The organism is Musicola paradisiaca NCPPB 2511, from assembly GCF_000400505.1.
Lineage (GTDB): Bacteria > Pseudomonadota > Gammaproteobacteria > Enterobacterales > Enterobacteriaceae > Musicola > Musicola paradisiaca.
The window spans coordinates 1,978,416-2,036,086 of sequence record NZ_CM001857.1 but is presented as its reverse complement, the minus strand read 5'-3'; the positions used below and the strand labels follow the sequence as shown (position 1 = coordinate 2,036,086).

47 protein-coding genes, 2 tRNA genes and 3 pseudogenes (2 of these 52 cut by a window edge) are annotated in these 57,671 nt (G+C 55.8%); 23 read left to right on the top strand and 29 right to left on the bottom strand.

Going from position 1 to position 57,671, the window contains the following annotated elements; all coding sequences use genetic code 11:
- The 5 genes from DPA2511_RS08900 to pspA form a co-directional block, all read right to left on the bottom strand.
- A protein-coding gene (locus tag DPA2511_RS08900) for a TIGR01620 family protein (RefSeq protein ID WP_012765340.1) crosses the window boundary here: on the bottom strand, window positions 1-403 show its beginning. It extends 656 nt beyond the left edge of the window; the window shows 403 of its 1,059 coding nt (coding positions 1-403); its start codon is at window positions 401-403; the stop codon falls past the left edge of the window.
- Window positions 400-1,809, bottom strand: a complete 1,410-nt coding sequence (locus DPA2511_RS08895; protein ID WP_012765339.1) for a YcjX family GTP-binding protein — start codon at window positions 1,807-1,809, stop codon at window positions 400-402. The genes DPA2511_RS08900 and DPA2511_RS08895 overlap by 4 nt, the downstream gene beginning before the upstream one ends.
- Window positions 1,810-2,043: 234 nt before the next feature.
- Window positions 2,044-2,397: an envelope stress response membrane protein PspC gene (pspC, locus tag DPA2511_RS08890; RefSeq protein WP_012765338.1), complete on the bottom strand. Its 354-nt coding sequence runs from the start codon at window positions 2,395-2,397 to the stop codon at window positions 2,044-2,046.
- On the bottom strand, window positions 2,397-2,627 hold the full coding sequence (pspB, locus tag DPA2511_RS08885; RefSeq protein WP_012765337.1) for an envelope stress response membrane protein PspB: 231 nt from the start codon (window positions 2,625-2,627) through the stop codon (window positions 2,397-2,399). The genes pspC and pspB overlap by 1 nt, the downstream gene beginning before the upstream one ends.
- A gap of 63 nt (window positions 2,628-2,690) precedes the next feature.
- Window positions 2,691-3,356, bottom strand: a complete 666-nt coding sequence (gene pspA / locus DPA2511_RS08880) for a phage shock protein PspA (RefSeq protein WP_012765336.1) — start codon at window positions 3,354-3,356, stop codon at window positions 2,691-2,693.
- A gap of 214 nt (window positions 3,357-3,570) precedes the next feature.
- Here pspA and pspF point away from each other — a divergent pair, with 214 nt between their 5' ends.
- Entirely contained in the window at window positions 3,571-4,566 is a 996-nt protein-coding gene (gene pspF / locus DPA2511_RS08875; protein WP_012765335.1) for a phage shock protein operon transcriptional activator, read from the top strand.
- A 67-nt stretch (window positions 4,567-4,633) separates the two neighbouring features.
- Here pspF and zigA read toward each other — a convergent pair whose 3' ends face one another.
- Window positions 4,634-5,824 carry a zinc metallochaperone GTPase ZigA gene (gene zigA / locus DPA2511_RS08870; protein ID WP_012765334.1) on the bottom strand — a complete coding sequence of 397 codons (1,191 nt, stop codon included), beginning with the start codon at window positions 5,822-5,824 and terminating at the stop codon, window positions 4,634-4,636.
- 226 nt (window positions 5,825-6,050) lie between these two features.
- A complete protein-coding gene (locus tag DPA2511_RS08865) occupies window positions 6,051-7,604 on the bottom strand; it encodes a methyl-accepting chemotaxis protein (RefSeq protein WP_012765333.1) in 1,554 nt (517 codons plus the stop codon).
- A 351-nt stretch (window positions 7,605-7,955) separates the two neighbouring features.
- Here DPA2511_RS08865 and sapA point away from each other — a divergent pair, with 351 nt between their 5' ends.
- The 6 genes from sapA (at window position 7,956) to fabI (ending at window position 14,352) form a co-directional block, all read left to right on the top strand.
- Entirely contained in the window at window positions 7,956-9,656 is a 1,701-nt protein-coding gene (gene sapA / locus DPA2511_RS08860) for an ABC transporter substrate-binding protein SapA (RefSeq protein WP_023638265.1), read from the top strand.
- Complete coding sequence (gene sapB, locus DPA2511_RS08855; RefSeq protein WP_012765331.1) at window positions 9,653-10,618, top strand: putrescine export ABC transporter permease SapB; 966 nt, start codon at window positions 9,653-9,655, stop codon at window positions 10,616-10,618. Before sapA ends, sapB begins: the two co-directional genes overlap by 4 nt.
- Window positions 10,605-11,495 (top strand): putrescine export ABC transporter permease SapC, encoded by an 891-nt coding sequence (sapC, locus tag DPA2511_RS08850; RefSeq protein WP_012765330.1) that lies wholly within the window; start codon window positions 10,605-10,607, stop codon window positions 11,493-11,495. The genes sapB and sapC overlap by 14 nt, the downstream gene beginning before the upstream one ends.
- A 15-nt stretch (window positions 11,496-11,510) precedes the next feature.
- Entirely contained in the window at window positions 11,511-12,503 is a 993-nt protein-coding gene (gene sapD / locus DPA2511_RS08845; protein WP_012765329.1) for a putrescine export ABC transporter ATP-binding protein SapD, read from the top strand.
- Complete coding sequence (gene sapF, locus DPA2511_RS08840; protein ID WP_012765328.1) at window positions 12,503-13,318, top strand: putrescine export ABC transporter ATP-binding protein SapF; 816 nt, start codon at window positions 12,503-12,505, stop codon at window positions 13,316-13,318. Before sapD ends, sapF begins: the two co-directional genes overlap by 1 nt.
- Window positions 13,319-13,560: 242 nt before the next feature.
- The gene (gene fabI, locus DPA2511_RS08835) at window positions 13,561-14,352 is read left to right on the top strand and encodes an enoyl-ACP reductase FabI (RefSeq protein WP_012765327.1); all 792 of its coding nucleotides are present in this window, start codon (window positions 13,561-13,563) and stop codon (window positions 14,350-14,352) included.
- A gap of 64 nt (window positions 14,353-14,416) precedes the next feature.
- Here fabI and DPA2511_RS08830 read toward each other — a convergent pair whose 3' ends face one another.
- Window positions 14,417-15,313, bottom strand: coding sequence for a LysR family transcriptional regulator (locus DPA2511_RS08830; RefSeq protein WP_012765326.1), 897 nt, complete (start codon window positions 15,311-15,313; stop codon window positions 14,417-14,419).
- Between the two features lie 200 nt (window positions 15,314-15,513).
- Between DPA2511_RS08830 and DPA2511_RS21390 the strand changes: the two are divergent.
- The 4 genes and pseudogenes from DPA2511_RS21390 to DPA2511_RS08810 all read left to right on the top strand — a co-directional run bounded on the left by DPA2511_RS21390 (window position 15,514) and on the right by DPA2511_RS08810 (window position 23,580).
- Window positions 15,514-17,822, top strand: a pseudogene (locus DPA2511_RS21390) (FdhF/YdeP family oxidoreductase).
- A gap of 152 nt (window positions 17,823-17,974) precedes the next feature.
- Window positions 17,975-19,905: pseudogene (locus DPA2511_RS21385) on the top strand (exoribonuclease II).
- 129 nt (window positions 19,906-20,034) lie between these two features.
- Window positions 20,035-20,952 (top strand): aldo/keto reductase, encoded by a 918-nt coding sequence (locus DPA2511_RS08815; protein WP_012765323.1) that lies wholly within the window; start codon window positions 20,035-20,037, stop codon window positions 20,950-20,952.
- 555 nt (window positions 20,953-21,507) lie between these two features.
- The gene (locus DPA2511_RS08810) at window positions 21,508-23,580 is read left to right on the top strand and encodes a carbon starvation CstA family protein (protein WP_012765322.1); all 2,073 of its coding nucleotides are present in this window, start codon (window positions 21,508-21,510) and stop codon (window positions 23,578-23,580) included.
- A 237-nt stretch (window positions 23,581-23,817) separates the two neighbouring features.
- Here the strand turns inward: DPA2511_RS08810 and kdgT are convergent, their stop codons facing one another.
- Together kdgT and araD are read right to left on the bottom strand one after the other, a co-directional pair.
- Window positions 23,818-24,825 carry a 2-keto-3-deoxygluconate transporter gene (gene kdgT / locus DPA2511_RS08805; RefSeq protein ID WP_012765321.1) on the bottom strand — a complete coding sequence of 336 codons (1,008 nt, stop codon included), beginning with the start codon at window positions 24,823-24,825 and terminating at the stop codon, window positions 23,818-23,820.
- A 452-nt stretch (window positions 24,826-25,277) separates the two neighbouring features.
- Entirely contained in the window at window positions 25,278-25,973 is a 696-nt protein-coding gene (araD, locus tag DPA2511_RS08800; protein WP_012765320.1) for an L-ribulose-5-phosphate 4-epimerase, read from the bottom strand.
- A 339-nt stretch (window positions 25,974-26,312) separates the two neighbouring features.
- Here araD and osmB point away from each other — a divergent pair, with 339 nt between their 5' ends.
- Entirely contained in the window at window positions 26,313-26,528 is a 216-nt protein-coding gene (osmB, locus tag DPA2511_RS08795; RefSeq protein ID WP_012765319.1) for an osmotically-inducible lipoprotein OsmB, read from the top strand.
- A 165-nt stretch (window positions 26,529-26,693) separates the two neighbouring features.
- On the opposite strand, the gene yciH is transcribed toward osmB, so the two are convergent.
- The 5 genes from yciH to pgpB form a co-directional block, all read right to left on the bottom strand.
- Window positions 26,694-27,020 carry a stress response translation initiation inhibitor YciH gene (gene yciH, locus DPA2511_RS08790; protein WP_012765318.1) on the bottom strand — a complete coding sequence of 109 codons (327 nt, stop codon included), beginning with the start codon at window positions 27,018-27,020 and terminating at the stop codon, window positions 26,694-26,696.
- A complete protein-coding gene (pyrF, locus tag DPA2511_RS08785; RefSeq protein ID WP_012765317.1) occupies window positions 27,020-27,751 on the bottom strand; it encodes an orotidine-5'-phosphate decarboxylase in 732 nt (243 codons plus the stop codon). The genes yciH and pyrF overlap by 1 nt, the downstream gene beginning before the upstream one ends.
- A gap of 238 nt (window positions 27,752-27,989) precedes the next feature.
- The gene (gene lapB, locus DPA2511_RS08780) at window positions 27,990-29,159 is read right to left on the bottom strand and encodes a lipopolysaccharide assembly protein LapB (RefSeq protein ID WP_012765316.1); all 1,170 of its coding nucleotides are present in this window, start codon (window positions 29,157-29,159) and stop codon (window positions 27,990-27,992) included.
- Between the two features lie 13 nt (window positions 29,160-29,172).
- Window positions 29,173-29,478 (bottom strand): LapA family protein, encoded by a 306-nt coding sequence (locus DPA2511_RS08775; protein ID WP_012765315.1) that lies wholly within the window; start codon window positions 29,476-29,478, stop codon window positions 29,173-29,175.
- A 188-nt stretch (window positions 29,479-29,666) separates the two neighbouring features.
- A complete protein-coding gene (pgpB, locus tag DPA2511_RS08770; protein WP_012765314.1) occupies window positions 29,667-30,446 on the bottom strand; it encodes a phosphatidylglycerophosphatase B in 780 nt (259 codons plus the stop codon).
- 267 nt (window positions 30,447-30,713) lie between these two features.
- On the opposite strand from pgpB, the gene ribA reads away from it, so the two are divergent.
- Window positions 30,714-31,307 (top strand): GTP cyclohydrolase II, encoded by a 594-nt coding sequence (ribA, locus tag DPA2511_RS08765; protein ID WP_012765313.1) that lies wholly within the window; start codon window positions 30,714-30,716, stop codon window positions 31,305-31,307.
- A 41-nt stretch (window positions 31,308-31,348) separates the two neighbouring features.
- Here ribA and DPA2511_RS08760 read toward each other — a convergent pair whose 3' ends face one another.
- Complete coding sequence (locus DPA2511_RS08760; RefSeq protein ID WP_012765312.1) at window positions 31,349-32,962, bottom strand: ABC transporter substrate-binding protein; 1,614 nt, start codon at window positions 32,960-32,962, stop codon at window positions 31,349-31,351.
- A gap of 178 nt (window positions 32,963-33,140) precedes the next feature.
- Window positions 33,141-35,844, bottom strand: a pseudogene (gene acnA / locus DPA2511_RS21380) (aconitate hydratase AcnA).
- A 440-nt stretch (window positions 35,845-36,284) separates the two neighbouring features.
- Here acnA and gstA point away from each other — a divergent pair.
- A complete protein-coding gene (gene gstA / locus DPA2511_RS08750; RefSeq protein ID WP_012765310.1) occupies window positions 36,285-36,899 on the top strand; it encodes a glutathione transferase GstA in 615 nt (204 codons plus the stop codon).
- A 141-nt stretch (window positions 36,900-37,040) separates the two neighbouring features.
- On the opposite strand, the gene pdxY is transcribed toward gstA, so the two are convergent.
- The 5 genes from pdxY to anmK form a co-directional block, all read right to left on the bottom strand.
- Window positions 37,041-37,901 carry a pyridoxal kinase PdxY gene (pdxY, locus tag DPA2511_RS08745; protein ID WP_012765309.1) on the bottom strand — a complete coding sequence of 287 codons (861 nt, stop codon included), beginning with the start codon at window positions 37,899-37,901 and terminating at the stop codon, window positions 37,041-37,043.
- A gap of 175 nt (window positions 37,902-38,076) precedes the next feature.
- A complete protein-coding gene (tyrS, locus tag DPA2511_RS08740) occupies window positions 38,077-39,354 on the bottom strand; it encodes a tyrosine--tRNA ligase (RefSeq protein WP_023638264.1) in 1,278 nt (425 codons plus the stop codon).
- Window positions 39,355-39,492: 138 nt separating this feature from the next.
- On the bottom strand, window positions 39,493-40,194 hold the full coding sequence (pdxH, locus tag DPA2511_RS08735; protein WP_012765307.1) for a pyridoxamine 5'-phosphate oxidase: 702 nt from the start codon (window positions 40,192-40,194) through the stop codon (window positions 39,493-39,495).
- 87 nt (window positions 40,195-40,281) lie between these two features.
- Complete coding sequence (locus DPA2511_RS08730) at window positions 40,282-40,578, bottom strand: MliC family protein (protein ID WP_012765306.1); 297 nt, start codon at window positions 40,576-40,578, stop codon at window positions 40,282-40,284.
- A 117-nt stretch (window positions 40,579-40,695) separates the two neighbouring features.
- A complete protein-coding gene (anmK, locus tag DPA2511_RS08725; RefSeq protein ID WP_012765305.1) occupies window positions 40,696-41,811 on the bottom strand; it encodes an anhydro-N-acetylmuramic acid kinase in 1,116 nt (371 codons plus the stop codon).
- A gap of 344 nt (window positions 41,812-42,155) precedes the next feature.
- On the opposite strand from anmK, the gene DPA2511_RS08720 reads away from it, so the two are divergent.
- Window positions 42,156-42,623 carry an outer membrane lipoprotein gene (locus DPA2511_RS08720; RefSeq protein ID WP_012765304.1) on the top strand — a complete coding sequence of 156 codons (468 nt, stop codon included), beginning with the start codon at window positions 42,156-42,158 and terminating at the stop codon, window positions 42,621-42,623.
- Between the two features lie 145 nt (window positions 42,624-42,768).
- On the opposite strand, the gene slyA is transcribed toward DPA2511_RS08720, so the two are convergent.
- Both slyA and DPA2511_RS22765 read right to left on the bottom strand, forming a co-directional pair.
- Entirely contained in the window at window positions 42,769-43,206 is a 438-nt protein-coding gene (gene slyA, locus DPA2511_RS08715) for a transcriptional regulator SlyA (RefSeq protein WP_012765303.1), read from the bottom strand.
- A gap of 176 nt (window positions 43,207-43,382) precedes the next feature.
- Entirely contained in the window at window positions 43,383-43,622 is a 240-nt protein-coding gene (locus tag DPA2511_RS22765; RefSeq protein ID WP_071597668.1) for a DUF1289 domain-containing protein, read from the bottom strand.
- 215 nt (window positions 43,623-43,837) lie between these two features.
- Between DPA2511_RS22765 and gloA the strand changes: the two genes are divergently transcribed.
- A complete protein-coding gene (gene gloA / locus DPA2511_RS08705; protein WP_012765302.1) occupies window positions 43,838-44,245 on the top strand; it encodes a lactoylglutathione lyase in 408 nt (135 codons plus the stop codon).
- A 151-nt stretch (window positions 44,246-44,396) separates the two neighbouring features.
- Window positions 44,397-45,041 (top strand): ribonuclease T, encoded by a 645-nt coding sequence (gene rnt, locus DPA2511_RS08700; protein ID WP_023638262.1) that lies wholly within the window; start codon window positions 44,397-44,399, stop codon window positions 45,039-45,041.
- Between the two features lie 50 nt (window positions 45,042-45,091).
- Here the strand turns inward: rnt and DPA2511_RS08695 are convergent, their stop codons facing one another.
- Window positions 45,092-45,436: a Grx4 family monothiol glutaredoxin gene (locus DPA2511_RS08695; RefSeq protein WP_012765300.1), complete on the bottom strand. Its 345-nt coding sequence runs from the start codon at window positions 45,434-45,436 to the stop codon at window positions 45,092-45,094.
- 320 nt (window positions 45,437-45,756) lie between these two features.
- On the opposite strand from DPA2511_RS08695, the gene DPA2511_RS08685 reads away from it, so the two are divergent.
- On the top strand, window positions 45,757-46,827 hold the full coding sequence (locus DPA2511_RS08685) for a C40 family peptidase (RefSeq protein ID WP_012765298.1): 1,071 nt from the start codon (window positions 45,757-45,759) through the stop codon (window positions 46,825-46,827).
- Window positions 46,828-46,974: 147 nt separating this feature from the next.
- On the opposite strand, the gene cydH is transcribed toward DPA2511_RS08685, so the two are convergent.
- Window positions 46,975-47,064: a cytochrome bd-I oxidase subunit CydH gene (gene cydH / locus DPA2511_RS23415; protein WP_023638260.1), complete on the bottom strand. Its 90-nt coding sequence runs from the start codon at window positions 47,062-47,064 to the stop codon at window positions 46,975-46,977.
- A 372-nt stretch (window positions 47,065-47,436) separates the two neighbouring features.
- On the opposite strand from cydH, the gene purR reads away from it, so the two are divergent.
- A complete protein-coding gene (gene purR / locus DPA2511_RS08675; RefSeq protein ID WP_012765297.1) occupies window positions 47,437-48,462 on the top strand; it encodes an HTH-type transcriptional repressor PurR in 1,026 nt (341 codons plus the stop codon).
- A gap of 332 nt (window positions 48,463-48,794) precedes the next feature.
- Window positions 48,795-49,946, top strand: a complete 1,152-nt coding sequence (cfa, locus tag DPA2511_RS08670) for a cyclopropane fatty acyl phospholipid synthase (protein WP_012765296.1) — start codon at window positions 48,795-48,797, stop codon at window positions 49,944-49,946.
- A gap of 147 nt (window positions 49,947-50,093) precedes the next feature.
- On the opposite strand, the gene DPA2511_RS08665 is transcribed toward cfa, so the two are convergent.
- Complete coding sequence (locus DPA2511_RS08665) at window positions 50,094-50,744, bottom strand: riboflavin synthase (protein WP_012765295.1); 651 nt, start codon at window positions 50,742-50,744, stop codon at window positions 50,094-50,096.
- Window positions 50,745-51,165: 421 nt separating this feature from the next.
- On the opposite strand from DPA2511_RS08665, the gene DPA2511_RS08660 reads away from it, so the two are divergent.
- From DPA2511_RS08660 to DPA2511_RS08650, 3 genes are all read left to right on the top strand, one after another.
- Window positions 51,166-52,539 (top strand): MATE family efflux transporter, encoded by a 1,374-nt coding sequence (locus tag DPA2511_RS08660; RefSeq protein WP_012765294.1) that lies wholly within the window; start codon window positions 51,166-51,168, stop codon window positions 52,537-52,539.
- A gap of 149 nt (window positions 52,540-52,688) precedes the next feature.
- Window positions 52,689-52,765 (top strand) — tRNA-Val (locus tag DPA2511_RS08655).
- A 344-nt stretch (window positions 52,766-53,109) separates the two neighbouring features.
- Window positions 53,110-53,186 (top strand) — tRNA-Val (locus DPA2511_RS08650).
- 373 nt (window positions 53,187-53,559) lie between these two features.
- Here DPA2511_RS08650 and DPA2511_RS21375 read toward each other — a convergent pair.
- Window positions 53,560-54,363 carry a thioesterase II family protein gene (locus tag DPA2511_RS21375; protein ID WP_012765293.1) on the bottom strand — a complete coding sequence of 268 codons (804 nt, stop codon included), beginning with the start codon at window positions 54,361-54,363 and terminating at the stop codon, window positions 53,560-53,562.
- Window positions 54,356-57,671: the 3' portion of a non-ribosomal peptide synthetase gene (locus DPA2511_RS21370; protein ID WP_012765292.1), read on the bottom strand. Its footprint extends 866 nt past the window's final position; the window shows 3,316 of its 4,182 coding nt (coding positions 867-4,182); the start codon falls outside the window, past its right edge; it ends in the stop codon at window positions 54,356-54,358. The genes DPA2511_RS21375 and DPA2511_RS21370 overlap by 8 nt, the downstream gene beginning before the upstream one ends.

The following is a 57,671-nucleotide window of genomic DNA, read 5'->3' as shown; positions in this document are numbered from 1 at the left end:
GCAACCGGTACAACCGGCGCCACTCCACCGCCAGCGAACCAACGCCGGCGCCGACGATCAAGGTACCGGCGGCGATGCCCCCCAGCGCGATCCAGTCCTGATTCAGCCAGGCGTGATACAACGATTGCCCTCCCTGCGCCAGCGCACTGATGCCGAACAGCGTCATCCCCGCCACCAGCATACGTCGCCAGAGACTGCGTTTCGGCGACAACGCCGCACTGACGACCTGCTCCTGCTCGGCGGTTTCCAACTCGTCCAGAGCGTTCTCATCGCCCAAAGCAACCGGCACGAATTCCCGTCCGGGCGCATCGGTGAAATCGACCGACGGCCGCAACCCGTTGCCCCCGACGGCAGCCGCCGGCTCATCATCAAAGTTAATACGGGGTTTTAGAAGGTCGTTCATCGCAATTTATCTCCCAACAGGAACTCCAGCGCCGAATCCAGTCGGATATGCGGCAACGGTGCGTCCAGCGGCATCTCCAGCGGCCTGAAGGCGTCAAAGTTAAACCCCTGTGTTTGCCAGAAATCTGGCTCCGGCAGACGCGGCGGCACATCGCCGGGATAAACGGTCATGGGCTGACCATCCGCCAGTCGGTGCCCGCGTAACGCCGGCAATGCCTGCCCCTGATGCTCAACCATGCCGTTGCGGGTCGCCTGAACCGAAGCAATCCCTGCGCAGGACATGTCGATCCCCTCGAATGCCGCATTTTGCCAGGCCTCCTGCACCAGTTGCTGCAATAGCGACACCAGATTGGCCTGCTGATCGGTGGTGATGTGGTCCGACTTGGTGGCGGCAAACATCAGCCGATCGATACAGGGTGAAAACAACCGCCGGCGCAATGTCCGTTTACCGTAATGAAAGCTGCGCATCAGTTGCGCCAGCGCCAGGCGCATATCATTGAAAGCCTGAACCCCGCTATTCAGCGGCTGAAGGCAATCCACCAGCACGATTTGGCGATCGAAACGGACGAAATGCTGACGGTAAAACGCCCGAACCACATGCTGGCAATAGTGGTCAAACCGGCGCCGCAACATACCGAACGTACTGCCGGCATCCGCCTGCGCCATCAGCGCGTCCAGCCGTTCGTCCCGCTGCGGCCAGGGGAAAAACTGCAGCACCGGCGCATCGGCCAAATCGCCGGGCAGCACAAAACGCCCCGGCTGAATGAAATGCAGCCCCTCCTGCTTGCAGCGCCACAGGTAAGCGGTATAGGCCTGTGAGATATCCGCCAGTTGGTTTTCGTCCGCCGGCGCCAGCGGGTCGAGCGACTGACAAAGCGTCAGCCAGGGCTGCGCCCAGACTCGCCGCTCACCCTGCAACATATCCTGCATCTGGCGCGACCATTCGGCATAGGTCTGTTCCAGCAGCGGTAAATCCAACAGCCATTCGCCCGGATAATCGACGATCTCCAGATAAAGCGTCGACGTATCACGGAAGTGACGCAACAGACTGTCCTGCGACCGGTAACGCATCATCAAACGGATTTCGCTCACGCCGCGCGTCGGCGACGGCCAAGCCGGCGGAACGCTGTACAGCGCAGAGATCGCCTCGTCGTAAGCAAAGCGCGGAATACCCAAATCACGCTGGGGAATCCGCCGCACCCCCAGCAACCGGTGTTCTCGCGCCGCGGAAAACAATGGCAAGCGAGCGCCGTTGTGCACATTGAGCAACTGATTGACCAGCGAAGTGATAAAGGCGGTTTTACCGCTACGGCTCAACCCCGTCACCGCCAGCCGTACATGGCGATCGACGCTGCGGTTGACCAGCGCGTTGAGTTCGCCCTGTAAGCGATTGAGAGGATAACCCACTGATACTCCTGTTTTTTATTTTACCCGCGCCACGGCTCATTGCCGTTCGTCGTCTCGCTTCATTATGGCGTGTTGTCGCTGAAAAGAAAAAATGCGCGGGATGATGTTCCGTGCATATCGCCGGTACGCAAAACAATAACGACGGTGGCAGGATGAGACATGCATCCGCATCGGAGATGACGGAAGCAAGCGGACAACCCGCCCGCTCCGTCGACGGCTCACCGAACGATTCGGCTATAACTGGCGGAACTTGCTACGAACCCCAAAGGTGTCGGATGTAATGTAACGCTCAATCTGGCGTAATCGTTGCTCGCTGGCGCTCAGTATTGCATCAGCGTCATCCAGTAATTGATTAGGCGATGCTTCCGTCGCCGCTGATGCGCGATCTGCGTCCTTAGGCAACGGATCCAGGACGAAGCTAAGAATGATATAGGCCAGCGCGGTAATCACAAACAGGCCGAAGAAAACAGACAGTACCGCGATCAGCCTCACCAGTTTTACCGGCACATCAAAATAACGCGCCAACCCGGCGCATACGCCTTTGATCATACCTTCTTCCGGCACCAGGTATAATTTGTTGTCGGTCATCAGGATTGCCTCCAGTTAGGATGTTCTGCATCCAGAATCTGTTCCAACGCTTCAATACGCTCGCGCATATGCTGTGCGTCTTCCTTCAATCTGACGAGCCGCTGCCGCTCATGTTGATCCCACTGCGGCGTGGCGCGACGACGTTGGCTGTAATGCAGCCATAGCCACAGCGGCGCCACAAACAGCAGAAATACCGTCAGCGGGATCATTGTCAGTACCAGAGCGCCCATTTTTTCTCCTTCATTATTATGATGATGCGGCCTGGCCGCCGCCTGGACGGCAGCCTATCGCGGTTACTCCGCCGGTTTGACCTTGGCTTTAAGCGCCGCCAGTTGCGCGTCGATCTCGTCATTCACCTTCAGCTCGGCAAACTGTTGATCCAGTGATTTCTGTTTGCCTAACCCTACGCTCTCCGCCTCGGCTTCCAGCGTGTCGATACGGCGTTCGAACTGTTCGAAACGCGCCATGGCTTCATCCAGTTTACCGCTATCCAACTGGCGACGAATATCTCTTGATGAACTGGCCGCCTGATGACGCAACGTGAGCGCCTGCTGGCGGGCACGGGTTTCAGTCAGCTTGTTTTCCAGCTCGCCGATTTCACGCTTCATGCGTTCCAGCGTCTCTTCGGTCGTCGTCGCCTCCTGCTCCAACACCGCCATCAACTCCGCCAGCCTCTGTTTTTCAATCAACGCCGAACGCGCCAGATCTTCACGATCTTTACGCAATGCCAGTTCCGCCTTTTCCTGCCATTCGCTCTGCTGTTCGCGGGCCTGCTCAATGCGGCGGGACAACTGTTTCTTTTCCGCCAACGCCCGCGCAGACGTGGAGCGCACTTCCACCAGCGTGTCTTCCATTTCCTGAATCATCAACCGCACCAGTTTCTGCGGATCTTCCGCTTTATCCAGCAGGGCATTGATATTGGCGTTCACAATGTCGGCAAAACGGGAAAAAATACCCATACTCAACTCCTCAGTGATTTCCGGCGTCTACGACGCCCGGTTGGTAATCTCCATCGGCCATTGCCTGATGACATGTAGTCTTTATCAAATGTCGTGCCAATTTTCATAAAACAATAATGCATTGATATAAAATGATTTTATTTTTGCCTTCACCGCCCGACATTTTATGATAGTAAAAATCGCCAACAATTAGTGAAAAATACAAGGTAGCCACATGACTCACGACAATGAATCCCTGCTGGGCGAAGCCAATCGCTTTTTGGAGGTACTGGAGCAGGTCTCCCAGCTGGCGCCGCTTAACAAACCGGTTCTGGTGATTGGCGAACGCGGTACCGGCAAGGAGCTGATCGCCAGCCGCCTGCATTATCTCTCCGCTCGCTGGCAAGGCGCGTTCATTTCCCTCAACTGCGCTGCGCTGAACGAAAATCTGCTGGATTCAGAACTATTCGGTCATGAAGCCGGCGCGTTCACCGGCGCACAACGGCGTCATCTGGGGCGATTTGAGCGCGCGGACGGCGGTACGCTGTTTCTTGACGAACTGGCGACCGCGCCGATGCTGGTGCAGGAAAAACTGTTGCGGGTGATCGAATACGGTGTGCTGGAGCGCGTGGGCGGCAGCCAACCGCTACAGGTGGACGTGCGTTTGGTTTGTGCCACCAACGAGGATCTGCCGGCGCTGGCGGCGGCTGGCAAGTTCCGCGCCGATCTGCTTGACCGGCTGGCATTTGACGTGGTGCACCTGCCGCCGCTACGGGCGCGTCAGCAAGACATCATGTTGCTCGCACAGCATTTCGCAGTCCAAATGTGCCGTGAATTGCGGCTGCCGCTGTTTCCCGGTTTTACCCCCAATGCCGAGCACATTTTGCTCAGCTACCCTTGGCCCGGCAACATTCGCGAGTTGAAAAACGTAGTGGAACGCTCGGTCTACCGTCACGGCGACAGCGAGCAGGCGCTGGATCGCATCATCCTCAACCCGTTCCAGTCGCAGACATTCCCCGCCATCGAGGCGAAAACCGCCGCCGCGCCAACAGCCCTGCCCGCACTGCCACTGGATCTACGCAGCTGGCAGCACGACCAGGAACAACAGCTGGTGCGGCAGGCGTTGCAGCAAGCCCGCTTCAACCAGCGCAAGGCGGCGGAACTGCTGGGTGTGACCTACCATCAATACCGCGGCCTGTTGAAGAAACACGCCATGAGTGATGATGAATAACAGAAACGCGCTACCCCCTACGCACAGCCTGCCAGGGGCGGCGGCGTTGATGAGCGCCCGGCAGGCGTCACCAGGGCTCGAACGGATCTTCCAGCGTCTGCCAACTGTCGACACCCGCCAGCAACTGTTCATCCGTCAACAGGCTGTCATCTAATTGGCGGACAATCCATGCCCGATCCAGATTCTGCCCGATAAAGACAATTTCCTGGCGCATATCGCCGAAAGGCTCCTGCCATTTCTCGTCGATAGCCGCCTGCGCCGCTTCATCCTGCGGCCAATGTTCGCGTGGAATCGACTTCCAGAATCGCCCCGCATAACCATAACGCAACACGCCGCCCGCCTGATGCCAGGAACCGGCATCAAACGGCCTACTCGCCAGCCAAAAGAAACCTTTTGAACGCAGCAGGCGCCCAGTGCCCCAATCAGCCTGTTCCAGAAAACGGTAGAACCGCATGGGATCGAACGGCCGACGCGCCTGATACACAAAACTGCTGATGCCATAGCTTTCCGTTTCCGGGGTATGCGCGCCGCGTAATTCGCGCAGCCATCCCGGCGCCATCGATGCCTTGTCGAAACTAAAGCGACCGGTATTCAGCACTTCATCCAGTTCAACCTGACCATGTGCAATCGGCAGAATGCGCGCTTCAGGGTTCAAGCTATGCAGAACCGCCATCACCTCATTACGCTGTTCGGCGTCCATTTCATCAGTCTTACTCACCAGCAACACATCACAGAATTCGATCTGTTCGATAAGCAGTTCGGACACGCTGCGCTCATCATCTTCGCCCAGGCTTTCTCCCGCCTCTTGCAAACTCTGCGCTTCCTGATATTGCTGCAGAAAATTGACGCCATCCACCACAGTCACCAGCGTATCCAGCCGGGCGAAATCCGACAGGCGCTGCCCGTTTTCATCTTCAAAGGTGAACGTTTCCGCCACCGGCAGCGGTTCGGATATACCGCTGGACTCGATCAGCAAATAGTCGTAACGGCCGGTTTGCGCCAGTTCGCGCACGGCAACCAGCAAATCTTCACGCAAGGTGCAACAGATGCAGCCATTACTCATCGACACCAGTTTTTCCTGGCGATGATCGAGTGTGACCTCATTGTTGACCAGGTCGGCGTCAATATTCACTTCGCTCATGTCATTGACGATCACCGCCACCCGGCGCCCCTGACGATTGTTCAGAATATGGTTAAGTACGGTGGTTTTGCCTGCGCCCAGAAAACCGGACAGCACCGTGACGGGTAAAGGAGGCATAGGCCCGCTCCTGCTCAGAAATTATCGCACTGCGACCATGAAGCACGATCGCAACCGGCAGGCATGCTAACACATGAGATATGTTATAACATAACATTTTTAAGGCGAGACACACGACAGCCCAATCACGTACAAAAACGCGCATCAGAAGAAATACGGTGGAAAACGTTCGACAAGTCGTCTCGGCCGGACAAACCTATCCGGCCGGGAGCTGGCTGAATGCGCGTTAGTGGGCAACCGCCGACAGATACCCCGCACGGTCATCGACCCGGAACCGGTCGACGGTACGGGCAAGATCCTGTGCCTGATCGTTCAGGGATTTCGCCGCCAGCGCCTCCTGTACCAAGGCGGCGTTCTGCTCGGTACTTTGTTCCATCTGAGACACCGCCTGATTCACCTGAGTGATCCCCGCCCCTTGCTCCGAACTGGCGGTGCTGATCTCGACCACCATAGTGGTGACACGTTTGACGCTTTCGACAATCTCATCCATGGTTGAGCCCGCGTGTTTGACCAGCTCGGTTCCTTCGTCCACCCGGGATACCGAGTCATCAATCAGGTTTTTGATTTCTCTGGCTGCGGATGCAGAACGTTGCGCCAGCGTTCGCACTTCGCTTGCCACCACCGCGAATCCGCGCCCGGCCTCACCGGCGCGTGCAGCTTCCACGGCGGCATTCAGCGCCAGAATATTGGTCTGGAACGCGATGCTGTCGATCACCCCGATGATATCCACAATCTTACGTGACGAGGCATCGATCGAATCCATCGTAGCGACGACTCGTTTCACCACTGTCCCGCCACGGGTTGCAACATCCGACGCCGAGTGCGCCAGTTGATTGACATGCCGTGCATTATCGGCATTCTGCTGTACGGTTGCCGTCAGCTGTTCCATTGCGGCGGCGGTCTGCGCCAGGGCACTGGCCTGAGATTCTGTCCGGGATGACAAATCCTCATTGCCGGAAGCGATCTGGGTCGACGCGGTGGCGATGGAGTTGGTACTGCCGCGTACCTGGCTGACCAGCGCAGAGAGGTTGTCGCGCATCAACCGGATGGCATACAGAATACTGTGGTGATCATTAGGATGGGTCTTCACATCCACCACCAGATTCCCCTCCGCAATCTGCCTGACCACATCCACGGCGTACTGCGGCTCGCCCCCCAGCTGGCGCAACAACGTGCGCATCATAGCCCAAGCCAGCGCCGACACCACCAACAGCAGTGCACCGCCGATCGACAGCAAAATCATGGCGTTACGCCAAAATGCCTGCTGGATATCGTCGATATAGTCACCATACCCGATGATCCAGTCCCAAGGTTGGAATTTGACCACGGCATACAGTTTTTCAACCTCCTGTGTTGCGCCGGGGCGAGTGCCCTTCGCCATCACGGTGCCGATGGCGTTGCCTTCCAGCGCAGTGCGGTAGCGTACCCCCGCCTCCTTGCCGCCGTTGGCGTCAACAATGCCGACCCGTTTCGGATTGGGATGCACATAGTTCACATCGTTGCTGTAACCACGCACAAAGAAGTAGCGATCATTGAGGTGAAAACTGCCGATAGCGCGCCGGGCTTCCGCCTGCGCCTGTTCGGATGATAGCTGCCCGGCCTTTTCAAGATCGTAGAATTTCTGCGCCGCCGCCTGGGCCAGCACCACCAACGTGGACAACTGCCCGGTGCGTTCCTTCATCATCGATTGATACAACGTGTTCAACGCAACCGCCGACAATGCGATCAAACCCAGCATCGTGGCGGCGCACAACAGTGCAATACGCCTGCGTAATGTCATTGATATTCACCCCCTGATACAACTTGATGTGAAACTTAACAAAAATTAATGTAAAACATTAAATATCACATTTATGATCGTTTTCGAACCAAAAGGGACAAAATGGAGCTTATTTTTTGTCATATACGAATACATTATCGCGATAACGACACCGCCGCTTCTTTACCGCCGCCAGTGCGCATTGGTGGATAAATCGTTGGGGGAAAATGCGGATTTGGCGATATACCGGCCGTAAATTGCTGCCTATCGCATCAGGGTGATGAAAAAAACGACAGATAACTGCAAGAAATTGGGTGGAATGGCAGAGTGCTGTACACTCTGGTTAATTGCATCTTGTCTGAAAATGCCCGTATGTCCGGAAAACACTTTTTCGCATTGGCGCTCATGGCGCTGACATTACCCGCTTTAGCGCAAACGCCGCAACCCGGCCCGACGCCGCCGGAAGATATCCGCCACAGCGGCTTCGTGTATTGCGTCAACGACGTGCTGAATACCTTTAACCCGCAAATGGCGCGCAGCGGCCTGATGGTGGACACGCTGGCCGCACAGATGTATGACCGTCTGCTGGGCGTCGATCCCTACACCTACCGGCTGGTGCCGGAGCTGGCGCAACGCTGGGAGGTCGCCGACAATGGCTCAACCTACCGTTTCACGCTGCGGCGTGATGTCCCTTTCCAGCAGACGCAGTGGTTCACCCCAACCCGGATGATGAATGCGGACGACGTGCTGTTCAGCTTTCAGCGCATGCTGGATAAAAAACACCCGTTCCACGACATCAACGGCGGCGAATATCCCTATTTTGACAGCCTGCAGTTAGCCGACAGCGTGCAAAGCATCCGTAAACTCGGGGACTACAGCGTCGAAATCCGGCTGAACAGCCCGGACGCTTCGTTTTTATGGCACCTGGCCACCCACTACGCCCCGATACTCTCTGCGGAATACGCCCACCAGCTGACGCAGATTGACCGTCGGGAGCAGATCGATCGTCAACCGGTGGGCACTGGCCCGTATCGCCTTGATGAATACCGTTACGGCCAGTATGTCCGGCTTAAGCGCAACGATGATTATTGGCGCGGCCAACCCCGAATGGAGCAGGTGGTCATCGACCTCGGCTCCGGCGGAACCGGCCGTCTTTCCAAATTATTGACCGGCGAATGCGATGTGCTGGCTTACCCCGCGGCCAGCCAGCTTTCCATCCTGCGTAACGATCCGCGTCTGCGCCTGTCGCTGCGTCCGGGGATGAACGTCGCCTATCTGGCGTTCAACGTTCGAAAACCGCCGCTGGACGATTCCCGAGTACGCCACGCCATCGCGCTGGCTATCAATAACGTTCGCCTGATGCAGTCGATTTACTACGGTACGGCGGAAACCGCATCGTCGATCCTGCCGCGCGCGTCGTGGGCGTTCGACAATGAAGCGCGCGTGACCGAATACAACCCGGAAAAAGCGCGCCAGCAGTTGAAAGCGTTGGGTATCCATAACCTGCAGCTGCAACTGTGGGTGCCGAGCGGTTCACAATCTTACAACCCCAGCCCGGTCAAAACCGCCGAACTGATCCAGGCGGATCTGGCGCAGGTGGGCATCAACGTCACCGTCGTTCCGGTGGAGGGCCGTTTTCAGGAAGCCCGACTGATGGAGATGAACCACGACCTGACGCTGGCTGGCTGGGCCACCGACAGCAACGACCCGGACAGCGTGTTCCGGCCGTTGCTTAGCTGTGCGGCCATCCGTTCGCAAACCAACTACGCCCACTGGTGCGATCCCGGTTTCGATCAAGTCTTGCAGGACGCGCTCTCTTCACAGCAACTGTCGCGCCGCATAGAACACTATAAAAGCGCGAACCATATCCTGTCTGAACAACTGCCGGTACTGCCGCTGGCGTCCTCTTTGCGCATGCAGGCCTACCGTTACGACATGAGAGGATTGGTGCTGAGCCCGTTCGGTAACGCCTCGTTCGCGGGGGTATATCGAGATGATGACCACCAGGAAAACCCAGGCGCCCGGCAGATGGAACCGTCGGCGGAAAAAACGTCTGCAGGAGAACAACCGTGATTATCTTCACCCTTCGTCGTCTGCTACTGCTGGTGGTGACGCTGTTTCTGCTGTCGCTGATCGGTTTCAGCCTGATATATTACACGCCGCATGCGCCGCTCAGCGGCGCCTCCCTGACGGATGCTTATCGCTTCTACTTCACCAGCTTGTTGCAGGGTAACTTCGGCATTTCCGCCATCAACGGCCAGCCGATCCGCGAGCAATTACGTGAAGTGCTGCCCGCCACGCTGGAGCTCTGTATTCTGGCGTTCGCCGTATCGATGATCGTCGGTATCCCGCTCGGCATCATCGCGGGCGTCATGTACAAAAAACCGCAAGATCGGCTGATCAGCGGCCTGTCCCTGCTGGGCTTTTCACTGCCGGTCTTCTGGCTGGCGCTGCTGTTGACCCTGTTCTTCTCGCTCTATCTCGGCTGGCTGCCGGTTTCCGGGCGCTTTGATTTACTGTACGAAGTGCAGACCGTCACCGGGTTTGCGTTGATCGATGCCTGGCTCTCCCCGTCGCCCTATCGTGACGAGATGCTACTGAGCGCCTTGCGTCACCTGATTCTGCCGGTGCTGGTATTGTCCGTCGGCCCCATGACCGAAGTCATTCGTCTGATGCGTACCAGCACCATCGAAATCGGCACCAAAAACTACATTAAGGTGGCGATTACCCGCGGTTTGTCGCGCATGACCGTCATCCGCCGTCACTTGCTGCACAATGCGCTGCCGCCGATCATTCCACAGTTGGGGCTGCAGTTTTCCACCATGCTGACGCTGGCGATGATTACCGAAGTGGTGTTCAGTTGGCCCGGCATCGGCCGCTGGTTGGTTAACGCCACCCGCCAGCAGGATTTCGCCGCCATGTCCGCGGGCGTCATGGTGGTGGGCGCGCTGGTGATTACCGTCAATGTGCTGTCCGATATCTGGGGCGCGATGGCGAATGCGCTGAAACATAAGGAATGGTATGCACTCCGATAATATCTACGGCGAAAAAGATTTACCCAGCCGCTGGCGTGATACCTGGCGTGTGTTTTATCAGGATCGGATCGCCTTACTGGGTTTCTACGGGTTTCTGCTGCTGATGGCGCTGTGCCTGTTCGGCAGCACGTTGGCGCCCTACGCGGTAGACCAGCAATTTCTGGGCTACCAGTTGTTACCCCCTTCCTGGTCGCGTTACGGCGAAGTGTCCTTCTTTCTCGGTACCGACGATCTGGGGCGCGATCTGTTGAGTCGTCTGTTGAGCGGCACGGCCTCCACCGTCGGTTCCGCCCTGCTGGTCGCCATCAGCGCTACGCTGGTCGGCGCCATTATCGGCCTGATTGCCGGCGTCACCCACGGCCTGCGCTCTGCCATACTCAACCATATTTTCGATACCTTGCTCTCCGTGCCGTCGTTGCTGCTGGCGATGGTGGTGATCGCCTTTATCGGCCCACAACTTCTCCACGCCATGCTGGCGGTATGGCTGGCGCTGCTGCCGCGCATGGTGCGCACGATCTATACCGCCGCCCACGACGAGCTGGAAAAAGAGTATGTGATCGCCGCCCGGCTGGATGGCGCCCCTACGCGCTATATCATCTGGTATGCCGTGTTGCCGAATATCCTGCCGTTGCTGGCGTCCGAGTGCACTCGGGCGCTGTCGGTGGCTATTCTGGATATCGCCGCGCTGGGCTTCCTCAATCTGGGGGCTCAGTTGCCCACCACCGAATGGGGCACGCTGTTAGGTAACTCGCTGGAGCTGGTTTACGCCGCGCCCTGGATCGTCATGCTGCCCGGTGCGGCCATTACGCTTAGCGTATTGATAGTCAACCTGCTGGGAGACGGCATTCGCCGCGCCCTGCTCGCCCAAACCCAATAGTGGTGAAAAATAGCTATGCCTTTACTGGAAATTCGTAATCTGACCATCGAATTCCTTACCGCAGAAGGTTCGGTCAAGGCGGTGGATCGCGTCAGCATCAGCCTGAGCGAAGGCGAGATACGCGGTCTGGTGGGGGAATCGGGCTCAGGTAAAAGCCTGATCGCCAAGGCTATCTGCGGCATCACCAAAGAAAACTGGCGCATCAGCGCCGACCGCTTTCGCTTTGACGACGTGGATCTGCTGAAACTTTCGCCGCGTGAACGACGCAAACTGGTCGGGCACAATATGTCGATGATTTTTCAGGAGCCGCAATCCTGTCTCGATCCGTCGGCGCGTATCGGGCGTCAGTTAATGCAGTCGATTCCCGGCTGGACTTACAAAGGCCGTTGGTGGCAGCGCATCAACTGGCGCAAGCGCCGGGCGATCGAGCTGCTGCATCGCGTCGGGATCAAGGATCACCGGGATATTATGCGCAGCTACCCTTATGAGCTGACCGACGGCGAGTGCCAGAAAGTCATGATTGCCATCGCGCTGGCCAATCAACCTCGGCTATTGATCGCCGACGAACCGACCAATGCCATGGAAGCCACCACCCAGGCGCAGATTTTCCGTCTGCTCTCGCGGCTCAACCAGAATAACAACACCACTATTTTGCTGATCAGCCACGACCTGCAAACCATGAGCCAGTGGGCGGATCGCATCAACGTGCTGTATTGCGGTCAAACGGTGGAAAGCGCGACCAGCGAAGAGCTGATCGGCGCGCCGCATCATCCTTATACCCAGGCGTTGATTCGCGCCATGCCGGATTTTGGCCGCTCGCTGCCGCATAAAAGCCGTCTGAACGCGCTGCCGGGCGCTATCCCTTCGCTGGAACACTTGCCGGTGGGGTGCCGTCTCGGGCCGCGCTGCCCTTATTCACAGAAAAAATGTATGGATACGCCGCCACTCATTCCGGTGAAAAACCATTGGTACGCCTGCCACTTCCCGCTTAACACGGAGGAATCCTGATGGTTGAAACGCTGCTGGAAGTCCGTAATCTCACCAAAACCTTCCGCTATCGCACCGGCTGGTTCCGGCGCCAGCATGTGGAAGCGGTGAAATCGGTAACGTTTACCCTACGCGAACGGCAGACGCTGGCTATCATCGGCGAGAACGGCTCCGGCAAATCGACGCTGGCCAAAATGTTGGCCGGGGTGATCCCGCCGACGTCCGGTGAACTGTTGATCGACGATCAACCGCTGCATTACGGCGATTATCACTACCGCAGCCAGCGTATCCGTATGATTTTTCAGGATAGCGCCAATGCACTGAATCCGCGTCAGCGCATCGGCCAACTGCTTGAACTGCCGCTGCGACTGAATACCAAAATGACGCCGCAAGAACGGGAAAAAGCCATCTATCTGGCGCTGCGTCAGGTAGGATTGCGGCCGGATCACGCCGTCTACTACCCGCACGCGCTGGCGCCGGGCCAGCTCCAGCGCGTCGGGCTGGCGCGGGCGCTGATCCTACGGCCCAAGGTGATCATCGCCGACGAAGCGCTGGCGTCGCTGGATATGTCCATGCGTTCCCAGATCATCAACCTGATGCTGGAATTGCAGGAGAAACAGGGGATCGCCTACATCTATGTGACCCAGCATCTGGGCATGATGAAGCATATCAGCGATCAGATTCTGGTCATGCAGGCCGGCGAGGTCGTCGAGCGCGGCAGCACCGCCGACGTCCTCGCCTCCCCGCTCCACGACCTGACTAAACGCCTCATCGCCAGCCACTTCGGCGAAGCGCTAAGCGCAGATGCCTGGCGGCGCGACGGCGGCCTCTCCTGAACCGCCGGGCCCTGCGTCAGGGCCCGGATTTACCCCGACAGCGCGGAAATCATTCCTCCGTCCAGTGATAATCCATTTGAAATATCAGGTAATTCCTGCAGCCGCAACGCGGCGCGGACTGCTCGGAGTACACCTTTTTGTACCATACATGGTAGAATCGCCGCGTTTATTCACGTCGGTCATCAATAACGGGTTATTTTTCTGATGATGACCACAGCAACAATGATCACAAGGATACTGCCATGGGTTTTCTTAACGGTAAGCGCATTCTGGTAACGGGCGTCGCCAGCAACCGCTCCATTGCATACGGCATCGCACAAGCAATGCATCGCGAAGGCGCCGAACTGGCGTTTACTTATCAGAACGACAAACTGAAGTCGCGTGTTGAAGAGTTTGCCAAAGAATTTGATTCCAGCATCGTTCTGCCGTGTGATGTTGCGGAAGATGCCAGCATCGACGCGCTGTTCGCTGAACTGGTCAAGGTATGGCCGAATTTTGACGGTTTCATTCACTCCATTGCTTACGCGCCGGGCGATCAGTTGGATGGCGATTATGTTGATGCAGTGACTCGCGAAGGCTTCGCCGTCGCTCACGACATCAGCTCCTACAGCTTCGTCGCCATGGCCAAAGCCGCGCGTAAGTTGCTGAATCCCAACTCGGCGCTGGTTACGCTGTCTTATCTGGGTGCTGAACGCGCCATTCCTAACTACAACGTTATGGGCCTGGCCAAAGCCTCTCTGGAAGCCAACGTGCGTTATATGGCCAACGCCATGGGCCGCGACGGTATTCGCGTCAACGCGGTTTCCGCCGGCCCGATCCGTACTCTGGCGGCTTCCGGCATCAAGAACTTCAAGAAAATGCTGTCACATTGTGAAGCAGTGACCCCCATCCGTCGTGTTGTCACCATTGAAGATGTGGGTAATGCGGTCGCGTTTTTGAGTTCTAACCTGGCGGGCGGCATTTCCGGTGAAATCCTGCACGTTGACGGCGGTTTCAACATCGCCGCGATGAACGAGCTGGAACTGGGCGAGTAATCTCGTCGGCAGACGAGTCGCCTGGCTCGTCTGCGTTTCCCCCTCCGCTGTCATCTCCTGCGTCTCACCCCTTAAGCCAATGTCTGGCAACCTCAAAAAAACGTTCCGCCAGTATAGTGGCGCGTCCGTGCTGCGCGATCGCCACCGCACCCTGTCGCGACATCGCCGGCAACGTTAATGGCCGCTGCGACAGCGCCGGCGTCATACCGGGTATCAGACTGCCGTCCGGCACAATGCCGCACCCCAGTCCGGCAAATACGCTCTGCAGCAGTTGCAATACCGACGCGCTCTCCACCCGAACCCGGGGCGCCACGCCTGCACGCCGAAACTGGCTATCCAGATAGCGGCGAAAATAACGGCTCGGCTCGGCCAGGCACAGCGGAACCCCGGCCAGTTCCGGCAGCGTCACGGCGCCTTCGCCCGCTAGCGTCGGGAAATGTTGCGGGTGATACAGCAGCGACACCCCGCCGCCGGTCAGCGGCGTCGACTGAAAGCGTAGCTCCTGTAACGTTGTCAGCTCGAAGAAACCAATACCGACATCCACACTGTGGGCATTCAGCGCGTCCAGCAGTTGATCGGCGCTGAACAGCGATACCTGATAGTCCATCTGCGGGTATTCGTCGCTCACCGCCTTTAGCAGTTCCGGCAGTGCCAGGCTACTCTGCGGCACCACGCCAACCCGCAGCAGGCCGCTGGTGCCGTGCTGTAATGACGCCACTTCCAGCTTCAACCCCTGGTAGACAGATATCATCTCCCGCGCCCACGCCAGCACCCGTTCGCCTTCGGCCGTAAACCCTTCAAAATTGTTGCCGCGCCGGATCAATGCCAGCCCCAGCTCATGTTCCAGATTTTTTAACCGCATCGACAGCGTGGGCTGGCTGACGAAGCTGGCCTCCGCCGCCCGGCCGAAATGACGCTCTTTTTCCAGATTGCACAGGTACTGCAGTTGTTTGATATCCATGATGTTTGATATCCATGATGTTTGAACGCTCCGCCGCACGATGGCGGGCAGTGTAACGCTTTCACGATAAGCCCGCTCTATTCCGTCATTACCCTCTTTGATTAGACGTTGCGCCAGCGGACTTCTAGACTTTGCTTAGCGCGCAAATATTTAAAGTTTTTTTTACATCCATTAAACATAAATCACCTGCGAAACAGACCATGAAATTCAAATCCGCCATCAAGCCATACCGCAGCGCAGCCGGCGGCTGGGGCTCATTGGAAGCCACCACCCGTTTTGTGCTCGACAGCAAGCAAGCGCTGAAAAATATCCGTAATTTGCTGCGGGTCAATAAAAGCCGGGGGTTCGACTGCCCTGGATGCGCCTGGGGCGACGACAGCCACAGCACCTTCAGCTTCTGTGAAAACGGCGCCAAAGCCGTAAGTTGGGAAGCGACGCGCAAAGCCGCCGGGCCGGATTTTTTCGCCGCGCATACCCTGAGCGCCCTGCGTCGCCAGAGCGACTATTTTCTGGAGTATCAAGGGCGGCTGACCCATCCGCTGCGTTACGACGCCGCCAGCGATCGCTATCTGCCGATCAGTTGGGATGACGCCTTTGCCGTGATCGCTCGCCATATTCACGCCATGGAGCACCCGGATCGGCTGGAGCTGTATACCTCCGGTCGCGCCAGCAATGAAGCGTCCTTCCTGTATCAACTGTTCGGGCGGATACTCGGCACCAACAACTTCCCCGATTGTTCCAACATGTGCCACGAAGCCAGCGGCACCGGCCTGAAACAAAGCATCGGCGTGGGTAAAGGCACGGTACGGCTACAGGATTTCGAACAGGCCGACGCCATTTTCGTCTTCGGCCAAAACCCCGGCACCAACCATCCGCGCATGCTGCATAGCCTGCGTCACGCCGCCGATCGCGGCGCGCATATCGTGGCGTTCAACACCCTGCGCGAGCGCGGGCTGGAGCGTTTCGCCAACCCGCAGAATCCACTGGAACTCTTGACGCCGCGCTCCGGCGCCATCAGCGAAACCTACCTGCAACCCAATCTCGGCGGCGATATGGCGGCGGTACGCGGTATCGTCAAAGCGTTGCTGGAAACCCACGCCAGCGCCTGAATGCGGGCCAGCCCGGCCTGTTCGACCAGCCGTTCATCGACGCTCATACCGACGGCATAACCGCCTATCTGGCGGCGGTGGACGCCACCGACTGGGCGCACATCGAACGACAATCCGGCATCAGCGAGGAGCAACTGCGCCATGTGGCGGGAATATACCAGCGCGCCCAACGGGTGATCTGTACCTGGGCGATGGGCGTTACTCAGCATAAGCACTCGGTCGCCACAGTGAGGGAAATCGTCAATCTGCAACTGCTGTTCGGCCAGTTGGGTAAACCGGGGGCCGGGCTTTGCCCGGTGCGCGGCCACAGCAACGTTCAGGGCAACCGCACCATGGGGATTGACGAGAAGCCGTCCGATGCCCTGCTCGATCGTCTGGCGGCCCATTTCGGTTTCACGCCGCCGCGCCGTCACGGTCACAATACGGTGCAGGCGCTGGAAGCCATGCTGCGGGATGAGGTCAGCGTTCTGATTACGCTGGGCGGCAATCTGGCCGCCGCCGCGCCGGATACGGAGCGTACCGCCGAAGCTCTGATTCGCTGCGATCTGACCGTACATATCAGTACCAAACTCAACCGCAGCCACCTGATTACCGGGCGTAAAGATGCGCTGATCCTGCCGACGCTGGGCCGTACCGACCGAGATGAGCAGGCCGCCGGGTCACAATTCATCACCGTCGAAGACTCGTTCAGCATGGTGCATGCCTCGGAGGGCGTCGGTCAGCCGTTGTCGCCGGAACAGCGATCGGAAACGGCGATCGTCGCCGGCATCGCGCACGCGGTGTTGGGCAGCGAGCGGGTCGATTGGCTGGCGCGAGCGGCCGACTACAACCTGATTCGCGATGATATCGCCGCCACGCTGCCGGGCTTTGCCGATTTCAATCAACGCATTACCGCTCCGGGTGGTTTCTGGCTCGGCAATGCGGCGGCGGAGTACCGGTTCAATACCGCCACCGGCAAAGCGCGTTTCGGTGCAGCAGCCTTGCCGGTTAGCGTCGTGCCGCACGGGGATGCCCCGGCGCCCTTTACGCTACAGACGCTACGCTCGCACGATCAGTACAACACCACGATTTACGGGCTCGATGACCGCTACCGCGGCGTCTACGGCCAACGCGACGTACTGTTCATGCACCCGGACGATATCGCCGGCCTCGGCCTGCAAGATGGCGATCGGGTGGATATCGAAACCCTGTGGCACGACGGCGTTTTCCGTCAGGTCAGCGGATTCCGGCTGGTCGGTTACGCGATCCCGCGCGGCAATCTGGCGGCTTACTACCCGGAAACCAACCCGCTGGTTCCACTCTCCAGCTACGGCGACGACACCTTCACACCGACGTCGAAGTCCATTCCAGTGCGTATCACGCCCAGCGCAGCGCAAGCGGATCAGTTGCGTATCGCCTGACCGACCCGCGCCCTTCGGGGCGCGGGTTGTATGCCGTATGCCCCTGCCGGCCTGGATCTTGATTACGTCTTCCTATCAACGCTTGCCGCCAACGGCCGAATCGCGTAAAAATGTCTGCCGCTAAAGCCACTAACAACCCCATTCTGGATGCTATGTTTCAAGACAATCCGCTGCTTGCTCAGCTAAAACAGCAACTCCACTCTCAAACGCCGCGAGTAGAAGGCACCGTCAAGGCCACCGACAAAGGGTTTGGTTTTCTTGAAGCCGACGCGCAAAAGAGCTATTTCATCCCGCCGCCGCACATGAAAAAGTCATGCACGGCGACCGGATTATCGCCACGCTCCACACGGAAAAAGAACGTGAAATCGCCGAACCGGAATCACTGGTCGAGCCTTTCCTGAGCCGTTTTGTCGGCCGGGTGCAGAAAAAAGACGATCGTCTGTCCATCATTCCCGACCATCCGCTGCTGAAAGACGCCATTCCCTGCCGTCCGGCCCGCGAGCTGGAACAGGACTTCAAGGAGGGCGATTGGGCTGTCGCCGAGATGCGTCGCCATCCGCTGAAAGGGGATCGCGGCTTTTACGCTGAATTGACGCAGTACATCACCACCGGCGACGATCCGCTGGTACCGTGGTGGGTGACACTGTCACGTCACAATCTGGAACGTACCGCGCCGCAAGCCGACGCCGCCGATCTGAACGACGGCGATCTGGTGCGTGAAGATCTGACCGGGCTGGATTTTGTCACCATCGACAGCGCCAGTACCGAAGACATGGACGATGCGCTGTACGTGCAGGACAACGGCGACGGCACATGGCAGCTGATTGTGGCCATCGCCGATCCGACCGCCTACGTGCCGGTCGGCAGCGAGCTGGACAATATCGCCCGCCAACGCGCCTTCACCAACTACCTGCCCGGCTTCAACATTCCGATGCTGCCGCGCCATCTGTCCGACGACATCTGTTCACTGCGCCCGAACGAACGCCGCCCGGTATTGGCCTGCCGCGTCACGCTCGCCGCAGACGGCGCCATGAGCGATATCCGTTTCTTCGCTGCCTGGATTCAGTCCCGCGCCAAGCTGGTGTACGACGAGGTGTCCGACTGGCTGGAGCAACAGGGCGGCTGGCAGCCGGAGAACGACGCCATCGCCAACCAGATCCGTCTGCTGCACCGCATCTGTCTGGCCCGCGGCGAATGGCGCGCCAAACACGCGCTGGTGTTCCGCGATCGTCCCGATTACCGTTTCCTGCTGGGCGAGCATGGCGAAGTGTTGGATATCGTGGTGGAACAACGCCGCATCGCCAACCGCATCGTGGAAGAGGCGATGATCGCCGCCAACCTGTGTGCGGCGCAGGTGCTGCGCGACCGCCTCGGTTTCGGCATTTATAACGTTCATAACGGTTTCGAGCCGGCCACTATCGACCAGGCGGTCGCCGTGCTGGAAAGCAACGGCGTTCAAGCCACCGCCGAGCAGTTGTTGACGCTGGACGGTTTTTGCACCCTACGCCGTGAGCTGGACGCCATGCCGACCCAGTTCCTTGACAGCCGAATTCGCCGCTTCCAGACATTTGCGGAAGTGAGCACCACACCGGGGCCGCATTTCGGGCTGGGGCTGGAGGCCTACGCCACCTGGACCTCGCCGATCCGTAAATACGGCGACATGATCAACCACCGGTTGCTGAAAGCCATCATCACCGGCGCCGGGGCTGAAAAACCGCAGGATGACATCACCGTACAACTGGCCGAGCGTCGCCGCCTGAACCGTATGGCGGAACGCGATGTCGGCGACTGGTTATACGCCCGTTTCCTGAAGGACAAAGCCGGCACCGATGCCCGCTTTAGCGCGGAAATCATCGACGTCAACCGCGGCGGCCTGCGCGTGCGTTTGCTGGAGAACGGCGCTGTGGCGTTCATTCCCGCCTCCTTTGTCCACGCAGTACGGGATGAGCTGGTGTGCAGCCAAGACACCGGCATCGTGACGGTGAAAGGCGAGCCCGTCTACCGCCAGAGCGATACACTGCAAGTGGTGCTGACTGAAGTACGTATCGAAACCCGCAGTATCATCGCCAAACCGGCGGCCTGATTCTTTTCCGATTCTTGCCAACGCCATCAGATTTCTGGTGGCGTTTTTTTATCCTGCTTTGCGACCGGGATGTCGTCACGCTGTCGACCCCCATCAATTCACGCGCCAACCTCGTCAGGAGAGAGCCTCATGAAGAAAATCCCCCTGGGCAACAGCGCCCTGGCGGCATCGAACATTGCACTGGGCTGCATGCGTCTGGCCAACAAATCGACGGATGAAGCCGTCACCCTGTTGCACACCGCGCTGGATGCCGGCATTGATTTCTTTGATCACGCCGATATTTATGGCGCGGGTCGCTCCGAAGAAGTTTTCGCCGCAGCCGTACACCAGGCTGGCATTGCGCGCGACCGGCTGCTGATTCAGAGTAAATGCGGGATTCGTCAGGGATATTTCGATTTTTCCAGGCAGCACATCATCCGTTCGGTGGAAGGCAGCCTGAAACGGCTCAATACCGATTATCTGGATACGCTGCTGCTGCATCGTCCGGATGCGTTGGTCGAGCCGGATGAGGTGGCGCAAGCGTTTGATGAACTGGAAACCAGCGGCAAGGTACGCCATTTCGGCGTCAGCAATCAGCACCCTTTGCAGATCGCGCTGCTGAAAACGGCGGTGCGACAGCCGTTGATCGCTAACCAGTTGCAGCTCAGTATCATGCATACGCCGATGATCGACGCCGGACTGAACGTCAACATGACCAACGCCGCGTCGATAGATCATGATGGCGCCGTGCTGGAGTACAGCCGGTTGAATAACATGACCATTCAGGCCTGGTCGCCGTTCCAGTACGGCTTTTTTGACGGCGTATTCCTGGATAACCCTCGCTTTCCTCTGTTGAACGACACGCTAGAACGCATCGCCGAACGCTACGACGTTTCGACTGCCGCCATCGCCGTTGCCTGGATCTTGCGCCATCCGGCCAGCATGCAGGTGGTGGTCGGCAGTATGAACCCTGGACGGATCGCCGCGATGGCCGCCGCCTCCGAACTGCGCCTTGCGCGCGAAGAGTGGTATGAAATCTACCGGGCGGCAGGTAACACGCTGCCCTGATGCGCTATCACGCCACGGTGCCGAACCCCGTGGCGGTTTCATCATGATGCTTTGTTCGACTGTCTGGCCGGCTGGCGGTGCGCATCATGACGGGGCGTTTAAAACTCCGCTGTTTTGATTGATGAAATATTTTTCACCTCAGAAATAGATTCCTGCTCACATTTTTGTTGCCTTCCGGTTATCACCTCATGCAGCTGCACTATGTTTTTTTAAGGCAGTTTTTTTAAGGCAGTTTTTTTAAGGCAGTTTTTTTAAGGCAAGGTTCTTTAAGGCACCGTTCTTTAAGACAGGGGGCTTTAAAGCACCGTTCTTTAAAGCAGGATTGCCAGTTCATGCAGTGTTAGCACGCATAATGTCGACATAAATAACCAGAAACACGTTCGGCCGGATACGGCGGCGAACGCAATCAGACTGTGGGTCGCACGGCAGGCGGCGGCATGCCTGTGCCGGTATGACAATGGCTCATACCGCCCACGGCCGGCAGGGACGTTAGCCCGTCAGTGTGACGACACAGCCTGGACACGGGGTTCATCAGGACATTCAGGAGTCTGCACAATGAATACCATCAAAAACCGGGTAATCTGGGTCGGGGTGGCTATCGCCGGCGCGATAGCGTTCGCCATGCTGGCGCTAAGCCAGGGCGAGCACGTCAACGCCGTCTGGCTGGTTATCGCGGCGGTCGCCTGCTACAGCATCGCCTACCGTTTCTACAGCCTGTTCATCGCCACCCGTATTTTCGAGCTCGACGACAGGCGCTTGACGCCCGCAGAGCGACGCAACGACGGCCTCGACTACGTTCCCACCAACAAGTTGGTACTGTTCGGCCACCACTTCGCCGCCATCGCCGGCGCCGGGCCGCTGGTCGGCCCGATTCTGGCGGCCCAGATGGGGTTTCTGCCCGGTACGCTATGGATCCTGATTGGGGTGATGCTGGCCGGCGCAGTGCAGGATTTTCTGGTGCTGTTCATCTCCACCCGGCGCGATGGCCGCTCGCTGGGAGAAATGGCGCGGCAGGAACTGGGGCCGTTCGCCGGCGTAGTCACTATGCTCGGCGCATTGGGGGTTATGGTGATTATTCTCTCCGCGCTGGCGTTGGTCGTGGTCAAAGCGCTGACCAACAGCCCGTGGGGGATGTTCACCATCGCCGCCACCATTCCGATCGCCCTGTTCATGGGCGTTTATATGCGCCTCCTGCGCCCGGGCAAGATCGCCGAGGTTTCGCTGATCGGCTTCGTGCTGATGATGCTGGCTATCATTTACGGCGAGGATATCGCCGCTCATCCGTTCTGGGGCCCGTTCTTTACCCTGAAAGGCACCACGCTGACCTGGGTGCTGGTCATCTATGGTTTTGTCGCTTCGGTGCTACCGGTCTGGCTGTTGCTGGCGCCGCGCGACTATCTCTCGACTTTTCTGAAAATCGGCGTGATCGTCGGGCTGGCGATCGGCATCGTGTTCGCCATGCCGGAACTGAAGATGCCGTCCGTTTCCCGGTTTATTGACGGCAGCGGCCCGGTCTTCTCCGGCAGCCTGTTCCCGTTCCTGTTTATCACCATCGCCTGCGGCGCCATTTCCGGTTTCCATGCGCTGGTCTCCAGCGGCACCACCCCCAAACTGGTGGAGCGCGAAAGCCATATCCGCTTTATCGGGTACGGCGCCATGCTGATGGAGTCTTTTGTCGCCATTATGGCGCTGATTTGCGCCTCGGTGATCGAGCCCGGCGTCTACTTCGCCATGAACGCGCCGACGGCGTTAATCGGTTCGACGGTGGACAACGCAGCGCAAGTGATTAACGGCTGGGGCTTTACCATTACCCCCGACGATCTGACCCTGATCGCCAAAGAGGTAGGTGAGGCGACCATTTTGTCCCGCGCCGGCGGCGCCCCCACCTTTGCGGTCGGCATGGCGCATATCATCACCGATATCTTCAACAGCCGGGCGATGATGGCGTTTTGGTATCACTTCGCCATTCTGTTCGAAGCGCTGTTTATTCTCACCGCGGTCGACGCCGGTACCCGCGCCTGCCGATTTATGGTGCAGGATCTGGCCGGCCTGGTGGTGCCCAACATGGGCCACAGCCATTCCTGGCTGGGGAATCTGGCCGGCACCACGGTGGCGGTGGCCGGTTGGGGTTTCTTTGTCTATCAGGGCGTGATCGACCCGCTCGGCGGCATCAACACGCTGTGGCCGCTGTTCGGCATCGGCAACCAGATGCTGGCGTCAATGGCGCTGATTCTCGGCACCGTGGTGTTGTTCAAGATGAAAAAGCAGCGCTACGCCTGGGTGACGTTGTTACCCACCGCCTGGTTGTTCATCACCTCCATGACGGCCGGCTGGCAAAAGATTTTCCATGAAAAGCCGAGCATCGGTTTTCTGGCGCAGGCGCGCCGTTTCTCTCAGGGTATTGATTCCGGAACGCTGATTGCGCCGGCCAAAAATATGGCGGATATGGAAACCATCGTATTCAGCAACCAGATCAACGCCATGCTGTGCGGATTCTTCATGTTGGTAGCCGTCACCATGCTGATTGCCGCCTTTTTTGTCATTCGTCGGGCGTTGCAAAGCGCCAAACCGACGGCGCATGAAGCCGACGCCATCTGGCGTGAAGGCGGTGTGCATCATGGGCAGTAAATCATTCCGGTATATCCCCGGGGAGGATTTACTGTGCGTAAAAAGCCGCCTTGATCAAAGGCGGCGTTAATGTCGTTCTGGGTACCAGCAACCCTGACCGGACGTTTCTGGCCGTTCAGCGCAATCTAACGTTAACACTCAGACGGTAGCGTTAAGCGCGATGGTGACTTCACCTCGAGGCATGATGTTCAGTCAGCCATAAAGCCGCAGGCGCCGATAAGGCGCCTTTTCTATGTCTCAACGGTGCCCATGTACCGGGCTTTCCTGTTCCTCAGGACGTACAACGCTCCCTGCCCCCCGGCTTTTTATCCGCTTCGACCACAGCGCCGTGATCACCGGCACCAACAGCGACGTAACAATCACCGATGTCGCTACCAGTGCCGTCGCGGCCGGGGCCACCGGTTTGAAGGCCGGCACCATCTCCGCGATCAGCACCGGTGTCGCCACCGCGGCTCCCGCCGAACTGGATGCAGCAATCCCGGCAGTACCGTCGCCGCCGCCGATAAGCCGATCCGCCAGGATTAACGGCACCCCGGTAACGGCAATTACCGCTATACCCAACAGGATCCCCAGCAGCCCGGTCTGCGCGATGACGCTCAGGTCGATGGTATTCCCCAGCGCAAAGGCGAAAAAGGGGATCAGCGTCTGAACGGCACGGCTGAAAAACTCTCTCAGTTCAGGGTCGAGATTGCCGAGCGCAAACCCGATCAGAAACGGCAATACCGCCCCGACAAACACATGTGGTTCAAATGAGGCAATCCCTGCGGTGCCCAGGATCACCATCGTCATCAATGGGCCGGACTCCAGCGACATCAGCACAAACGCACCGGCTTCCTCTTTGGTACCGTACTGCTGCATAACCGAGGCATACAGACCGCCGTTGGTCATGTCCATCGCCGCCACCAGCGCCAGCGTCGATAACCCGGCGAAAAAACCGGCCTCCACACCCTGCTCCGGCAAAAGACGGGACGCCACAGCGGCAACCACCCAGGCAACCGCAATCTTGGTCACGACCAGTGTGCCCGACTTACGTAGTACGGTGCCGGTCGCACTCAACTTGATTGATGCGCCCATACAGAAAAACCACACGGCCAAAATCGGTACCGTACCGGTGATAAGACCGTTCGTGAACGACCCAAGATACTTGCCTGCTCCTGGGGAAAAGGTATGACACAGCGCACCCAGAAACAGCGGTACCAGCATCATGCCCCCCGGCATTTTCTCGATAGTACGTTTGATATGCATAGACTTTTCTGACCTCTCGGATAAACGGAAGGGTGTTGTCGTCGGGAAAACTCCCGGTGAAAAATCGCCACGTTGGTAATCATGCTTGCCTGTTAAAGGGCAGCACCCGCGGAGCGACCGCAGGGGCGGCTTATCCCTCCGGGACTTTCCCGGTGAATCCCCGCCCAGACAAGCTTACCTGAGCGACATGACGGCCAAAGTAGCGGGTTGCCGGGCGCACATCGGTGATCTCACACATAAAATGAAATAATGTTTCTTATTTTGTGATCTTTTATTTCATTTAATTAAAAGCCTTACGCGGCATACCGATCGGGATAAGCGCCGACCAGTCAAAACCCTGGGGAGAACAAACGGGAACATGCGGAAATACATGGAAGACCCGGTAATCCTGCGTCCTCGGGAAACGCCAAACGACGCCGACCGGGAGGCGGCGTCGCGTTATTCACCTGCCGTTATTGGCCGTAATAGGCCTGTTTGCCGTGCTTACGCAGGTAATGTTTATCCAGCAGCGATGTTTGCATCGGTGGTAACGACGGCCGCAATTGCTGCGAAAAGATCCCCATATACGCGATCTCTTCAAGCACGACCGCGTTATGCACGGCATTGTGCGCATCACGTCCCCAAGCGAACGGGCCGTGCGCGTTGACCAATACCGCGGGAATGTCGCTCGGCGATAGCTGGCGTTGCTGGAAAGTTTCAACAATCACCCGCCCGGTTTCCCATTCATAGCGACCGTTGATCTCCTCGTCGGTCATCAGCCGGGTGCAGGGAACCGGGCCGTAAAAATAATCGGCATGCGTCGTCCCCCAGGCCGGCAAATCCCGCCCGGCCTGCGCCCAGATGGTGGCGTGGCGTGAATGGGTATGGACGATACCGCCCAGTTCTTCAAACGCCAGGTACAACACACGGTGTGTTTCGGTGTCCGACGAAGGTTTGCGATGCCCTTCCACAACGTTACCGCTTTCCAGATCCACCACCACCATATCGCTGGCCGTCATTTCGCGGTATTCCACTCCGGAAGGTTTGATCACCATCACCCCTTGCTGACGATCCACCGCGCTGACATTGCCCCAGGTGAACGTGACGAGATGATATTCAGGCAAAGCCAGATTGGCTTCAAGCACTTGATTTTTAATCTCTTCTAACATAATCACCTCCCATCAGACTCTTTTCTTATTCTCACCGTGAGAACGTGATTCAGGTATGGGAGGAATGGCTGAAAAATAGGATCGCTTCTGCTATCCGCGCGGTGACTGCTGGGCAACACCCTCGTGACGAAAATCCGGCCAGTTGATGCAATGGGCGCGCTGGATTAAGAGTTTTTACCTGTTATGAGATTGACCGCCGATTATACTGGTCAGCAGACAATACACAGTGCGTGATGCGTATTACCCCGTAAAAATACACAGCATGACAAGATTTTATCCATGTCCGTCGGCAATATCGCCCGAGATGTGCAAGGACTGGAGTAACAGGAGAAATAAACAATGCGGATAAATAAGAAAATGGCAGTGGCATTGCTGGCTGTGGTGGTGGCAACCAGCCTAAGCGGTTGTTCTAATATGTCTAAACGCCAGCGTAATACGGCGATCGGCGCGGGTATTGGCGCCGTCGGCGGCTCGGTACTGACTCACGGCAGCGCGCTGGGAACCCTCGGCGGCGCAGCGGTAGGGGGCGTGATCGGACATGAGACCAGCCGGTAACATGCGGGCGGGCATATCATGTCTGCCACGCTGAACCTGTAAAGCTAAACCTGTAAAAATGGGCGACGCTGGGGATAATCATGGGAGAGACCCCCGCCGTCGCCCGAATCACCGGGTTCCAACCCACCCACTGCGCACGTACCTGTTTTTATCAGCTGTGCCGGATTAACCGCCCGCCAGCTTGACTTTCATCCCTTTCGCTTCCAACAGCTGTTTCAATTGATCGCGTTTATCGCCCTGGATTTCGATAACGCCATCTTTCACCGCGCCGCCGCAGCCGCATTTCTTCTTCAACTCGGCCGCCAGCGTGTCCAGCGCACCGTCATCCAGATCCAGACCGGTAATCAGGCAAACGCCTTTGCCTTTACGCCCACTGGTTTGGCGCTGAATACGCACCGTTCCATCCCCTTTCGGGCGTACATTTTTCGGCGCTTCTTCACGGATACGGCCGCTTTCCGTCGAATAGACCAACCGGCTGTTATCGTCGTTCATCATGCGTTCCCCAGGGAGGCCAGAATGGCTTTCAAGGTTGCGGCCGGATCGACCGCCTGGGTAATCGGGCGACCAATCACCATATAATCTACCCCAGCCTGCCGCGCCTGCTCCGGCGTCATAATCCGACGCTGATCACCGGCCTCGCTGCCTGCCGGTCGAATGCCCGGCGTCACCAATGTGAACTCACCACCGCACACTTGCTTCAAACGCCTGGCCTCGTGCGCCGAGCAAACCACGCCGTCCAGCCCGCACTGTCGGGTCAGCAACGCCAACCGTTCCGCCTGATCCGCCGGAGAAAGATCAATCCCCAGACCACGCAGATCCTCTTCATCCATGCTGGTCAGCACCGTGACCGCAATCAACAACGGCGCGTCGCTGCCAAACGGCTGCAACGCTTCGCGCGCCGCCGTCATCATGCGTACTCCGCCGCTGGCATGCACATTGACCATCCATACCCCCAGATCCGCCGCCGCCGCGACCGCATGCGCCGTCGTATTGGGAATATCGTGGAATTTCAGATCCAGAAACACCTCAAAACCGCGCTGCTGCAGTTCCCTGACCAGTTGCGGCCCGAACAGCGTGAACATTTCTTTTCCGACTTTTAACCGGCAATCCCGGGGATCAATACGATCAACGAACGCATAAGCGGCATTTTTATCCGCATAATCCAGCGCTACGATAATCGGAGAAGACGTGATGGTATTCAGAGCTGCTTGTTCGCCGTTCACTGAGGTGCCCCCGCAATGTCATGAGTGTGTTGAATCAATTCCGCCGCGCATTCTACCTGTACAAAGGGCTAAATCCCAGCGACGCGCGGAACATCCCACCGGCTAAAATATACCGTCTGCCAGGCCCAGATCGCCATAGGTGGCACTCACGCCGCCGTGTTGGCGCTGTTCATAAAAGTATGTTGTAACTATTTAGGCGTGAAACAGAAAACACCGTAGATACAGAAAACGCTGGGGTTTATTCGCCATCCAATCCATGAATAGGTTTGACTGTCGCCCACGAGCGGCAGGAAGGACAGTGCCAGTACAGCGACTGTGAGGTGAAACCGCATTTGCGACAGCTATAACGCGGCTTGGTCTGAATCTGTTCGCCCACCATGTTGCGTAGCACTGCCAGGCTCTCTTTGGCGCGCCCATCCTCCGCATCACGCAAGTGGTAATCGATCAGCCGATGAAATACCCGCATGGTCGGATGGCGTTGCAATTGACGGGTTACGTACATTTGTGCGGCTTCGGCGCTGTCCAGTTGCTCCAGAGTATCCGCCATCATCAGATCCGCCGTAGAACCGCTCTTCTCTTCCACGCAACGGCGTAAAAAAGCGATCCACCCCTCTGGCTGTTGCAGATACTGATAACATTCGCGCAGCATCGGTAGCGTTTCACTGACAAACTCTTTGTCTTGCTCCAGCACTTGCTCCAACACGCCCACTGCGCGCTCGTACTGCTGTTGCGCCATCAGGATGCGCCCCACCATGATAGAAACCCTGGCGCATTGTTCATCGGCCGCAGCGGCTTTTTTCAACAACCCCATCGCTTTATCCATATCATCGCTGCCCATCGCCTGCAGTGCCTGCTCGCAATAAAAATGAGCGATCTCTGCGCGCAACTGGTCTTTACCCAGTTTGACCAGCTTCTCCGCCGTATCAATAGCATTCGGCCAGTCACTGGTAGATTGATGTATCTGCAATAACTGTTGCAGAGCACCAACGCGAAACTCGTCTTCATCAACCAGTTGTTTGAAGATCCCTTCCGCGCGGTCATACAGCCCGGCGGTCATATAATCGCGCCCCAGTTGCTGTACGGCCAGCAGCCGCTGCTCAAAACTGAGAGACGCGCTTTCCGTCAGCGCCTGATGAATACGGATGGCGCGATCCACTTCGCCGCGAGAGCGAAACAGATTGCCGAGCGTTAGATGGGCTTCGAAGGTATTGCTGTCGTCCTTGAGCATATCGAGAAACAGCTCAACGGCTTTATCTTGTTGATTGGAAAGCAGGAAGTTGACACCTGTCACATACTCTCGCGACAGGCGGTTGGCCTCATCCTGTTTGTCCTGCTGTGCGCTCCTGCGCCCCATATACCAGCCATAGGCGGCGGCAACCGGCAGCAACAGAAACAGCAGTTCTAACATACAGAGTGATTCCTTAGTGGGTAGCCGACTCGGCAGAGCTGGCGCCAGCCTCTCCCGGAACAGTCAGTTGCTGTTCAAGTCGTTTGATTTTACGTTGTTCGCGTGCCAGCGCAATGCGCAGGCGTAGATAAAACAGGCCGCAAATGCCCCACCCCAGAACGAACCCGGCGGCAAACAATGTCGCCAGCAACGTCGATAGCCGGTATTCCCCTTTGGCCAGCAGAAAATTGAAGGTAATGGCCTGATCATTATGCGCGCCCAGCGTGACAGAGATGATGAAGATCGCCAGCAACAGGAGAAAAATCAGTATGTATTTCACATTCAAGCCCTGTGATATCGCCTTAAACGGATGAATTATGCCAGATTTTGGCTGTAGCCCCCACAAAATTAGCATCTCCGCCGCCGGGAAGGAAACGCCATCAGGGATGGTCAGTGTATTTGATAAGGATGGCTGGGTTGACGTGGCGTCGAACTCGCCCGCCAGGAACATCCGGCGGGCGGCGGGGCTTAACGCCTGGCGCGTGTGGACATGGCGCCGCGCCCCGTTCTGTTACGCCGCAATGGCTCGCCTGTCGTTGCAACATCGCCCCGACGCAACAGCCACCAGCCTGCCAGCATGGATAACAGCGCGCTGATGATCGTCGACGCCACCAGATCCCTTGGCCAATGCATCCCCAGCACCAGACGGCTAATCATGACGGCCACCGCCCAGAGCATCAGCAACGCCACGGTGCCGTAACGACGCCGCCCCCCGAGCACGCCGGCCGCCAACAAGGCCCAAGACGCGGCAAACATGGCGTGCCCCGAGGGAAACGCATAACCGTTGCCCTTCTGCCAGTGCAGTTTTAACCAATCCGGCAGCGATGTAGCGTGCTGCAATTGGGCCGCCACCAGCTCGCCACGCGCTGAACCGGGCAGCGTATAAAAATCCTGTACGGCGATCTGCTGGGCCTGTTCCAGCCAGACCACGAAGGGCCGGGGCTCCTGCACCCACACTTTGGCGCACTCCACCACAACCTGCCCCAGCACGATGGTGCCTATCAATACGCACCACAGCGTTACCGCCTGCCGTCGCCCAAGTCCGGCGCGCCAAAGAAACCAGGCCGAAAGAACCAGCGTGGTGAGAAATCCCCACGGCGCGCTGACCGTTTCCGTGATCCAGAATAACGGACGCAGCCACCACCCCGATAATTCTGGTCTCCATTGCCAACCACTTGCCCATACCAACAGGGGAATCACCAATAGCAACAAGGCGCCGGCTACGATGCGACGGGCAAAATACGACATTTTTTCTCCCTATAATTCAGAAGGATATTTAAAAACAAATTTTTCACAATGTTATCAAAAAGGGGGACATACTTTGTCAGTATGACGTAAACTAGCCCACAGAACCGTCAACAACACCGCGAACAGGGTTAGCTACTCTCATATCAGGTCAATGCTGACCGAGCACTGTAGGCTCAGGGTGCTTTCAAGGATTCCGGTAGTATCTGATCAACGATTCTTCCTCGTCGCACAGCGGAGGGATCAATCATCATTGCTTTGGAGATAAACATGCAGCTAAAACGGGTGGCGGAAGCCAAACTACCCACCCCGTGGGGCGACTTCCTGATGGTAGGCTTTGAGGAAACGGCGACCGGTCGCGATCACCTGGCGCTGGTCTATGGCGATATTTCCGGCGCAGAGCCGGTACTGGCCCGGGTACATTCAGAATGCCTGACGGGAGATGCGCTGTTTAGTCTGCGCTGTGACTGCGGCTTTCAGTTGGAAGCTGCGCTGAGCCATATCGCTGAAGCAGGGCGCGGCGTGTTGCTTTACCACCGTCAGGAAGGCCGTAATATCGGCCTGTTGAACAAGATTCGCGCCTATGCGCTGCAGGATCAGGGCGCAGATACCGTGGAAGCCAACCATCAGTTGGGATTCGCCGCCGACGAGCGGGACTTCACACTGTGTGCAGACATGTTCAAATTATTGAATGTCGATGCCATACGACTGCTGACCAACAACCCTAAAAAAGTTGAGATATTGGCGGAAGCCGGCATCAATATCACCGAGAGAGTGCCGCTTATTGTCGGCCGCAATCCGAAGAACGAAAAATATCTGAAGACCAAGGCGGCCAAAATGGGCCACCTGCTGGATATCAAGTAATACGCGCAACGCCTGGCCTGACTCCGCCAGGCGTTTTTGCCTCAGTGTTTGATAATGTAAATATCCTTGCTGTAAAAATCCCCTTTCAAATCAGATCGAAACCCGCCGACATAAGGTTTCACCATCTGGCTACGCACATAGTAATAGATTGGAATCAGCGGCATTTGCTGTTGCAGTATGGTTTCCGCCTGATGGTAGTAGCGATTACGTTCATCCAGCGTACCGGCCAGCGCGGCCTTTTCCAGCAGGCCGTCATACTCTTTGTTGCTGAATCGGGTGGAATTGTTGCTATCGCCGGTACGTAACGTATAGAAATAGGTCGTCGGTTCATTGTAATCCGCCCCCCAGGAACTTCTCACCAGATCGAAATCCCCGTTACGCATGGTATCCAGCATGGTTTTCCATTCCTGATTAAGCAGCGTCACCTCTGCCCCCAGATTCTGCTTCCACATCGAACTGGCGGCGATCGCTATCTTCTGATGCGCTTCGGACGTGTTATACAACAACTGGAATTTCAGCGGATGCGCGGCGTCATACCCGGCTTCGGCCAACAGTTTTTTCGCCTGTGCATTGCGCTGCTGCTGCGTCCAGTCCGCCCATACCGGCTGCTGACTCGTGTACCCGGCCATCCCCCGCGGCACGTAGTTGTAGGCAGGCAGTTGCCCCTGACCCAATACTTTTTCCGCAATGATCGCTTTATCCAGCGCCAAATCGAGCGCCTGCCTGACACGCGGATCGTTAAACGGCGCTTTAGTGGTGTTGATTTTATAAATGTAGGTCGACAATTGCGGTGATACCCGCACTTCGTTCGGCAGCTCGCTTTGCAGCGCTTTGAACAGCTGCGGCGGCATGGTGAACGTCACATCCACCTCTCCTGCCTTGTAGCGGTTCACTTCTGCCGTGTTGGCGACGATCGCCAGATAAGTGACCTGGTTCAACACGGTATGCGCGTTGTCCCAGTAGTGGGGATTACGCTTGGCGACAATGCGTTCATTCACCACCCACTCCACCGGCGTAAACGGACCGCTGCCGACAAAATTGCCCATCTGCGTCCATTTATCGCCGTATTTTTCCACCACGGCTTTCGGTATCGTACTGGTCACGTAGTGATCGACCATCGGCAGAAAATACGAGAGCGGCTGATCAAGAGTGATCTGTACCGTTAGCGCGTCCAGCGCTTTGACGCCCAGTTCCGACGGCGATTTTTTGCCCGCGATGACATCCGCCGCATTCAGTACATGCATACTGGCGACAAAAGATTGATAAGGAGACAACGTTTTCGGATCCGCCAAACGCCGCCAGCTGAATACAACATCATCGGCACTCATCGGGCTACCATCCGACCACGTCATTCCGGGGCGAAGATGGAAAGTCCACACGCGGTTATCCTGATTCTCCCAGCGTTCAGCCAAGCCCGGCGAGACCGAACCATCGTCGTTGACCTGCACCAATTTTTCAAAAAAATCGTGAACCAGATTGCCTTCCACATCGCTTTCTGCACGCTGCGGATCCAGCGAAGCGGGGTCGGAACCGTTGGCGCGAACCAACGCCTGTTTATCCGCCAGTTGCGTCCCGGCCGGCACCACGGCGGCCGATGCAGCGCCCGCACTGAGCGCACCGAATAAAACCAGCCACCATGCTTTCTGATTTCTCATTTATCCTCCATATAATTTTTTATTATGAATCATGACGTTACCCATGAATACTCATACCTCATCCCATCAACAAGCTCAAGCGGACACCGCCGTTTATCGGTGTCGTCCGCCACACATGTTAAACCAGGGGATCGGCCGGAAACGACGTCAACCTCACGCGACCTGGCTCCTTTTGTGGTTATCGCGGCCTTTTGCCGCCCGGCGTCTGCTGCCCTACCATTTTGCGGATCACATACTGCAAAATGCCGCCATGCTGGTAGTAGGCCAGTTCATTCGCGGTATCGATGCGACACCGCATATCGACGTGTTGCGTTTCACCATCGTCACGCCTGAAGATCACTGTGACCGGTGCTCCCGGTTGCAAGGCATCCAACCCGGCGACAAACACGCGCTCGTCGCCGGTCAGACGCAAGGTGTGGCGGCTTGTGCCCGCAGGAAACTCCAGCGGTAAAACCCCCATGCCGATCAGGTTAGATCGGTGGATACGCTCAAACGACTCGGCCATCACCGCCCTAACCCCTAACAAACGCGGCCCTTTGGCGGCCCAGTCGCGGCTGGAGCCGGAGCCATACTCTTTGCCGGCGATCACCACCAGCGGGATACCTGCATCGCGATAGCGTACCGCGGCATCGTAAATGGTCATCTCCTGCTGCGATGGAATATGTCGGGTGAAGCCGCCTTCCCGTCCGGGCACCATTTCATTGCGGATACGAACATTGGCGAAAGTCCCCCGCATCATGACCTCATGATTGCCGCGCCGCGCGCCATAGGCGTTGAAGTCAGGCTCGGCGACGCCGGATTGCAGCAGGTAGCGCCCCGCCGGGCTCTCGCTACGGATGCTGCCCGCCGGCGAGATATGGTCGGTGGTAACAGAATCCCCCAATAGCGCCAGAATACGCGCTTCGCTGATGTCGTTGACCGGGGGCGGCTGATGCGTCATCTCGTCAAAAAATGGGGGTCGGCGGATATACGTGGAATCCGCCGGCCAGCGATAGGTCGGTTCCTCGCCGACCGCGATCGCCCGCCATTCCTCGCTCCCCTCAAACACCGCAGCGTACTCATGGCGAAATTGCTCAGCACTAACGCACTGTAACGTCGCGGCCACTTCCGCCTCGTCAGGCCAGATATCGCGCAGATACACCGGATGGCCCTGCGCGTCGTTGCCCAGCGCGTCCCGAGTCAGGTCAACGCGGATATTGCCCGCCAGTGCATAGGCCACCACCAGCGGCGGCGAGGCCAGCCAGTTGGTTTTTACCAACGGGTGGATGCGGCCTTCAAAATTGCGGTTCCCGGACAGTACCGCGGCGACGGACAGATCATTCTGTCGGATAGCCGCTTCAATCGCGTCGGACAACGGGCCCGCATTGCCGATACATGTGGTACAACCGTAGCCGACCAGATGAAACCCCAGCGTCGTCAGCGGCGCCAGCAGACCGCTACGCGCCAGATAATCGGTGACGACACGCGACCCCGGCGCCAGCGACGTTTTCACCCAGGTTTTGCTGCGCAATCCGCGGCTGACGGCGTTACGTGCCAACAACCCGGCCGTCATGAGTACGCGCGGATTGGAAGTATTGGTGCAGGATGTAATGGCGGCAATCACCACCGCACCCGCATCAAGCGGCGCAGGCTCACCGCCAGCGATCGGTTTCTCCCTACGGCGCGTTTCCGCAGTAGTCGTAGACAACGCCTGGCTAGCGCGAAATGCCTCCGGCACATCGGCCAACGCGACGCGATCCTGCGGGCGGCGCGGCCCCGCCAGGCTGGCTTCCACGGTTGACATATCCAATTCCAGCCGGCTACTGAAACAAGGCTCATCCCCCGGCTGACGCCACAGCCCCTGTCGCTTGCTGTACGCCTCGACCAGTGCTATTTGTTCTTCACTGCGGTTAGTGAGCCTCAGATAATCGAGCGTCACGGCATCAACCGGGAAGAAACCACAGGTTGCGCCATACTCCGGCGCCATATTGGCCAGCGTGGCGCGATCGGCCAGCGGCAGGGTGTCCGAACCCATCACCGAAGAATTCGACGAACTTGCCGACCACGCCATGCCGACGCAACATCTGCGTGACGGTCAGTACCAAATCCGTCGCCGTGATACCCGGCGCAAGCTTTCCCGTTAGTCGAAATCCCACCACATCCGGGATCAGCATGGACACCGGCTGCCCCAGCATCGCGGCTTCCGCTTCGATCCCCCCGACGCCCCACCCCAGTACCCCCAGCCCGTTAATCATGGTCGTATGCGAATCCGTGCCCACCAGCGAGTCCGGGAAAACCAGCAATGACGTGCCCCGTCGCTGCGACCACACCACTTTCGCCAGATATTCGAGATTCACCTGATGGCAGATGCCCGTACCGGGCGGGACAACGCGAAAATGCTGAAACGCCCGTTGGCCCCAGCGTAAAAACGCATAACGTTCATGATTTCGCGCCATCTCCAGCCGGGTATTGTCCGCCAGTGACTGAGCGTCACCGAAATGATCGACGGTCACGGAATGGTCGATAACCAGATCGACCGGCGTCATCGGATTGACCCGACTGACATTGCCCCCCAGCCGTTTTACGCTATCACGCATTGCTGCAAGATCGACCACCGCCGGGACGCCGGTGAAATCCTGCATCAACACTCGTGTAGGTTGAAATGCAATTTCTCGATCGACATGGCCGTGCTCCTGCCACGCCACCAAGGCTTGCAAATCCGCCTCCTGGACGAATTCGCCACCATAGTGGCGTAACAGGTTTTCAAACAGAATTTTCAACGATTTTGGAAGCTTATCAACGTTGCCCAACCATTTGGCGGCCAACGACAAACTAAAATAGGCGTAGGTATTTTGACGGATAGCGAGGGTATTAATACAGGCATCGCGGCGTTGTGATGGCATGATGCATTCTCCCGGATGAACAGCGTTGTCTCAAACCGACCTTCCGCTGGTATTGCATCCTGCAGACATCGCTGCATGCTGTTCAGGGTCGCCATCCGGCGCCCCGTTAATCATCATTATCGAGACTCATTATTAAAGATAACACAAATTATGATTAACATATTTTTAACAAAAAATAGGGTATCCGAAAATAACTGAAATACTGTTTTTTTAATTATAACCACCGGATTTTTTAATAAAAAAAAGCACATAGGGAAAATTGGGAGAGAAAATAATGCATCCACGACTACGATTTCAGTAACGGCACTTGCGATGTATCGCACATCCGGCCATGGTTATTTATTGCAATATTGCTTTACATCTTCTTATTAAGAATTTATCGATAATTAATCACTACACACAGTAAAGATTCTCAATGCTCGCGATGGAAGGAATGGTATATGAAATTTTATTACCGGCCAGGAAGCAGCGCGTTATTTCCACATATCATTCTATGTGAGACACGTGCTCGTTTTTCTCTGGACAACGTTGATACGCGCACCAAAAAGACTGAACAAGGTCAGGACTATTTGCTGATCAACCCGAAAGGGCTGGTTCCGGCGCTGGTTCTTGACGATGGGTCTATTCTGACGGAGTGCATTGCAATTTCGCTCTATCTGGCGGATAAAGCGCCGCAATATAACCTGATCGCGCCGCCGGCGACTATCCACCATTATCATGCCATCGAATGGCTGAGCTACATCGCCACTGAACTTCACAAATCCTTTACCCCGCTGTTTCGCCCTGGCACGCCGGAATTGTACAAAGACCTGCTGCGCAGCTATCTCACACAGCGATTCCGCTATCTGAATGAAGTATTGGGAGAGCACGACTATCTGGTGGGAAACCGTTTCGGCGTGGCGGATGCATACTTGTTTACGGTATGCCGTTGGGCGCCTGAATTTAAACTGGATCTGATACAGTTCCCGGCGTTGCTGGCATTTCTGGAACGGGTATCGGGTCGGCCGTCGGTTGAAAAAGCGTTAACGGCTGAAGGGCTCGAGGTCAAATACTAAACGAGCGCCGCCGTTGAACGGGAGCGAGGCTGACGACTATGCTACAGCCCGCCAGCCTCCGACCTGCAACGCACGCTGTGGTAGCAGACATGCGGCGGGAGATCCTTCCCTTCCGCCGCCTGCGCCAACCGAACGGTGGCCTCAGAGGCGCACGGCCTCGAAATGGAAACGCGGCCTGACCATATTCTCCTGCGCCGCAACCAGTTGCAGTTCATACTGCTGCATTTCGCTGGTCGTCAGCATGACCTCATAAACGGCGGCCGTCGTGTGTTCCAGCGCACTCTCCAGCGTCGCGCCCTTCAGCAGATTGACCAACAACAGTCCGCTGGTCAAATCGCCCACGCCGACAGGCTGACGTTCGCCGAAATCCACCAGCGGACGGCTGATATGCCAAGCCTCTTCCGGCGTCACCAACAGCATTTCAAACCGATCGTGACGATAGGCGGCGCGGCTGAGATGTTTCACCAACACCACTCTCGGACCACGCTGACACAATAAGCGGCTGGCGGCTACCGCCTCATCCACGGTATGGATAGTCTGACCGCTCAGTAATTCCAGCTCCGGCAGATTCGGCGCGATCGCATCGCTCACCAGCAATGACTGATGACAATGAAAATCCGTCACGCCGGGCGGTACGATGCACCCTTTCTCTGGTGTGCCCATCACCGGATCGCAAAAATACATCGCCTGCGGATTGGCGGCCTTCACCCGCCGGACAATATCGAGGATATGACCGCCCTGCTCCGGCGAACCAATGTAACCACTCAATACGGCGTCACAATCTTTCAGATGACCAATGTTGTCGATCCCCTGGGCGATTTCCGTTAAATGCGATGCCGGCATGACGCACCCGGTCCACTGACCATACTGCGTATGGTTGGAAAACTGGACGGTATTCAGTGGCCAGACGTTAACCCCCATACGGCGCATCGGAAACTCCGCCGCACTATTCCCTGCGTGACCAAATACCACATGTGACTGAATCGACAATATATTTTTCATTAGACTCACTGCCCCTGCCTGCATGATGCGATGTGTTGTTATCAGATTGGTCTCGTCATGACACACGAACCCTTACTTCACCAACCCGATGAAACGGCAACGGAATAATGACGAGACGGATCTGACATGCACCGCAAAAACAAAAGGGAGCGCTCGGCTCCCTTGCGATGAAGAATCAGGCTTTCCAGCAAACCAGACAGTAATTTTTCTTGCCGCGGCGCAACAACGTATAGCGGCCAAACAGACGATCGCTATCTGCCAAGACGTACTCCGGATCAGATTGCTTCTCGCCGTTGATGGTAATGGCGTTGGACGCAATGGTCTTGCGCGCCTGTCCGCGGGAAGGCTGCAATTCGGAATCCACCAGCGCCTGTTGCAAGTCGGCGCCTTTCTCCAGCTCCACCATCGGCACCCCGTCTTGCGCCAGTTGCGCAAAATCAGCTTCGGTCAGCTCACCCAGATGGCCATTGAACAGACTCTGCGTGATACGTCTGGCCGCAACCAATCCTTCTTCGCCATGCACCAGCCGCGTAACCTCTTCCGCCAAAACAGACTGGGCGCGCGGCGCGGTGCCGCTGTTCTTGTCTTCCTCTTCCAGCGCATTGATCGCGTCAATATCGAGGAAAGTGAAGAATTTCAGGAACCGATATACATCGGCGTCGGCAGTGTTAATCCAGAACTGGTAAAACTTGTACGGGCTGGTTTTCTTCGGATCCAACCATACCGCGCCGCTTTCAGTTTTACCGAACTTGGTGCCGTCGGATTTGGTGATCAACGGTACGGTCAGGCCGAATACCTGTTTCTGATGCAGACGACGGGTCAAATCGATGCCCGATGTAATGTTGCCCCACTGGTCGGAACCGCCGATCTGCAACTCCACGCCGTGCAGCGCATTCAGCGAAGCAAAGTCATAACCTTGCAGCAGGTTATAGGAAAACTCGGTGAACGAGATACCCACATCATCGCGATTCAGGCGTTGTTTGACCGCTTCTTTATTGATCATCTGATTGACGGAGAAGTGCTTGCCGATATCACGCAGGAACGTCAGCACGTTCATCGAACCGAACCAGTCATAGTTGTTGGCGGCGACTGCGCTGTTTTCACCACAATCAAAATCCAGAAACGGAGCGGCCTGGCGGCGAATTTTATCCACCCACTCGCTGACAGTTTCTTCGGTATTCAGTTTGCGCTCCGCCGCTTTGAAGCTCGGATCGCCGATCAGGCCGGTTGCTCCGCCGACCAGCGCCACCGGTTTGTGACCGGCCATTTGAAAGCGTTTCAGGCACAGCAGCGGCACCAGATGTCCCAAATGCAAGCTGTCGGCGGTCGGATCAAAGCCGCAATACAGTGCAATTGGCCCTTGCGCCAGTCGCTCTGCCAACGCAGCCTCGTCAGTGACCTGGGCCACCAGGCCCCGCTCTTGCAATTGTTGAATCAGATTGCTTGCCATCAATGTCTCCATGTATAAACGACTGCACCTTTGCCGGTACACGGCTTTTCGCCTCTAACGGCGAAAGAAAAATTTAGCGTGACATAGAATAAAGCGCCGACACCGTGAGTGCCAGCGCTTAGCACAACAAATTGCCGGGTTTTACGGTGCCAGGCGGTCAATCACCCAGCCACTTTCCTGGCGCTGGTAAAGGAAACGGTCATGCAACCGGTGCTCGCCCCCTTGCCAGAATTCTACGGAATCGATGTGTACCCGATAACCGCCCCAGAAACTGGGCAACGGGACTTCGCCATTCTGAAATTTCTGTTTTATTTCAAGGAATTTGCTTTCCAGAATACCGCGCGTAGAAATTCGGCTGGACTGTCGGGAGACCCAGGCGCCGATCTGGCTGTCCTTGGGACGACTGTGGAAGTATTTCAGCACCTCCAGCGGGGGCAACTTTTCCACACGACCCAAAACGATGACCTGCCGCTCCAGCATATGCCAGGGAAACAACAGACTGATGCGGGGGTTGTTCGCCAGTTGCTGCGCCTTACGGCTGCCGAGATTGGTGTAGAACACCATCCCTTTTTCATCATAGTGCTTCAGCAAGACGATACGTTGGTAAGGTTGGCCCTGTTCGTCCACCGTGGCGACGCACATGGCGGTCGGATCAGCAAGCTGCGCTTCGCAGGCCTGTTTCAACCAACGCTCAAACAGATCCAACGGGTTATCGGTGAGATCGCGGCGGCGCAACCCGCCACGGGTATATTCGCGTCGTAAATCAGCGATATCGATCTGATGCGCCTTATCTCCCGGCGCGGTGAGTACCTGATTACGTGAATTGTCGTGTTCTGCTGTCATTTGAATCCTGCCATTGCCTGCGCGGGCGAAAAATGTGCCCACATTCTGCGCCGCAACCGTCAAAATCTCAATGCAGCCCCCCATCCTCTACCGGAGCGTACAATCGCTGACGATGATCCTTTCGCCACGCATGATGAAGGCCTGGCGCCCTTTGCTCCAGAACGTGTATCGATTATCGCTATAGCGTGTGCCGGATGCGGCAGGCACTTCAGGCAGCGTATGGCTTTCGCCGTCCAGTAGAAAGACAACCTGTTTTGCCGACTGCGTCACGGTAAGGGGCATCGTGCCGCATTGATAGTACAGGATCCGGGATTGCGGTTTGGGCGCTATCAGCGCACACCCGCTCAACAGCGCAATTCCGCATACTGCCAGCCATGGTTTCATTCGGGCGTTCTCCTGTCATATTGCTATCCAGACGCCCGCAACCGGAATGGTCTCGGGTTGCAGGCAACACTCACAGTCTAGCAATAGCGATACTCCCTCGGGCTCGGCGAAATCCGATTAGGCCGACCGGTTCGCCGGAAAGATGGCGCCCAGAACGGTTGCGTTCCTCGCCCCGGTGACGGACGGCAAATTGCCGGCAAGCCCCGACATCGTTCGGAATGCCAGCCAGGCGAAAGCCAGCGCCTCCATATCATCGCCACGAATACCGTATTCGTCTGTAGCACTGACATGCGACATCGGCAACTGTCCGGCAAGTTGCTGCATCAGCAACGGGTTGCGCGCGCCGCCGCCACACACCAGAACCCGATCGCATCGGCCGTGCAGCCTAATCTGTTCGGCAATGCTGTTGGCGGTCAACGCCGCCAGCGTCGCCTGAACATCTTCAACAGCCAGAGGCGAGAATGCCGCCAGCTGTTTCTCCAGCCAGGCCAGGTTGAAGTATTCGCGCCCGGTACTCTTCGGCGCCGACAAGGAAAAATACGAATCACCCAGGAAATGCGCCAGGAGCTCCGGGCAGATACGCCCCGTCATCGCCCAGACGGCATCTTTATCAAAAGGCAGAGCACGATGTTGAGCGACCCACGCATCCATTAGCATATTTCCCGGCCCCGTGTCGTACCCCAAAATAGGCTCTCCGGGAAATAGCAGGGACAGGTTGGCGATACCACCGATATTTACCACGACCCGCCTCTCCGTCGGATGTTGCAGCAATGCGTGGTGAAACGCAGGAACCAGGGGCGCGCCCTGACCGCCCAGAGCGACATCCCGGCGGCGAAAGTCGCCGACCGTGGTAATACCGGTCATAGCGGCAATATGATTATTATCCCCAATTTGCAGCGTACAGGGCGCATCACCGTAGGGTTCATGCCACATAGTCTGCCCGTGACAACCGATTGCAACGATATCTCCAGCGCCAAGACGGTTATGCGCCAACAATTGCAGTACCGCATCGCCAAACAGCACGCCAAGCCGGGTATCAAGATGACCGAGCGCAGAAAGCGTCACCGCCTGCCCCTGATTCATTGATAAGATCGCCTGCCGAATCGACTCCGGCATAGGATGAAAATAGCTGGCCAGTTGCGTTATTGAGCGTGCATTGATGTCTGCCAATACAACATCAACGCCGTCCAGACTGGTGCCAGACATAATGCCTATATATTTACCTGCACGCATGGGATTCACCCGGTATGTGGGGATCACGTGAAAACGAGAGTTCGTAGTTGATTAAGAGTAATAAAAATAGCACGTTATCTTCATTTTTAGTGCTTTTTTGCATTTTCTGTTATGCTAATGACAAATTAGTCAAAAAGTCACCATTTGACACAATTTTTCAGAAAAATGCGCCTTCACAGACAGCGCTTAAATACGTTTATTATCAATATAGGCGCACAGATCTATTCTGGCTGTCATCAAACAGTGGAATGGGGCTTTTAGCCACACCATGATTTGATTGTAAACCATACGTCGGCTCAAGGCGCCGCCGCACCGACACAGCGATAAAACAGGAGTCCTTATCTATGATGAAACGTTTTCTTGTGATGACATTGGCAGGTATCACACTGGCTGGTTGCGCCAATACCAGCACCCTTTCAGGAGACGTTTACAGCGCATCTGAAGCCAAACAGGTTCAGACCGTCACTTACGGTACGGTCGTTTCTACCCGCCCGGTACAAATTCAGGCAGGTGAAGAAAACAATATGATCGGTACCCTCGGTGGGGCGGTATTGGGCGGATTGGTCGGTAATACCGTCGGCCGGGGAACAGGCCGTACCCTCGCAACCGCTGCCGGCGCGGTTGCCGGCGGCGTGGCAGGAAACAGTATTGAAGGTGCAGTCAACCGGGTTCAGGGTGTAGAACTGGAAATCCGCAAAGATGATGGGTCAACCATTATGGTTGTGCAGAAACAAGGAGATACGAAATTCCGTGTCGGTCAGCGCGTTGCGATGGCCAGTAACGGACGCTCAATTACCGTCTCCCCTCGTTGATACCAAATCGTTAATCACCACCCATACAGGGTGGTGATTAACTGAATGATTAAATGCCAACAGATATTTTTTAATACCATTAATTAACATTAACGTTGCTGGAATTTAAATTTCATTCGCCAGAATATTTACTCTTTCTATTAATTCAGGCCTGGTGCTCGTGCAATGCCAATATGTTTCTTTCCAGTCTGGATATTATAGTGGATAATTCATTTACCTCTTCCGGCGTAATGCCATCTAATATTTCGCAGCGAGTCTGATCAATAACATCATTCACCGCCTGTATGATAGGGTCAGCCATATCGGTCAGCATAATACGTTTGGCACGTCGATCATGCGCGCAAATATGGCGGGTAATCAGCCCTTTATCTTCCAGTTGATCCAGCGTCCTGACCAGCGAAGGCTGTTCAATACCTATCGCTTTCGCCAACTGAATTTGGGACTGCCCCGGGGGCAGTTGGTGTATATTATGCAAAGTAACCCAATGAGTTTGCGTGAGCTCCAAGGGTTTCAAGCGGTGGTCAATCAAAGCGCGCCATACACGAACCAACCGGGCTAAATCAGATCCTAACGGCAATTCCATCACCTCTCCTTATAATTAGCATGCTAAGTTACATCCCTGGATTGCAATCAATTCTGATTTAAAAAAAATGAACCGACAGAAAAGCGTCTTATTGTTATAGAAACTATTCTAGCAAATAATAATTAATTAAAAATGATCTTGAACTTAATTTATATCATTAAATATCACAATACATCTTAAAACAAGGTTGGATGATCGTCCCCGGAAGATACTGAAATTTTCTCTCCACGTTGAGCACGTTTCATCCTTTGTCGACATAAACGCAGCACATCCTGTTTTTCAGGATCAGTCAATTTTCCCCAATTAAATCTCTCTTCACGGCTTCGAAAACAACCACGGCAATACCCTCGGTTATCCGCCTGGCAGATTCCTCGACACGGATTAGGCACAGGGAAAAGTTCAAGCTGCTCGGCCACAGGACCTCCTCATCTGACCTTGTTATTGAAGCGTTGTTCCGGACAACTGGCAAGTGCTGTGTGCCTCCGTCGCCTAAAATCAGCACACAGACAATATTAACGCCCATCGTTTCGGCACTGCGCCGGTTTGAACTCGCTCCATCAACGACGTTATACTGCTGGCCTGACATGCTAACCGTCTTACGGTTAACCTACTGATGACAATAGGGGTCATTATGCGTTTACTTCATACTATGCTGCGCGTCGGCGATTTATCGCGTTCTATTGATTTCTACACCAACGTATTAGGTATGCGTCTACTGCGCACCAGCGAGAATCCAGAATACAAATACTCCCTGGCGTTTGTCGGTTATACCGAAGAAAGCGAAGGCGCTGTTATCGAATTAACCTACAACTGGGGCGTAAACAGTTACGATTTGGGCACCGCTTTCGGGCACATTGCTTTGGGCGTTGATAACGTCGCCGCGACATGTGAAGCCATTCGGCTGGCTGGCGGAAAAGTCACCCGTGAAGCCGGCCCGGTTAAAGGTGGAACGACGATTATCGCCTTCGTGGAAGATCCCGACGGTTACAAGATCGAGCTGATTGAACGCTCACAAGCCGGACAGGGTCTGGGCAACTGATCCCTCTATTAATGTCAGGTTTCTGCGTTAAACAGATGCCTGATATTTCTTTGTTGCTGCATTGCATGCCTTGCTGAACTCACCGCTGTGTACGCGGTATTTTCTAAAGAAAGAGACAAATGGCTGAAAAAGAAAAAACAATCCGAATGCGTTGAACGCGCGTTTCCGCGGTTTCTATCCTGTCGTCATTGATGTGGAAACCGCCGGATTCAATGCACAAACCGACGCCTTGCTGGAAATTGCCGCCGTGACCCTGAAAATGGACGACAACGGTTGGTTGCAGCCGGATGAAACACTCCATTTTCATATAGAGCCATTTGAAGGCGCCATCCTGAATCCCGATGCATTGGCATTTAACGGTATTGACCCGACCAACCCTTTGCGCGGCGCAGTCAGCGAATATGAAGCACTGCATGAAATTTTCAAAATGGTGCGTAAAGGTATCAAAGATAAGGGCTGTAATCGCGGGATCGTCGTAGCGCACAATGCGGCGTTCGATCACAGCTTTCTGATGGCAGCGGCGGAGCGTTGCGGATTAAAACGTAATCCCTTTCACCCTTTCGTTACATTTGATACCACATCGCTCAGTGGTCTGGTGCTTGGGCAGACCGTGTTGGCCAAAGCCTGCATCACCGCAGACATTCTATTCGACTCCAGCCAGGCACACTCAGCCCTTTATGACACCCAGCGGACAGCAGAGCTGTTTTGCGAACTGGTTAATCGGTGGAAAAGATTGGGAGGATGGCCACTTGCCGTTGAAGACAGCGACAACGATAGCGCCGTCAATGCGAACTGATCCACGGTGAGTGGAGGAACCAGGCAGCCTGATGCTGCCTGGCTAGGTACTTATTGATCATCCTGTTGGGATTGGTGCTTGGCCGCAGTTTCCTTGATCAATTTTTGCAATTCGCCGCGCTGATACATTTCAACGACGATATCACAACCGCCAATCAACTCGCCGTCGACCCATAACTGGGGGAATGTCGGCCAGTTGGCGTATTTGGGCAATTCGGCGCGGATATCCGGGTTTTGCAGAATATCAACGTAGGCGAAACGCTCCCCACATGCCGACAACGCCTGCACTGCCTGTGCGGAAAAACCACAGCTCGGCAATTTCGGTGAACCTTTCATGTAGAGCAGAATCGGATTTTCAGCGATCTGACGCTGAATTTTTTCGAGAGTTGTCGTCATTTATTGCTTCCTCAAGCGCGAGATGACCGGACGTCCGGTCATATGACTAGCGGCGGGTATTACAACACCGCCGCTGACGTTCCGTATTTTAACGATAGCGACAACGACAAAAAAACGCTATCTTTTGTAGGGTTATCGATGGGCATTCTTGAACTGGCGGAATTATCGACGGGCAGGGCAACAATTGCACAGTAAAAAGCTGCCATTAATGATTTCTCACTATTTTGTAATGAAGAAACACCGAATCCGACTTTTTTATCGAACCAGTTTCAGGAATACTCTGCGGATTGAACGATTGAGGACAACATTCGGTCAGAATAATGATGCGTTTACTTATTACGCTTTTTTTATTGGTTTTCAGTAACCTTTTTTCTTTGGCTCAGGCAGCGACACATTCAGCGGCATCACCGCGCAAAGCCAGCGTGGATAACGTCAATGCTGATGAAGCAGCCAAAAAACATAAGCTGGTCAAAAGCGCCAGAAAAGGCGTTGCTTCCGCACCAGAGAAAAAAGAGGATGTGAAAAAAAACACACTGACGCCGGCTGTAGCTCGCCACGGTAAATCCGCATCCAAAAACATCGACAGTAAAACAACCACAAAAGACCAAACTGCGGCCCCCTCTCACAACAAGAAAACCACACATACCGACAGCGCATCGACAAAGAAAGTGATGTCGCCTCAGGCAAACCGCATCGCCAACAGTAGAAACGCACCAGCGAAAGAGTCACATCAGGCCAATAAAACCGTCATCAAACAAGAACCGGTCGCTCATGGCGGGAATAAAAACAACATACATGAAACCGCCCAGAAAAATCGTCATGCCGCTGCCATCAAGAAACCAGAGGCGGCCCAGGCGGCTAATAAGCACAAAAAAGGCCTGGCGGAAAGCGACGGTGAAAACATCAGCGCCGTACACGGCAAAACGACGAAGGGCAAGCAGGATAAAACAACGCTGGCCTTAAATGCCGTACATAAAAAGCGCTATCAACACGCGAAAACTGCGGCAATGAGCAAACTGATGAGCCAGATTGGTAAACATTACCAATGGGGTGGTTCTTCGCCGTCTGCCGGTTTTGATTGCAGCGGGTTGGTCTATTACGCCTACAAAGATCTGGTGAAAATCCCGATTCCGCGTACCGCCAACGAAATGTTTCATCTACGCGACGCCGCCCCCATCAAGAAGGCCGAACTGGAAAGCGGCGACCTGGTGTTTTTCCGTATCACTAACCGGGGAGCAGCGGATCACGTAGGGGTTTATCTGGGCAATGGCCGTTTTATTCAGTCGCCTCGCTCCGGTGCTGATATTAAAATCAGCAAGTTAAGCGAAGATTACTGGCAAGAGCATTATGTTGGCGCTCGCCGTGTCGTGACCCCAAAAACCATCCGTTAAGTCGCCTTCTGCAACCGTAAGACCATAAGCTCCTTTACTCGGGAGGTTTTTTAGAGAGACAAAAAAACCTCCCGCCGTAAAGCGAGAGGTTCTCAGAAAACACAAGCTCTGACTGCGGATACCGCTTATCAGACGCTTTTCACCGTATCAGTTAAGAACCGCAGTCAACCCCATAATAACGATGACGGTCAGTGAGACGAACGTCGTAAATAGCGACATTTTCAGATTGGTATCCATAGCACTCTCCTTTAATTCACTTTCGGGTCATCTTGATAATTAAGCTACCGAACATGCATCGGGAACAGTATAGTTCATGCGCTCTATAGCACGATGGCAGCATTATTACCGGATTACACAGAAAAAACCTGCTTATCTGTCACAGAGATAATATGAATTACCTCTTCCACTTTCCGCCCAGATCAGACAAAATCCGCAGTTTACCGAACACACTGCGTTTGCGTTGGTGAAGCGTCAGCCCTGCCCTTCAGGTATCTCTCGGCACTCTCCTTCTGAAATCCGACTTTTGTCCAGGCAAAAGCAGGATCCACGCAGGCAAACGATTAACAATATACTTACTGCTGTAACAAGTAGGTTCAGGAGTCATTCTGCATGGCAACGATCAAAGATGTGGCAAAACGTGCTGGCGTTTCGACCACAACCGTGTCTCACGTGATCAATAAAACACGTTTCGTCGCCGAAGAGACCAAAGCCGCAGTACGTGCGGCCATTAAAGAACTACATTATTCCCCCAGCGCCGTCGCACGCAGTTTGAAAGTCAACCATACAAAATCAATCGGGCTGTTGGCGACCTCCAGTGAAGCGCCGTACTTCGCCGAGATCATTGAAGCGGTGGAAAACAGCTGTTATGCCAAAGGCTATACGCTGGTGTTATGCAACTCCCACAATGAGTTGGATAAACAACGCGCGTACCTTTCCATGTTGGCGCAAAAACGTGTCGACGGGCTGCTGGTCATGTGTGCGGAATATCCACCAGCATTACTGACGATGTTGGCAGATTATCGTCATATCCCCATGGTAGTGATGGACTGGGGTGAAGCACACAGTGATTTCACCGATACCATCATCGACAACGCTTTTTCCGGCGGCTATATGGCCGGGCGGTATCTGATCGAACGAGGTCATCGCGATATCGGCGTCATTCCCGGGCCACAAGAACGAAATACAGGCAGCGGCCGTTATCTGGGTTTTCTCAAAGCACTGAAAGAGGCGGACATTCCCATCCGGGAAGAGTGGATAGTTCAGGGTGACTTCGAGCCGGAGTCCGGCTACCGGGCTATGCATCAGATTCTGGCGCAGAAACAACGCCCGACCGCCGTTTTCTGCGGCGGCGATATCATGGCAATGGGCGCCATCTGCGCCGCCGATGAGATTGGATTGCGCGTACCGCAGGATATTTCGGTGATCGGGTATGATAACGTCCGGCACTCCCGCTATTTCACGCCAGCGTTGACCACGATCCATCAACCTAAACAACGTTTGGGGCAGGCGGCATTCTCGATGCTGCTCGATCGCATCACCAGCAAACGAGAAGAATCGCAGATGATCGAAGTCCATCCAACGCTGATCGAGCGGCGCTCAGTTTCTGACGGCCCATTCCGGGATTACCGCCGTTAGTCAGATGACTTTCTTATTCAACGCCGATTTCTAAACCTTCAACACTGCTTCGCCCCAAGCGGGACTTGTCCACAGGACGAAGCAGTCATACACTTGTCATTGTCTTTCGCAACACTCGTAATCAAGAAAGATCGATCTTTTTCTATCCTGTCTATTGGTCGTCGCACTGTTCATCACGACCAGGGATAGATGCCCTTCGCACCGGCTTTTCTCTTATTTTCCTCTGAGAACATCAGAGGTAGACGATGGATTTTTTCCACCGATACCGTTACGGGTAAAATTGTCTACGTTGTTCCTTGTTCGACATCATTCTGACAAGGTAGGGAGAAGTTATGAGTTCATCTTATGTGGAGGAACTGGGTACTCCTGAATCATCCTGGTTCCAGATTATCAACGAAATGCTGTCGGTTGCCGGTATCACCGTCAACGGCTCTTGCCCGTTTGATATTCAGGTCAAAAATCCTGACTTATACAAGCGCATTCTGCGCGAAGGTTCGTTGGGATTGGGTGAAAGTTACATGGACGGCTGGTGGGAATGTGAGCGACTGGATATGTTTTTCCACCGCGTATTGCGGGCGGGGCTGGAGAACCGTCTGCCTGTCCGCTGGCGGGATACTCTCCGGATACTCACGGCGCGGCTGACCAACCTGCAATCCCGACGTCGCGCCTGGATCGTCGGCAAGGAGCATTATGACCTTGGCAATGATCTGTTCACCCAGATGTTAGATCCGTACATGCAATACTCCTGCGGCTACTGGAAACAAGCCGAAACGCTGGAGCAGGCTCAGCAAGACAAATTGCGCATGATCTGCGAAAAGCTACAACTACGCCAGGGAATGACACTGCTGGATATCGGTTGCGGCTGGGGCGGCCTCGCTGAATTCGCCGCACGCTATTACGGTGTTGCCGTGACTGGCGTAACCATCTCCCGCGAGCAACAAAAACTGGCGCAGCAACGCTGTCAGGATCTGGACGTCGATATTCAACTGCTGGATTATCGTGACCTCAATCACCAGTTTGATCGCATCGTTTCCGTCGGCATGTTCGAGCACGTAGGGCCGAAGAATTACGACACCTACTTCCACGTAGTCAGCCGCAATCTCAAGCCTAATGGATTGTTTTTGTTACATACCATCGGCGCCAATCAGACCGACCTGAAAGTCGACCCCTGGATTAACAAATACATATTTCCCAATGGCTGCCTGCCATCGGTGCGCCATATTGCGCAAACCAGCGAACCGTATCTGATTATGGAAGACTGGCACAGCTTCGGCGCTGATTATGATCGTACCCTGATGGCCTGGAATGAACGTTTCCAACAACATTGGTCAAAACTGTCTGGGCACTACCCCGCACGCTTTCACCGTATGTTCAGCTATTACCTGAATGCCTGTGCCGGTGCGTTTCGTGCACGCAATATTCAGCTCTGGCAAGTGCTGTTTAGCGTCTCTGGCGTGGAAGGTGGAATACGTGTGCCGCGTTAACGGCTGCTAGGAAAGGAAGAACAGACTGGCTATCCGGCACGGATAAAAAATACGGTGCGGCTATCTAGCTGCACCGTATTTTTTATTCAGGATGCGGAACAGGTTTCACCGTGCGGCATGACAAACGGTTCTGCCCACGGCTTTCGTTCAGGATCCTGCCTCGACGTCTGTGGTCACAGAAGTGTGTTGTGCCTGCTGGGCCAACACCCGCTCAACCGTATCGACAATCGCTTGCGTCTGCGGGTCGATTTCAATATTGATGCGATCGCCCAGACGCTTCCGCCCCAGCGTGGTGCGATTCAGCGTTTCCGGAATCAAATGTACGCAAAAGCGGTTGCGGGTGACTTCACCAATCGTCAGGCTAATGCCGTCAATACCGATAAACCCTTTATGCAACACATACTTCATGAGCGACGGATCCGACAGACGGAACCATATCTGATGATTGTTTTCTGATGTCAGGATTTTGACGACTTCCGCAGTGCATATGATATGGCCGGACATCACATGCCCCCCGACTTCATCACCGAATTTGGCTGCCCGCTCGACGTTAACGCTATCGCCTACACCCAGGTCGCCAAGATTGGTCAACCGCAACGTTTCCTTCATCAGATCGAAACTCACCTGCCCACCATCAATAGCCGTGACGGTCAAACAGACACCGTTATGGGCCACAGATGCGCCGGGCACCAACCCAGGCAACAGTTCCTCAGGCAGCGCCACCACATGGGTACGAAAATTCGCTTTTTCATCAATAGACACGACCGTCGCCGTGCCCTGCACAATACCGGTAAACATGGATCTTGCCTCTTGAATCAAGGAAAAACAGGCGTCGATGCCCGCGCAACATCACTAAATCGCACCATAGAAATGGCTCGAAAAAACGCGACAACCGTTTTTCACGACATTTCACAATAGGTTTCAGGTTCGATGCAGCGACAGGTCATGGACGAGGTTCTTTAGCCGTTAATGACTAAACTATCAGGCAGTTTGCATGATATTGGCGGGAAAACCAAACAGGATTGTCACCCGAACGAAAAAAGCGCTTTCGAGGAAGAGCCTCACCCAATTTTATCGGCAATGCTGTCTAAAAATCCTGATAATCATTGGTTTACGCGCCATAAGTCGTTACAATATTATTCCTTTTTTTATACATATAAGGATGATTGTCTTTCTCTTGAAGGAGATATCTCTCCATCCTTTTCAGGAAGGTGTCCGCGTGCAGAAGTATTTGTCAGAAGCGCGTCAGTTATTATCACTGGCGATCCCCGTCATCATCGCTCAGGTATCCCAAACCGCCATGGGGGTGGTCGATACCATTATGGCAGGCTCCTACAGCGCCACTGATATGGCCGCCGTCGCGGTGGGCACGTCGATCTGGTTGCCGGCCATCCTGTTCGGCCATGGATTACTGATGGCGCTGACGCCCGTTGTGGCGCATCTCAATGGCTCCGGCCGACGTGATCGTATCGCTCATCAAACCCGGCAAGCGTTTCTACTGGCTGCGGCAATCTCAGTGGTCACGATGTTTGCGCTGGCTCAAGGGAAACATGCGATCCATTTAATGAATAACGGCTCGCCAGAACTGGCGGAAAAAGCCATTGGCTATCTGCATGCGTTGCTGTGGGGTGTGCCAGGCTACCTGTTCTATCAAGTCTTACGCAGCCAGTGCGAAGGGTTGTCCAAAACCAAGCCGGGTATGGTGATCGGTTTTATCGGCTTGCTGATCAACATTCCTATCAACTACGTCTTCATCCACGGCAAGCTTGGTATGCCGGAACTGGGCGGCATCGGTTGTGGTGTGGCGACCGCCACGGTCTATTGGGTCATGCTGCTGTTACTGGCGGGATATCTGCAGCGGTCTTACTGGCAACGCGATATTCGTCAGCGCAAAACCACTTGGCGGCCAGACTGGTCAACACTCAAACGATTGTTCAATCTGGGGTTGCCGATAGCCCTAGCGATGCTGTTCGAAGTCACGTTGTTTGCAATTGTCGCCTTATTGGTACTGCCGCTCGGCGTGGTGGAAGTCGCCGGGCACCAAATTGCACTCAATTTCAGTTCGTTGATGTTCGTTCTTCCCTTGTCCCTTGGCGTCGCCGCAACCATTCGTATCGGTCATCGTTTGGGGCAAGGCTCGGTCGATGCGGCACGCATCGCCGCCCATACCAGTATTTTGTCAGGGGTAGCGCTGGCTATCTGCACCGCTATTTTCACCATCACGCTGCGCAAGCCTATCGCACTGCTTTATAACCAAAATCCAGACGTGGTCGCGATGGCGTCGCACTTGATGCTGTTGGCGGCGGTGTATCAGATATCCGATGCCGTTCAGGTCATCGGCAGTGGCGTACTGCGCGGTTACAAAGATACCCGAGCCATCTTCTTCATTACCTTTATCGCCTACTGGGTATTGGGGTTGCCAAGCGGTTACATCCTGGCGCTGACGGATTGGTTAGTACCACGCATGGGCCCTGCCGGATTCTGGTGCGGATTCATCATCGGGCTGACCTCCTCCGCCATCATGATGGTATCGCGCATTCGTTGGGTACAGCGCCAGCCGGCGGAACTGACGCTGACTCGCGCGGCACGCTAAATGGCAAGTGGTGAAAAAAACAACGCCTTGACTACAAGCTCGTCAATCGGACTGATAAGGGCGGCAATTTTGTGTTTTTCCTCTTGCCAGCGGACATCCGGCCCGTTAATATTCGTCCCCGCTGTCACGCTGGCAGCGGCATTATAAATGCGTTCATAGCTCAGTTGGTTAGAGCACCACCTTGACATGGTGGGGGTCGTTGGTTCGAGTCCAATTGAACGCACCAAATTCTAACGCCCGGATAATCGCTTGGTTATCCGGGTGTTTTTTTATGCCTGACGGGAAACCACATTCTGTGGGCATGTACATCCATCAATGTTGTCCCAGCCTGAATCGGCTGTGATATTGCACTTCGCAGAACAGGTCAAATGTGTTTTTAAAGATCAGGTATTGCGGGCGCCGCACCGGGTTTCGGCGAAACATTCATCACTTGATCGTTACGCCAGGACAAAGCGCTTGCCATTCTGCCCCAACCCGTCCATAATCGCGCCCATTCCGCTATATGGAATAAATAATTAATACATATCAATGGGTTAATTAGATTCAACATCCTGTTGATGACACCAAAATGCGACCGTAGCTCAGTTGGTTAGAGCACCACCTTGACATGGTGGGGGTCGGTGGTTCGAGTCCACTCGGTCGCACCATTCCGGATTTAGCTCTTCCTCCCCGCGCTCTACTCCGTGGCAGGCCCGAACGACGGCTCCCTCTTTGCACGTCGAAACAGGCGGCTTCTCACGACAGACAACCGCATCAGGGTACAGGCCCGATGGCTACGTGCGCGGTTTTTCCGGTCTCCGCCCTGCTGTGCGCATGCGTTCACATTCCTCCCGGTGCAACCTCACCGAAAATACGGCCCCTTTCCACAACCGTTACACCTGAGGGTGAGGCTACGCTGGCGTAGAATCCGTGCCGGCGACAACGTATGTCTAGCGGTCGTCGCCTGGAGATAACCGTCGCCGGTTTTTCCCGTCACCATAAACAGATGGGAATAGGTGATTCCACGGGGCTAAAAATTCGCTAACCGGGGAGCCCATAAAGTTGATGTTTAACGTGAGACATCACCAGCGCCAAAGACTCATGAATAAAAAAATGCCCCCCGTCAATGGGAATGACATCGACCGTTCCATCAATAATTTTCTGCCAGCCGTTGATATCGGCCGCCGACATGCTGTCATCCTGCAATCCGTACAGGACGGTTGCATTGCCCTTAAGACACGGCGTAGCGCAGTAGCGGTAGTTGTCCGCAATCGCGAAATCGGCACGCAGAATAGGAAGATAAAGCGCCAACATCTCTTGATCCTCCAGCAGCGCTGGCGGCGTACCGTTAAGGCTGACCAATTCGCGAATCAACGCTTCGTCATTCAACGCCGAACGCTTTGTCGTCACATGGCGATCGGCCGCCGAGCGACTGGCGGAAAGGAACAGATGAGACAACGCATAGCCGCTTGCGGACTGCAGTTTCCGCGCCAGTTCATAGGCGATCAATCCCCCGTTACTGTGCCCGAAAAACACGGTCGGAATATCCAGCAACGAGGGGATATGCGTATAAATCGCATCGACCATCTGGTCGCAATCGGCGATAAGCGTTTCGTTATAGCGCTCAGCGCGCCCCGGATACTGCACACCGATCAACTCGATATCCTCCGTGAAAAAAGCAGGCCAACGGCGAAAGACCGAAGCGCTGCCCCCGGCATAAGGAAAACAAAACAGCCGCAGTCGCGGCCGGGGGCAGAGGTTTAACCGTTTGAACCACGGATTGTCCGGGGACGCCGAGCGTGCCAAGGCATGCTTTATCGGGTAAACCGATCGGGTATCACTCATCTGCCACTCCTCCCAGCCGTGTACGCAAGGTGTCGGATAATTCGTTTACGAACGGCGGTTGCAGCATGGTCAGATGGCTGCCCTGAGCAGGCAGCAGCGTCACCCTGCCCGTCGAGACATCATCCCAGCCGCGATACCGGCCTGGTACAGCATAGATACTGTTTTCGATGGCGTAATAATCCATATCAATGTTGGCCGCCGTTAAGTGGGTGTCATACTTTGAGTGTTTAACATCGATAAGATAATCCAGATAACGGCCGGTCATTTCCTCTGTGATGCCTTCAGGCCGAATCTTACCGATCGCGATTTGCTCCAGCAGATAATCCTTACGGCCGGCCGGCGTCAACGACGCCAGCAACGCCTCATCCAGAGACAAGCCATCCGCGCTGAAATCGTTAACCAATGCCGCCCAGGCAAGACGCTCCCGTTCGCCTACCGCGGCCATAATCGGCAGCTCCGAGTCAAAAACGCCCAGGTAATCCACCTGATAACCACGACGACGCAGTTGAACCGCCATCTGCCAGGCGATGCTGCCGCCGAGCGACCATCCCAGAATACGGTAATGCCCCGTCGGCTGCTGGCGCAGCATGACGTCAACATAGTAGTTCGCCAGATTGTCGATGGTGCTGGGGCCAAAATCGCCGAATATCGCCGGGGCCTGTAGACCATAACACTGCGCGTAGTCAGCCAGTCGCCCGGCGAGGGCGGAATAGCAGGTAGCGATACCGCCTTCCGGATGGACACAGAATATCGTGCGCGGGCTTGATGAGTGATTGAGCCGCACGACGACGGAGGATTCTGGAACAGCGATCGCGCGCACATCAAGCGGCTGGCGGGCGTGGCTCTCCAGTTCATTGATGCTCTGATACCTGAAGAGATCCTCAAGCGTGAATGTGAATCCGCTGTTTTTCATCTCATTGAACAGTCTGAACATGGTCAGAGAGTTTCCGCCCAGGCTGAAAAAATTGTCATGGATGCCGACCTGCCCGACATCCAATATCTGTTCCCAAATGTGGCAAAGCCGTTTTTCCCGGTCGTTGCGTCCGGCGACGTAATGCGCAGAGGAAGCCATCACCTGCGTGATATCAGGCAGAGCATGGCGATCGACTTTACCGTTAGGCGTCAGCGGCAATGCATCGATAAAGAGATACTGATGCGGCACCATATAATCAGGCAGCCGTTGCGATACGCTTTCTCTGAACGCCTCGATCAACATCGCCTTGTCCAGGTCGGCACGCTGACGCAAGGCGGGCGTCAGCACAACACAAGCGACCAGCATGCCTTCATGACGGGCGCTGAGCCTGACCGCCGCGTCGCAGACCCACTCATGCAATAGCAAGGCGCTTTCGATTTCCCCCAGCTCTACGCGGTATCCACGGATTTTCACCTGGCTATCGCTGCGCCCGAGCACCGTAATCTCCCCGTGCGCATTCCATTTAGCGACATCGCCGGTTCGATAAATACGCGCCTGCCCTGCCGGCGCGAACGGATCGGCCGTAAAACGTTCAGCCGTCAAATCGGGCCGTTGGTAATAGCCACGGGACAGGCCATCGCCGCCGATATACAACTCGCCGGCGACACCGGCCGGCGACAGCTGTTGACGTTCATTCAGGATATACAAGACGGTATTGGCGACCGGCTGACCGATGGTGATATCGCCGCCGGCGGTATGGATTTGCCCCGCGGTTGACCAGATCGTCGTTTCCGTCGGCCCATACATATTCCAGAACGATCCCATATTGTCGCACAGCGCCCCGGCCAGCTCGCGACTGATGGCTTCACCGCCGCATAGCACTTTCAACCGCCGATGCGCCCGCCAGAAAGCGCTTTGCTGCAACAGTTTCCAGGTGGCCGGCGTGGCCTGCATAACGGTTATCTGATGTTTTAGCAGCATCTCACTCAGCGTCTGCGCGTTACGGCTATCCTGCTCGGCACAGATAACAACCTGCCCGCCGCAGCTCAACGGCAAAAACAGCTCCAACACGGAAATATCAAAGCTTATCGGCGTCACCGCCAGCAGGCGATCCTGATGGCTGAATCCCGGCGACTGCGCCATCGAGCGCAGGAAATTGACGACCGCACGGTGCGCGATCATGACGCCTTTCGGGGTGCCGGTCGAACCAGAGGTGTAGATGATGTAAGCCAGGCTGTCTAAAGAACATGGGCCCAGGTTCGGGTAGCGCTCAGCGTCAGATTCATCAACCCACAACGATTCATCCAGTATCAGCGCCTTATTCTCCGGGCCCGCCGGCAAACGTGCGGCCAGTTGCGGCGTCGTAAGCACCAGTCTGATGCCGGAATGGGACAACATATAGGCGATACGCTGCTCCGGATAACCGGGATCAAGCGGAAGGTAGGCCGCCCCGGCTTTCAGGATCGCCAGCAGGCATACCAACATGTCGGCGCTGCGCTGGCAGTACAAACCGATGACCGTATCAGGCGTGATCTGATGCTCTTGCTGTAACTGGCGCGCCAGGCGATTGGCTGATGCATTCAGGAGCCGGTAACTGACGCGCCGATGGCCGAAAACCGCCGCTACCGCCTCCGGCGAACGCTGGCACTGCGCCTCGAACATCTGATGCAGGCACTCATCAGCCGGTGCGGACGGCCCGGCCCGGCCGGCTCGCAAGAGATCGTCCGCCGCTGGCGCAGACAACAGCGGCAACGCCTCAACCCCGGCGTCCGGCGAAGTCAGCGCGCCACGGATCAACGTCTGATAGCTCTCCAGCATTCCTTCCATCACATAGCGTTCAAACAGGTTCGGGTTATACAGCCACTCGATCTGAATACCGCGCTCCGTTTCCGTTACGCTAACCTCTAGATCCATCTTGAGTAACGCGGTCTGATTCTCCAGCCGCGTCAATGTGACATCGGGAAGCACTGCCGCGACCGCGTCATTGTTCTGCAAGGTAAACAGGATTTGAAACAGCGGATTGCACTGGTAAGTCCGTTGTGGATTCAGCTGCTCCACCAACATGTCGAACGGCACTCGCTGATGTTCGTATGCCTCGACAATCGTCAACGTATTGTGCGTGAGCAGAGTCAGAAACGAGTCGTCGGGATCGATCCGCGTTCTGACGAGCAACGTATTGACGAAACAGCCGATATTGTCGAAAAACCGCTCGTCGTCACGGCCGGAAATAGGAAAACCGACGACGACGTCGCGCTCATTGCCATAGCGTGAAACCAGCAGAGCAAAGACGGTCTGCAAAAAGATAAACAGCGTGACATTGTGATGCTGGCAAAACGCCGTAATGCGGTCGCGCAGCGGCGGGTCAAGCCGTAGCGTCAGTTTCTCCCCCAACGAC

What these genes read in the sequence shown, in the direction of transcription:
- pspC (WP_012765338.1), bottom strand. Translation starts at nt 2,397, where the DNA reads ATGACCGACAACAAATTATACCTGGTGCCGGAAGAAGGTATGATCAAA.
- pspB (WP_012765337.1), bottom strand. Translation starts at nt 2,627, where the DNA reads ATGGGCGCTCTGGTACTGACAATGATCCCGCTGACGGTATTTCTGCTG.
- pspA (WP_012765336.1), bottom strand. Translation starts at nt 3,356, where the DNA reads ATGGGTATTTTTTCCCGTTTTGCCGACATTGTGAACGCCAATATCAAT.
- pspF (WP_012765335.1), top strand. Translation starts at nt 3,571, where the DNA reads ATGACTCACGACAATGAATCCCTGCTGGGCGAAGCCAATCGCTTTTTG.
- zigA (WP_012765334.1), bottom strand. Translation starts at nt 5,824, where the DNA reads ATGCCTCCTTTACCCGTCACGGTGCTGTCCGGTTTTCTGGGCGCAGGC.
- DPA2511_RS08865 (WP_012765333.1), bottom strand. Translation starts at nt 7,604, where the DNA reads ATGACATTACGCAGGCGTATTGCACTGTTGTGCGCCGCCACGATGCTG.
- sapA (WP_023638265.1), top strand. Translation starts at nt 7,956, where the DNA reads ATGTCCGGAAAACACTTTTTCGCATTGGCGCTCATGGCGCTGACATTA.
- sapC (WP_012765330.1), top strand. Translation starts at nt 10,605, where the DNA reads ATGCACTCCGATAATATCTACGGCGAAAAAGATTTACCCAGCCGCTGG.
- sapD (WP_012765329.1), top strand. Translation starts at nt 11,511, where the DNA reads ATGCCTTTACTGGAAATTCGTAATCTGACCATCGAATTCCTTACCGCA.
- sapF (WP_012765328.1), top strand. Translation starts at nt 12,503, where the DNA reads ATGGTTGAAACGCTGCTGGAAGTCCGTAATCTCACCAAAACCTTCCGC.
- fabI (WP_012765327.1), top strand. Translation starts at nt 13,561, where the DNA reads ATGGGTTTTCTTAACGGTAAGCGCATTCTGGTAACGGGCGTCGCCAGC.
- DPA2511_RS08830 (WP_012765326.1), bottom strand. Translation starts at nt 15,313, where the DNA reads ATGGATATCAAACAACTGCAGTACCTGTGCAATCTGGAAAAAGAGCGT.
- DPA2511_RS08815 (WP_012765323.1), top strand. Translation starts at nt 20,035, where the DNA reads ATGAAGAAAATCCCCCTGGGCAACAGCGCCCTGGCGGCATCGAACATT.
- DPA2511_RS08810 (WP_012765322.1), top strand. Translation starts at nt 21,508, where the DNA reads ATGAATACCATCAAAAACCGGGTAATCTGGGTCGGGGTGGCTATCGCC.
- kdgT (WP_012765321.1), bottom strand. Translation starts at nt 24,825, where the DNA reads ATGCATATCAAACGTACTATCGAGAAAATGCCGGGGGGCATGATGCTG.
- araD (WP_012765320.1), bottom strand. Translation starts at nt 25,973, where the DNA reads ATGTTAGAAGAGATTAAAAATCAAGTGCTTGAAGCCAATCTGGCTTTG.
- osmB (WP_012765319.1), top strand. Translation starts at nt 26,313, where the DNA reads ATGCGGATAAATAAGAAAATGGCAGTGGCATTGCTGGCTGTGGTGGTG.
- yciH (WP_012765318.1), bottom strand. Translation starts at nt 27,020, where the DNA reads ATGAACGACGATAACAGCCGGTTGGTCTATTCGACGGAAAGCGGCCGT.
- lapB (WP_012765316.1), bottom strand. Translation starts at nt 29,159, where the DNA reads ATGTTAGAACTGCTGTTTCTGTTGCTGCCGGTTGCCGCCGCCTATGGC.
- pgpB (WP_012765314.1), bottom strand. Translation starts at nt 30,446, where the DNA reads ATGTCGTATTTTGCCCGTCGCATCGTAGCCGGCGCCTTGTTGCTATTG.
- ribA (WP_012765313.1), top strand. Translation starts at nt 30,714, where the DNA reads ATGCAGCTAAAACGGGTGGCGGAAGCCAAACTACCCACCCCGTGGGGC.
- DPA2511_RS08760 (WP_012765312.1), bottom strand. Translation starts at nt 32,962, where the DNA reads ATGAGAAATCAGAAAGCATGGTGGCTGGTTTTATTCGGTGCGCTCAGT.
- gstA (WP_012765310.1), top strand. Translation starts at nt 36,285, where the DNA reads ATGAAATTTTATTACCGGCCAGGAAGCAGCGCGTTATTTCCACATATC.
- pdxY (WP_012765309.1), bottom strand. Translation starts at nt 37,901, where the DNA reads ATGAAAAATATATTGTCGATTCAGTCACATGTGGTATTTGGTCACGCA.
- pdxH (WP_012765307.1), bottom strand. Translation starts at nt 40,194, where the DNA reads ATGACAGCAGAACACGACAATTCACGTAATCAGGTACTCACCGCGCCG.
- DPA2511_RS08730 (WP_012765306.1), bottom strand. Translation starts at nt 40,578, where the DNA reads ATGAAACCATGGCTGGCAGTATGCGGAATTGCGCTGTTGAGCGGGTGT.
- anmK (WP_012765305.1), bottom strand. Translation starts at nt 41,811, where the DNA reads ATGCGTGCAGGTAAATATATAGGCATTATGTCTGGCACCAGTCTGGAC.
- DPA2511_RS08720 (WP_012765304.1), top strand. Translation starts at nt 42,156, where the DNA reads ATGATGAAACGTTTTCTTGTGATGACATTGGCAGGTATCACACTGGCT.
- slyA (WP_012765303.1), bottom strand. Translation starts at nt 43,206, where the DNA reads ATGGAATTGCCGTTAGGATCTGATTTAGCCCGGTTGGTTCGTGTATGG.
- gloA (WP_012765302.1), top strand. Translation starts at nt 43,838, where the DNA reads ATGCGTTTACTTCATACTATGCTGCGCGTCGGCGATTTATCGCGTTCT.
- DPA2511_RS08695 (WP_012765300.1), bottom strand. Translation starts at nt 45,436, where the DNA reads ATGACGACAACTCTCGAAAAAATTCAGCGTCAGATCGCTGAAAATCCG.
- DPA2511_RS08685 (WP_012765298.1), top strand. Translation starts at nt 45,757, where the DNA reads ATGATGCGTTTACTTATTACGCTTTTTTTATTGGTTTTCAGTAACCTT.
- cydH (WP_023638260.1), bottom strand. Translation starts at nt 47,064, where the DNA reads ATGGATACCAATCTGAAAATGTCGCTATTTACGACGTTCGTCTCACTG.
- purR (WP_012765297.1), top strand. Translation starts at nt 47,437, where the DNA reads ATGGCAACGATCAAAGATGTGGCAAAACGTGCTGGCGTTTCGACCACA.
- cfa (WP_012765296.1), top strand. Translation starts at nt 48,795, where the DNA reads ATGAGTTCATCTTATGTGGAGGAACTGGGTACTCCTGAATCATCCTGG.
- DPA2511_RS08665 (WP_012765295.1), bottom strand. Translation starts at nt 50,744, where the DNA reads ATGTTTACCGGTATTGTGCAGGGCACGGCGACGGTCGTGTCTATTGAT.
- DPA2511_RS21375 (WP_012765293.1), bottom strand. Translation starts at nt 54,363, where the DNA reads ATGAGTGATACCCGATCGGTTTACCCGATAAAGCATGCCTTGGCACGC.